Origin of the sequence: Nocardia sp. NPDC050710, assembly GCF_040654375.1 — a bacterium.
Lineage (GTDB): Bacteria > Actinomycetota > Actinomycetes > Mycobacteriales > Mycobacteriaceae > Nocardia.
This window is the reverse complement of sequence record NZ_JBFAHV010000035.1, coordinates 24,054-67,786: the sequence shown is the minus strand read 5'-3', so window position 1 is coordinate 67,786 and position 43,733 is coordinate 24,054. Positions and strand designations below refer to the sequence as shown.

Sequence of the window (43,733 nt, the reverse complement as noted above, 5' to 3'; positions counted from 1 at the left end):
CGGGGGTCAGCCGCGCCACATGCCCGGCGACGCCGAGCAGGCCGTTGGTACGCACCCGGGTCGCGAGCAACGACTGGTGCGCGTCGCGGAAGGTGCTGTCGGTGACCGCGAGCGCCTTCTGCTCGCGCAGGGCGCGGGCGAAACCGTCCGGGCCGAGGGCGAGCAGGCGCTGCCTCGAACCGGCCGACGGCGGCAGACGCAGGTCGAGGGCGGGCAGCTTGTCGTGCGGGTAGACCGTCGTCGGCCGGTCACCGTAGGGCTTGTTGACCGTGACGTCGGCGAGGTATTCCAGGATCTTCGATGCGCGGTCGGCAGAGGTGTGGCGGGTCAGCAACTCCGGTCGTTCATCGATGAACGAGGTCGTGACCCGGCCGGCCTGAAAGTCCGGGTCATCCAGAACGGCTTGCAGGAAGGGGATATTGGTGGCCAGTCCACGGATGCGGAACTCGGTCACCGCACGGCGAGCACGCGAGATCGCGGTCGGGAAGTCCCGGCCACGGCAGGTGAGTTTGACCAGCATGGAGTCGAAGTGGGCGCTGACTTCGGCACCGACGTTCGCGCCACCGTCGAGGCGCACACCCGCGCCGCCGGGTGAACGGTATCCGGTGATGCGGCCGGTATCGGGCCGGAATCCGGCGGCGGGGTCCTCGGTGGTGATCCGGCACTGCAGCGCCGCACCACGGATGGTGATCGAGTCCTGGCGTAGGCCCAGTTCCTCGAGGCTCGCGCCGGAGGCGATGCGGAGCTGGGCCTGGACCAGGTCGACGTCGGTGATCTCCTCGGTGACCGTGTGCTCGACCTGGATGCGCGGGTTCATCTCGATGAAGACGTGATTGCCGCGCTCGTCGAGCAGGAACTCCACCGTACCGGCACAGGTGTAGCCGATCTGACGGGCGAAGGCCACCGCGTCGGCGCAGATGGTTTCGCGCAGTGCGGGATCCAGGTTCGGGGCGGGTGCGAGTTCGATGACCTTCTGATGGCGGCGTTGCAGCGAGCAGTCGCGCTCGAACAGATGGATGACATTGCCGTACTGGTCGGCCAGGATCTGCACTTCGATGTGGCGTGGGTTGATCACGGCCTGCTCGAGGAACACCGTCGGGTCGCCGAAGGCCGCTTCGGCTTCGCGCGCTGCCGCTTCGATTGCCGATCGCAACTGGGCAGGATCCTCCACTCGGCGCATGCCACGCCCACCACCGCCGGCGACGGCTTTGACGAAGACCGGGAAGTCCATCGACTGCGCGGCCGTGAGCAGTTCCTCGACATCGGCCGAGGGTGGTGTCGAGGCCAGGACCGGAAGCCCGGCGGCTTTGGCGGCGGCGATCGCACGGGCCTTGTTGCCGGTCAGTTCCAGCACCTCGGGTGAGGGACCGATGAAGGTGATGCCCACAGCGGCACAGGCGGCGGCCAGGTCGGGGTTCTCGGAGAGGAACCCGTAGCCCGGGTACACCGCGTCCGCGCCGGACGTGCGTGCGGTGGCGATGATCTGGCCCACCGACAGGTAGGCACGGACCGGATGCCCGGGTTCGCCGATCTGGTAGGACTCGTCGGCCTTGAGCCGATGTGCGGAGTTGCGGTCCTCGTGGGGGAACACCGCGACAGTTTTCGCGCCGAGTTCATAGGCGGCGCGGAAGGCGCGGATGGCGATCTCGCCGCGGTTGGCTACCAGGACTTTCGAGAACATGGGGCGGAGTACCTCTTCGATTCTTCGACGTCGGCGGTGTCGACGCCGGAAATGGGAGACGGCCCGTACGGGTGAGTACGGGCCGTTGGGTCAGGTGCCGTGCGCTGGGTGTCAGGCCACGACAGTGCGTTGCGGCACGCCCACGTACTCGCTCAGTGGACGGATCAGGGCGTTGGATTCCCCTTGCTCGATGATGTGGGCGGTCCACCCGGTGATCCGGCTCATCACGAAGATCGGGGTGAAGACCTCGATGTCGAAGCCGAGCAGGTAGTAGGCGGGGCCGGTCGGGAAGTCGAGATTCGGCTTGATGCCGGTGGCCTCGACCATCGTCTGCTCGAGGATCTCGTACATCTGGACCCACTTGGCCCCGCCGGTGACGGCCGCGACATCCAGGAAGGCCTGCTTCATGGTGGGGACCCGGGAATCACCGTTCTTGTAGACCCGGTGGCCGAAGCCCATCACCTTGTCCTTCTTGGCCAGCTTGTTGCGCATCCACTCCTCGGCCAGCGCGGGGTCGCCGATCTCGATCATGTCGTGCATGACCGCCTCGTTCGCCCCGCCGTGCAGCGGGCCCTTGAGCGCGCCGATGGCGGCGGTCACCGCGCTGTAGATGTCCGACAGCGTGGACGTGACCACCCGGGCGGCGAAGGTGGAGGCGTTGAAGCTGTGCTCGGCGTAGAGGATCAGCGAGACCTCGAACGCCTTCACCAGCTCCGGGGCAGGGACCTTCCCGAAACACATGTTCAGGAAGTTCTCCGCGAAACCCATATGCGAATGTGGCGCGATGGGCTCCAGCCCGTGCCGCTTGCGGTGATCGGCGGCCACAATGGTCGGCAGCACGGCCATCATGCGCAAGGCCTTGGCGCGGTTGGCCTTCGGCGAGTTGTCCCACTCTTCCGGGTCCTCGGCGCCGAGCCAGCTGATCGCGGTGCGCACCACGTCCATCGGGTGGCAGTTGTCGGGCATCTTCGCGATGAGCGCCAGCAGCGAGCGATCGGCCCGGCGGGCGGCGCGCTCCTGCTGCAGGAACTGCGCGTACTGGGCATCGTTCGGTAGCTCGCCGTACCAGAGCAGGTAGGCGACCTGCTCGAAGGTGCAGTGCGCGGCCAGATCCTGGACCGCGTAACCGCGGTAGGTCAGCGAGTTCGTTTCGGGCACCACCTTGGAGATCGCGGTGGTGTCGACGACGACGCCCGCCAGGCCCTTGTAGATGGTAGGGATTGCGGTATCCACCAGCCCACCCGCCGCCCGACCGCCGCCCCTCGCCGAATCGCTGCGCGATACAGTGCTCATTATGACCTTCCGAGGGTGAAATTGAATATGTCGGAATCGAATTCGTTGTATCGCTCGTACTGCAGCAGCTCGTAGAGCCTGCTGCGGTGCTGCATCTGATCCAGCAGCCCCGACTGGGTACCGGTGGCCGCGATCTCGCGCAGGCCGGTCTCGGCGGCGAACATGGCCAGCCGCAGAGTCGTCACCGGGTAGATCACGGCGTTGTAGCCGATCGACTCCAGCGTCTTGGCCGACAGCAATTCCGACTTGCCGAACTCGGTCATATTGGCCAGCAACGGAATCGAGACCGCGGCCCGGAACTTCTCGAAGTCGGCCGGGGTGTACAGGGCCTCGGTGAAGATCAGGTCGGCGCCGGCGTCGGCGTAGGCCTCGGCCCGGTCGATCGCCGCGTCGATGCCCTCGATGCCGGCGGCGTCGGTGCGCGCGCAGATCACGAAGTCCGGATCACGCCGGGCCGCGACCGCGGCGCCGAGCCGCCGAACCATCTCCTCGGTGGGCACGACGGCCTTGCCGTCGAGGTGCCCGCAGCGCTTCGGATTGACCTGGTCCTCGAGGTGCAGGCCCGCGATGCCCGCGTCCTCCATGACCGTCACCGTGCGCGCGGCGCTCATCGGTTCACCGAAGCCGGTGTCGGCGTCGATGAGCACCGGCAGCTCGGTGACGCGGGCGATCTGCTGCCCGCGCCCGGCCACCTCGGTGAGCGTGGTGAGACCGATATCGGGCAGGCCGAGATCGGCCGAGAGCACCGCGCCCGAGACATAGACACCCTCGAAGCCGATCTCCTGGATCAGCTTGGCCACCAACGGATTGAACGCACCCGGGAAGCGCTGAATGGTGCCGGAGGCCAGGCCCGCCTTGAATGCGGCGCGCTTGTCGGCGGCCGAGTTCGAGGCCGCGAGCAGGCCGGTCATCAGAACAGTCCCTTCGGCAGCTGCGGCGTGCGGGCGAGCACCTCGTCGGAGACGGTGAAGTTCAGCTGACCCAGCTCCTCGGCGGACAGCTGCGGGGTGCGCTGGGCGACCTCAAGGAAGCGGTCCTGCTCGGCGGGCTCGATGACGCCCTCGGCGAGGGTGCGGAACTTGGCGATGTACTGCTCGCGGGCGAAGGGCCGCGCGCCCAGCGGGTGCGCGTCGGCGACGGCCAGCTCGTCGACGATCACCTCACCGCTCTTCAGGGTGACCTCGGCGCGGGCGCCGAAGGCCTTCTCGTTCGGGTCGGTGGAGTGGTAGCGGCGGGTCCACTCCGGGTCCTCAGCGGTGGAGATCTTCTGCCACAGCTCGATGGTGTCGGGGCGCTGCGCGCGCTCAGGCGCGTAGGACCGCTCGTGGTGCCAGGTGCCGTCCTGCAGGGCGACCGCGAAGATGTACATGATCGAGTGGTCCAGGGTCTCGCGCGAGGCCTTGGGGTCGAACTTCTGCGGGTCGTTGGAGCCGGTGCCGATCACGTAGTGGGTGTGATGGCTGGTGTGCAGCACGATCGAGGCGACCTGATCGAGATCGCCGATGCGCTCGCGCAGGCGGAACGCCAGGTCGATCGGCGCCTGGCTCTGGTACTCGGCCGAGTGCTCCTTGGTGTAGGTGTCGAGGATGCCGCGCTTGGCCTCTCCCGGTGCGGGCAGCGGCACGGAGTACTCGGCATTCGGGCCGCCGAGCAGCCAGGCGATGACACCGTCTTCGCCCTCCCAGATCGGCGAAGGGGCGCCTTCACCGCGCATCGCGCGATCGACAGCCTCGACGGCCATCTTTCCGGCGAAGGCCGGTGCGTAGGCCTTCCAGCTCGAGATCTCGCCCTTGCGGGACTGGCGGGTCGCGGTGGTGGTGTGCAGCGCCTGGCCGATCGCCTGGTAGATGGTCTCGGTGTCGAGGCCGAGCAGGGTGCCGATGCCTGCGGCGGCCGAGGGGCCGAGGTGGGCGACGTGGTCGATCTTGTGCTCGTGCAGGCAGATCGCGCGGACCAGGTCGACCTGGATCTCGTAGCCGGTGGCCAGACCGCGGATCAGGTCGGCGCCGCTGCGGCCGGTGTGCTGGGCGGCGGCCAGGATCGAGGGGATGTTGTCACCGGGGTGGGAGTACTCGGCGGCCAGGAACGTATCGTGGAAGTCCAGCTCACGCACTGCGACACCGTTGGCCCACGCCGCCCACTCGGGGGAGAACCGGCCGGGCACACCGAACACCGCGGCGCCGGGTCCGTAGGGGTGCGCCAGTGCCTGGGCGCGTGCGTTGGCGACCGGACGGCGGGTGATGGACGCCGCGGCGACCGAGGCGTTGTCGATGATCCGGTTGACGATCATCTCCTCGGTGTCGGCCGGCACCTCCACCACGTCGGCGGCAACCTCGGCGATCCGCCAGGCCAGGTGCTCCTCACGAGGGAAGTCCTCGGCGGAGCGGTGGGTGCAGACGAGATGGTTCTTCACAGCGGGGGCCTCCCAGGCGTCGAATATTCACCGATACATTTCGCACGCTACACAGGGTTGCCACCAGGGAAAATGCCTCACAGATGCCGAAATTTGTGAAACCTTCCCGGCAAATTTGTGAAAATTGTGGAAGAGGCGGGTGCTAGATTCGGGACATGCAGAAGATGTACGCGGGCGCGCGGCTGCGGACGCTGCGCGAACAGCGCGGGCTGTCGCAGACGGCGATGGCGAAGCTGCTCGGGCTATCGGTGAGCTATATCAACCAGCTCGAGAACGATCAGCGCCCACTCACCGTGCAGGTGCTGCTCAAGCTCAACGCCACCTTCGACCTCGACATGGGATTCTTCACCGCCGGGACCGACGCTCGGCTGCTGGCTGATCTGCACGATGTCTTCGTCGAGGACCCCGATACCGCGAGCATCAGCAATGCCGAACTCGAGGACCTGGTGGCGCGGGTACCCGCGGCCGCCCATCTGCTGGTGAGCCTGCATCGCAGGCTCACCAGCACCACCCAGCAGATCGAGCAGTTCTCCGCCGGTCTCGAGACCCCGGCGACGGCAGCGGCGGCCGCGACACCATACGAGGACGTGCGCGACTTCTTCTATGACCGCCGCAACCACATTCCCGAACTCGATCTGGCCGCCGAGACCCTGTTCACCGAGAACCGGCTCAGCATAGGCGGATTGGACCTACAGCTGACCAGGCTGTTGCACCAGCAGCACGGCATCACCGTGACGATACGCTCCGACGATCCCACCGATCCCGGCCCCAAACGAATCTTCGATCCCGTCGCCCGCCAGATCGTGCTCGCGCGCAGGCTCTCGGCCGGACAGCGTGCCTTTCAGCTCGCCACCCAGCTCGCCTTCCTCACCCACAACCACACGATCGAGGCCATCACGGCCACGGTGACCATGCCCACCGAGTCCCGCGATCTCCTGCGCATCGGGCTGGCCAACTACTTCGCGGGTGCGCTCATCCTGCCCTACACCAGGTTTCGCAATGCCGCCGAAGAGTTGCGCTACGACATCGAGTTGCTGTCGTCGATGTTCGAGGTCGGTTTCGAGACGGTCTGCCACCGGCTCTCCACCATGCAGCGAGCCGGTCAGCGTGGTGTGCCGTTCTTCTTCGTGCGCGTCGACCGGGCGGGCAATATCTCCAAACGCCAGTCCGCCACGGCGTTCCATTTCTCCCGCGTTGGCGGCAGCTGCCCGCTGTGGGTGGTGCACAACGCCTTCGCCGCCCCGGGCCGGATCCATACCCAGATCGCTCAGATGCCCGACGGCCGCAAATATCTGTGGCTGGCCCGCACCACCGACGAGAGCACTCCCGGATTCCTCTCCCCCAAACGCGATTTCGCGATCGGTCTCGGCTGCGACATCGCCTATGCCGAGAAGCTGGTGTACTCCAGCGGCCTGCCGCTCAACGACGACGCCACCGCGGTGCCCATCGGCGCGGGCTGCAAGGTGTGCGAACGTCCGGCTTGCGCGCAACGCGCGTTCCCTCAGCTCGGCCGCGCCATCCGTGTCGATGACAACCGGGCCGCCAATATCCCCTACACCCCTGCCGACCGTCCCGCTCCCGACCGGAGCTGACCCCTGCCACGGCGCCGCAACAGGTCCGTGGCCACTTCCATGAAGAGCGACAGTGGCCACGGACCCAGTGTGGGCGCGACGAGTTGTGGCGCGCTCAGCGCACCGGCAGCGGCGCCTCCCCCACGCCATAGCCCAGGTTGGTCAACACCTCGCCGGTCGCCTTGGCGAAGTTCAGCGTGATGAAATGCAGGCACGGCGCGCCCTCTCGAATGAGACGTTCGGCCATCTCGGTGGCGATCGCAATGCCTTCGGCACGAACCGCCGACTGATCCGGCTCCGGACCGCTGCCCGCGGCCCGGCGCAGTCGGGCCATGACCGATTCGGGCAGTGGGCGCCCGCACAGTTCTTCGGCTCGAGCGACTGTCCGCAGCGAGGTGATGGGCATGAGCTCCGGGATAATGGGTTTGGCGCCCTGCTCCGGGTCCAGCGCGCTGACCCGATCCCGCAACCGTAGGTAGTGCTCGACGTCGAAGAACATCTGGGTGATCGAATACTCCGCGCCCGCACGCAGTTTGGCCACCAGGAACCTGGTGTCGTGGTCGAGGTCAGGGGAACGGTGGTGGCCCTGGGGGAAGGAGGCGACACCGACGTGGAAAGCACCGAGGTCGCGCACGATCCGCACCAGTTCCTCGGCGTAGTGCACACCTTCGGGATGTTTCGCCCACGGACCCAAGGGGTCACCCGGCGGGTCTCCGCGCAGGACGAGCAGATTGCGGATCCCGGAATCGGCGTAGGAGCCGACCAGGGAACGTAGTTCCGCGACACTGTGTCCCACCGCGGTCAGATGCGCCACCGGCAGCAGCGTTGTCTCCCGTGCCAGTTCCCCGGTGATACGGACCGTGCGGTCCTTCGTCGAGCCACCCGCGCCATAGGTCATCGACACGAACGCCGGATGCATGCGCTCGAACTCGCGCACCGCCCGCCACAACCGCGCCTCCCCCGCACTGTCTCGCGGCGGATTGAACTCCACCGAGAACGGCACGCCCGCACCCACGCCTGCGTGCGCACGCAACCTCTGCGCGACCGAGTGGCCGACGCTGTCGGTTTCACCGCACTCAGGTCGCCCCGAACCGGTCCTCGTCATCTTTGGTCTCCTCGAACCCCACGCCATTCCCGGATCGCCACCAGGTGCCGCATCGCGGCCGATCCCCAGTGGCGAATATCCGGTCAGATGAACTTCCAGTCTTCGAGGCCCTGGTAGAGCGGGACGCTCTGGGCCAGCTTGGCGACGCGGGCGCGCAGGGTCTCGGTGTCGGAGGTGCCTGCGAGGGCGGCGGCGATGATGTCGGCGACCTCGGTGAACTCGGCGTCGCCGAAGCCGCGGGTGGCCAGGGCGGCGGTGCCGATGCGCAGGCCGGAGGTGACCATCGGCGGGCGCGGGTCGAACGGGACGGCGTTGCGGTTGACCGTGATGCCGACCTCGTGCAGGAGGTCCTCGGCCTGCTGGCCGTCGAGCTCGGAGTTGCGCAGGTCGACCAGGACCAGGTGCACGTCGGTGCCGCCGGTGAGCACGGAGACGCCCTTGTCCTCGACGTCGGCTCCGGTCAGGCGCTCGGCGAGGATGCGGGAACCGGACAGGGTGCGCACCTGACGGTCCTTGAACTCGTCGGTCGCGGCGATCTTGAATGCGGCGGCCTTGGCGGCGATCACGTGCATCAGCGGGCCACCCTGCTGACCCGGGAACACCGCCGAGTTCAGCTTCTTGCCGAATTCCTGCTTGGCCAGGATCAGACCGGAGCGGGGGCCGCCGAGGGTCTTGTGCACGGTGGAGGACACCACGTCGGCATACGGCACCGGCGAGGGGTGCAGACCGGCGGCGACCAGACCGGCGAAGTGCGCCATGTCGACCCACAGGTAGGCGCCGACCTCGTCGGCGATCTCGCGGAACTTCGCGAAGTCCTGGTGGCGCGGGTAGGCCGACCAGCCGGCGACGATCACCTTCGGCTTGGCCGCCTTGGCGATGTCACGCACCTCGTCCATGTCGATGCGGTGGTCCTCCTTGCTCACCCCGTACGAGTGGACGTCGTAGAGCTTGCCGGAGAAGTTCAGGCGCATGCCGTGGGTGAGGTGACCGCCGTGGGCCAGGTCCAGGCCCAGCAGGGTCTCGCCCGGGTTCATCAGCGCCATCAGCACCGCGGCGTTGGCTTGGGCGCCGGAGTGGGGCTGCACGTTGGCGAACTCGGCGCCGAAGAGCTCCTTGGCGCGGTCGCGCGCCAGGGTCTCCACCACGTCGACGGCCTCACAGCCACCGTAGTAGCGGCGGCCCGGGTAGCCCTCGGCGTACTTGTTGGTGAGCACGGAACCCTGCGCCTGCAGGACCGCGCGCGGCACGAAGTTCTCCGAGGCGATCATCTCGAGGGTGTCGCGCTCGCGGGCGAGCTCGCCCGCCATTGCGGCGGCCAACTCGGGATCGAGCTCACCGAGAGACTGGGTATTCACCGAAACAGCAGCGGTAGCGGACTGGGCCACGATGTGTTCTCCGTCGGGTGGCAGCAACGGCCTGACGCCAATGGACGCACGACAGCGGAACCCCCAACTCGCACAACACGATTCGGGAACCTGCCGGTGAGCGCCCGATCCACGAGGCGACGACCCCCGGACACGGCGTATCCGGCACAGTGGCAGGTCTTCGGACTTACAGGCACCGGCCGGGGACCCCCCGCGCCACCTACTGACCGCCGCTTCCCGGGCATGGGTGGCCCAGTGCTGTTGACGATGTTCGTTCCTGCTTACCGCTGCGGGACAGCCCCGGATTTCCACCGGGTTCCCTCTCCACCCCGAAACGCCACACGGCGCGAGGTGTCGACGCCGACGACCGAGCGGGGACTCCCGACATCCAGGCCACCGGCGAACCAGCTGCCCGCACAGAATACGACACCGCAGTGCACACACAACCCACGCACCGCTACCACGGTGGACCATCGCCCACCCCGACACCCTGATATCGCCTCGAAAAGCCACCCTCGAGCGGCCTTTCCACTATGACGGGCCTCACAGAGAAAAAGCCTGGGACGGCCGGGCGATCCGCCTGGCCATCGCCGCTGGGCGATTCTGGACTAGCATGGTCGGCGCAGCTGGTTCACGTTCACTGTGCAGAGTCGGAGTCCCGAGCTCCGGTGATCGTGTCGAAACCGGGCGCCGGGAGACCGGTGTCCGGCAAGAGGGAACCCGGTGGGAATCCGGGACTGTCCCGCAGCGGTGAGTGGGAACGACCGCCGTCATCGAGCACTGGGCACCTCCCTGGGAAGCGACGGCCAGTAGGTCGGCCGAATCGGCCGGTGCCCACAAGTCCGAAGACCTGCCCGTTGCGCCGGACACGCCGTGTCCGGCGGCCTCCGCCTCGTGGATTGGGCGCACGGACCGACAATTTCCGACCCGCCGGACCTGTCCGGAGCGGGCGCGGTTTTCGCGCGTGTTCGCACGGTCGGTGGTCGGTGCTGCCCACGACAGGCTGTGGCCATCCCACCCGTACCGGAGACGATGATCGTGGCCGTTCCGCACACCCCCTTCACCGCCACTGTTCTGGGGCTGCCCCGAGTTGGGCCGAACCGTGAACTCAAGCGCGCCACCGAGGCCTACTGGGCCGGCAAGGTCGACGCCAATCACCTGCACACCGTCGCGCGCGAGCTGCGCCATGCTCATCTGAGCCTGCTCGCCGCCGCCGGCCTGGACTCGATCCCGGTCGGCACCTTCTCCTACTACGACCAGGTCCTCGACACCGCCGTCCTGCTGGGTGCGCTGCCGCCACGGGTCGCCGAGATCGCCGACCCGCTCGATCGCTACTTCGCCGCTGCTCGCGGCACCGACTCGATCGCGCCGCTCGAGATGACCAAATGGTTCGACACCAACTACCACTACATCGTCCCCGAGATCGACGGCGGCACCCGGTTCTCGCTGCACCCGGAGAAGCTGTTCGCCGAGCTCACCGAGGCCGACGAGCTCGGGATCCCGGCCCGTCCGGTCGTCATCGGGCCGCTGACCTTCCTGAAGCTGGCCAAGCATGCCGATGGTGCGCCGTTGGACCGCCTCGCCGAGTTGCTCCCGCTGTACCGGGACCTGCTCGCCCGGCTCGCGGCCGCCGGTGTCGCGTGGGTCCAGATCGATGAGCCGATCCTGGTGACCGACCTGAGCGACAGCGAGCTCGCGGCGGTACGCGCCACCTACACCGAGCTGGCCTCGAGCACCGACCGGCCCGCGATCCTGATCGCCACCTACTTCGGCCACACCGATGCCGCGCTCGCCGAGATCGCGGCCACCCCGGTAGACGCGATCGCGGTCGACTTCACCACCGGCACCACCGTCGAGGCCATCGCCTCGGTCCCCGCGCTGACGCACAAACTGCTGGTGGCCGGTGTCGTCGACGGCCGCAACATCTGGCGCACCGATCTCGACGCCGCGCTGAGCACCCTCGGTTCGCTGCTGGGCAGCGCCGCCTCGGTCGCGGTGTCGAGTTCGTGCTCCCTGCTGCACGTTCCGTACTCGCTCACCCCGGAAGCCGCGCTCGACGAGCGGCTGCGGTCGTGGCTGGCATTCGGCGCCGAGAAGGTCGACGAAGTTCGCGTACTCGCCACGGCATTGACCCAGGGCACCGACACCGTCGCCGCAGAGCTGCGCGCGGCCCGCGACGCCGCCGAGTCGCGCCGCACCGACCCTCGCCTGCACAACGACACGGTCCGTGCCCGCCTGGCCGCGCTCACCCCCGCCGACATCGAGCGGGCTCCCGCCGACGAACGGCGCGCCAAGCAGCGGGCGCATCTGGACCTGCCATTGCTGCCGACCACCACGATCGGCTCCTACCCGCAGACCTCGGCGATCCGGCTCGCCCGCGCCGCGCTGCGCAAGGGCGAGATCGACCAGGCCGAGTACGTGACACGGATGCACGGGGAGATCGACGACGTCATCGCGCTGCAGGAACGCCTGGGCCTGGATGTGCTGGTTCACGGCGAACCCGAGCGCAACGACATGGTCCAGTACTTCGCCGAGCTGCTCGACGGCTTCGCCGCCACCGACAACGGCTGGGTGCAGTCCTACGGCACCCGCTGCGTGCGCCCGCCGATCCTCTTCGGTGACGTCGTCCGGCCCGCGCCGATGACCACCGACTGGATCGGCTACGCCCAGTCACGCACCACCAAGCCGGTCAAGGGCATGCTCACCGGACCCGTCACCATCCTGGCGTGGTCCTTCGTCCGCGACGACCAGCCGCTGGGCGAATCCGCTCGTCAGGTCGCCCTCGCCATCCGCGACGAAGTCACCGACCTCGAAACCGGTGGCGCGCGCATCATCCAGGTCGACGAACCCGCCCTGCGCGAGCTGCTCCCCCTGCGTGCGGCCGAGCAGCCGGATTACCTTGCGTGGTCGGTGGATTCGTTCCGTCTGGCGACCTCCGGTGTCGCCGACACCACCCAGATCCACACCCATCTGTGCTATTCCGAATTCGGTGAGGTCATCGGAGCGATCGCCGGCCTGGACGCCGACGTCACCTCGATCGAGGCCGCCCGCTCGCACATGGAGGTTCTCGACGACCTCAACGCCGCGGGCTTCGACCTCGGCGTCGGTCCTGGCGTCTACGACATCCACTCCCCGCGTGTGCCTTCGGTCGAGGAGATCACCACCTCGTTGCAGGCGGCACTGAAAGCTGTTCCGGCCGAGCGGCTCTGGGTGAACCCGGACTGCGGTCTGAAGACCCGCGGACCGGTCGAGGTCGAAGCTTCACTGCGCAACCTCGTCGCCGCGGCAGCCGCGCTGCGCTGACCGAGGTTCGAGGATCGTGTCGGCGTCGGCGCCCAGCGCGCCGACGCCGACAACACCACACGTATCTGGCAACAAGTTGTAGTCGTTCGCCCGGAGCTGGATTCGACGTGATCGCCTGTGCCTGCCGAGGTGCCTCAGCGATTCGCTCGTCGGATCGCTTGCCGACGGTGGTCCCACGACTGGCAACAAGGTGGTCCCTTCAGGCGGTTCTGGCGCAGATAGCGTGATCGCGCTGGTCGGCGTGTCATCGCAAGATCCGTCACGACATGGGTGAAGGTGGTATGCGTGTGTTGATCTTGTTCGAAGCTTGTTGCCGCACTTGAACAATCTGCCGTGGGATAGGAGCTCAGCACTCTCACCTGCTCGCGGACAGACTGTGGATCGGCCTCGCCGGAGATGACCGCCATATCCGCGGTCTGGTCTGGAGATTCGGCGTCGCGAAACGATTCGGCGCCCTCAGGGGTGAGGTGTGCCCGTCGTTGGGCCATGATGGCCCGCACGCGGAACTCGGCATCGGGTTGCCGGCGGGCCCAGTCATGGGAGTAGGCCGCGACCTGCGAGGTCTGGCGCACTATGCGGTCCGGTTCGGGCGGGGCGGGCCAGAACTGTAGGAGATAACGGTCCTGTACTGGCTCATCGTGGAGTCTGACGTCCTTCTCTCGCGCCTGGTCCATACCCTGCGCGCAGTACCGCACCCGGTAGTCGAGCCCTTCTTTCAAGTCCAGTTCCCAGGAGTCCTCGCCTGCCCACTGCACCAGGAAGCTTTGATCCGAGAGCGGGTAGAAGGAGACCTCCACGACGTCTTCCCATTCCGGATCGAGCGGGGGAGCCTGGCCGCGCACTTCGACGGTGAAACCGACGTTGCCGGTGTGCAAACCGGTCCTCAGGAAAAGTGCGCCGGGTACCGCGGCGCCGCACAGTCCTGCGCGCTGCCCGGCGAACGCCTCGTGCATGCGCGGGCCGAAGTCCCCGGGGTCACTCTCGACATAAATCTGGCTGTAGGAGACACCTACCTCGCCATCGAGTCTGAACACTTCTCACACCACCCCAACCGGCGAGAGCCCACCATCGCCGGGCCGCGAGGCCCCAAATAGCGAGGGGGCGTTCATCTCAGAAGGGTCGGTGCCGACCAGCTCGAGGGCGAAAGGCCGTCAGGAGCGTGCTGCGGTCTGGTTCGGGAACGGGTCATGCACGGCAGCGTAGAGAAGCCCACTGACAGGGGGCTCCCGATTTGCATGGTCACCGGGTCGGTTGTCGGAGGGTCTCGACGAGGTCGATGATGTCGGTGCTGCCGGGCCGTTCATCGTCGAGGATGAGTTCGCCCAAGCCGACCTTCTGCTGGATCTTTTTCATCCAGCTGGGCGCCCACCAACAGACGTCACCAAGCAGTTTCATCGTCGCCGGCACAACAAGCATGCGCAGCACGGTGGCGTCGATGAGCAGCGCGGCGATCATGCCGTATGCGATGTACTGCATCAACACCAGATCCGAGAAGGCGAATGCGCCGGTAACGACGAGCAGGATCAGCGCGGCGGCGGTGATGATGCGACCGGTATGCGCTGTCCCGATGCGGACCGCATCGGTGGTGGAGGCCCCCATCGCGCGTGCTTCGACCATCCGCGAGAGCAGGAAAACCTCGTAGTCGGTGGACAGGCCATAGATGAGGGCGATGATCAACACCAGCACGTTCGCCTGGATGGGCTGTGGGGTGAAGTTCATCAGCCCGGCGCCGTGACCGTCGATAAAGATCCAGGTCAGGATGCCCAGGGTCGAGCCGAGCCCGAGCGCACTCGTTATCGCTGCCTTGATCGGCAGGATCAGCGAGCCGAAGGTCAGGAACATCAACAGTGTCGTGACGAGCAGGACCAGCCCGATCATCAGCGGCACCCGGCTCTCCAGTGCGTCGAGACTGTCTTTCTGGACAGCGGGCACCCCGCCGACGAACATACTCACCCCCTCGGGGGTCCGGATCGACCGCAGGTAATCGATAGTGGTACCGGCCCGGCTGGAGTCTGTCAGTAGTGCCTTGGTCCGGTAGATGGTCGGCCGTGTGGTGGATCGCTGTGGCACGTCGAAATTCCCGGATAGTCCCGGCGCGTCGTTCGCCTGCTTCCAGACGGCACCGACAGCAGTGCTGTCGGCGGAGACGAAGACCAGTTCGATCGGGTCGGACCTGCGAACGGGGAACAACCTGTCGATCTGCTCCTGCGCAAGGCGAGTTTTGTTGTCCGGGGGCAGGTATCGCTCGCTGTATCCGCCGAAGGCAAGATTATGCACGGGCAGTATCAACAGCAGAAGAAGAGTACACAAAGTACCGCCGACCTTCAGAGGATGCCGCATCACCCAACGCGCGGTCCTGCCCCAAAAGCTTTCCTCGACCTCCTCCGAGGTCCTGGTTCTGCGCAACCCCTTGAAGCCCAACATGTCCACCCGCGAGCCGAGGACGGCCAGCATCGCGGGCAAGATCGTGACCGCAGTCAGCGCCGCCAGTGACACGGCAGAAATAGCTCCGTAGGCAATCGATTTGAGGAACCCCTGGGGGAAGATCAACATGCCACCGGCACTCGCGATGATCATCGTCGCGGAAAACACCACCGTGCGCCCGGCGGTCATTACCGTGCGCCGTACCGCCGCCGGGGTGTCGTAACCCTCGGCGAGCTCCTCCCGGAAGCGACTGACCACGAACAGGCCGTAGTCGATGGCCAAACCCAGGCCGATCATCGAAATAACCGGTGCGACAAACGAATTGACCTCGGTATAGTTGGTCACGAACCGGATGATCCCGTTCGCCCCGATCATCGTCAGCCCGCCCACGATCAAGGGCAACGCAGCCGCGACCAAGCCGCCGAAGACGACAAACAGCAGTACTGCCACCATGGGGAAAGCGAGGACCTCCATTCGCCGGATGTCGTCGGCCATGGTGTCGTTGAGCGTGCCTGCCACCGGTCTCAACCCACCTACCTGAACAACCACACCGGGGATATCGAAGGCGTCCTTGACCTCGCGGTAGTTGCGGAGCATGTCGTTGTCGTTGTCACCGCGGATGGCGATCGTCGCCACGGCATATTTCTTGTCGGGTGTGGCGAATTGCGGTCCGCTGGCTCTGCCGGTTTCGGTACGCCAATAGGCGCCGTTTATTCCAGTGATCTGTCCGGGGTGTCGGCGCGGCAGGCCGTTGAGATGGTCGATGATCGTGCGACTGAACTCGGGATCGTCGACGGTCGTTCCGGGCGGCGCGGTGTAGAGCGCGACCACGTCGACATCGTGGTTCTGCGCGAACGCCGCACCGATCAGTTGCGCGGCGCGTGTGGAGTCCGACCCGGGATCGTCGAGGCCCCCGGAACTGAGACGATCCCCCAGACCGAGGCCGTACGCACCAAGCGCAAGCAATCCGGCTATGACAGTACCGAGCACAGCGAACCGTAACCGGTACACCAGGTTGCCCCAGCACGCGAACACGATGCGACCCCGTTCCGTTTGCTCAGCGAGTAGGTCGAGAAGTGGCCCGAGGGTCGTGCCAGAGGCCGAGGTCGAAGTACAGCGTGGTCATCGAGTCCCACGCGACAGACCAGTGTTGCTTCGGCCCTTGACATTTCCAGACGGCGACCATGCGGTCGATGCCGGGGATACCTATGGGGTCGTCGACTTGCGCCACACGCTCCACCCGGTCGAAACGGGTTCGCAAGTCGGGCTCGGCGGTGCCCAACCCGACGTAGATCACCGACGTCGCCGAGTCCGGCGGCGGGCCGAAGAATCCGAAGCCACGGCTCGGACTGTAGGTGGCGGGCAGGTCGTACTGCCCGCCGAACTCCTCGATAGCTCCTGCCTGCCAATATCCTTGGGCAACGATGACGGCGTGTGCCTTTTCCGCAGGCGTCAGGGTGTCGTAGCCGATGTCGACGGCGGAAACCAAGCGCGTCCAATTGGTGGTTCCCCAAAACGCCGACCGGAAGCCGAGATCGATGGCGTTCTCGGGTGGAGTGCGCCAGCTGGATGGCAGCGGCAGGACGGTGAGCGAGGCGATGAACGTCAGCACCGTAGTCACGACGATCGGAATCATCGCCAGGTTCATCCACCGTTTCCGGTCGTACTGCCACAGAGCGAGGGCGCCGAGGGCGAACATGGCCGGAAAGAAGCCCGTGGGATAGTAAGGCCGACCGTGAGTGATTATGACAAACGTGGTCATGATCACCAGCGCGACCGCGATGAAGCGATACGGGCGTAGCGACTCCTGCTTGAATACACCCCAGAATCCGACTGCGATCAGCAATGAGCCGAGTAAGCCTGCCAAACCGAGCCACTGCGGAAGGAAACCGATCGGACCGTAGCCCGTGGCGTCCTGCTCCGCACCGATGATTGTGCCCATGGCCAGCTGGGGCCAATTGTGTCGGGACTGCCAGTAGAGAATCGGGATCAGCGACGAGGCGAGGATCCCGGTCGACACCCACAGCGCGGGGCGACGCAGTATTTCCCGTGGACCGCACAGGATGACGGCCAGGCCGAGGCACGCCCAGACCAGCGGGATCATCCATTTCACCTGCATATCCAGGGCGGCAACCAGTCCCGCGATGACGATCAGCCGGTCCTGACGAGTACGAACCCAACGGACGAACAGCCACGCGATCACCGCCGTGAGCGTTGCGTCGAAGGAGAACGTGCTCAACGCGACCTGAGTGGCCAGCAGGTAGGACGTCGCGTAGGTGCCCGCCGCGAGGAGCTGTACGCGGCGGCTGCCCCGGAGTTCGTAGGCGATCAGCGCCGCCACCACGATCGCACCCACGCCCATCACGACGGCCGGGAACCGCAGTGCCGTTATCGATCCCGGTGCGAGCAGGTCCGCGATCCGGGCGAACAGCGGCACCACCACGCCCTGGTCCGCGTAGGTATAGTCGAGTCGTCGTCCGGCGGAAAGGAAATAGAGTTCGTCGCCGTAGAAATCGTAGCGCCCCGCCGTGACCGTCAGCGCTATCACGGAAATCAAAGCCATTAGTGCTACACCACGAAAAGCAAACTGCGGATGAATATCCGAAATAGCTTTTAGATCGGTCCGCACCGCAACGACCGCTGTCATGAACTGCCCCCAAAAACTTTCCGACAGACGCGCTCGATGCCACCGCACGGCTTCAGCACGTCTGCTCGCTGATGAACCGATTCCCCCCGGGCAGCTAACTTAGGTGCGCGGGCCGTCGCGGTCATGCTCGGATTGTGTAACTCGGTGAAATGCTAGCTTTGCATCGCTAGAACCTGCAAATGCACTGGGAGACAACGTGATAGCCGATTGCTGTGAATCCGGGCAACCGGTCGACAATTGGTCGGCGCGACTGATGTGAATGACCCGGTTTGCGAATTGCGGAAGATCCCCGTTACTTGACGGTAATAATTCACCTGCCGTTCTACGGCGGGATGTGATGGACTCGACTCCAGCCCAGCGGTGTTAGGCGTACGAAGATACCTGTGCCGCAAAAACTTTGGGGCAGCTACCGTTCGCCGAACCCGTGGCACCCTGCCACCGAGCGGATTCGAATGACGAAACCCGGTCCGTGTGGACCGGGCCTTCGGTCGCGACCGTGGTAGTGAGGCGTGCTCACAACTTGCTGGGGAAGCCGAGAGCCGACTGCGCGGGCCATCCGAACTCGTGCGCATCACGCTCGGATAGCCCAGATCATCCATCTCAACCTGGTGACCGGCCTTCAATAATCAGCATCGAGGCCAACGCACACGGCGACAGTACGCCAGATCGCTCCCGGTGGGTATCGGTCCCGCTTCGCGGGTGTGCCGGCATTTTCAGGGGAGCGATGAATTATTCCGTCCGGGTCGGTCTGTATCGGTGAGAATCCGGATCGGGTGGGTAGGGAGAACGGCTAGCGACCCGATCCGTGGCGGTGCGATCGCACCGTGCCGGACTGGAAGGGTGACCATGGAGATCGCAGTATCGAAGGACGGTACGAGGCTGGCGTACGACGTTGTCGGTGCCGGGCCCGCGCTCGTATATATCACCGGAGCGACATGCTTCCGAAAGTTCCGCCCGATCCTCGGTGATGTCAAAGTGTTCGGCACGAAATTCTCCGTCTACAACTACGACCGCCGTGGCCGCGGCGACAGCGGCGACACCGCGCCGTACGCGGTGGAGCGGGAGCTCGAGGACATCGAGGCGATCATCGACGCTGCCGGCGGAAAAGCCCACCTGTACGGGCATTCGTCGGGAGCGGTGCTGGCGCTGGAGGCCGCGCTGCGGATGCCGGACAAGGTGGATCGAGTGGTGATTTACGACGCGCCGTATGTGCACGACGAGACCGAACGCCGTTCCTATCGCGAACTGGCCGAAAAGGTCGCCGGCTTGCTCTCGGACGAGCAGAACGGCCGCGCGCTGAAGGTGTTCCTGCGTGGTATCGGGATGCCCGCGCCGTTCGTGGCGCTGCTGCCCGCTTTTCCCGGCTGGAAATCCATGAAGGCGCTCGCGCCGACCCTCAGGTACGACATCGGGCTCACCGAGGAGGTACCGCCGCTCGACCGGCTGGCGAAGATCGATGTGCCCGTCTGTATTTCGGTCGGTGCGAAGAATCCGGTGGGTCTGCATCACGTGGCCGAGCAGTTGGCGAAAACCATCCCGCATTCGACGCACCGGGTGATCGACGGGCAGGACCATATGGTGAGCGCCAAGGTGCTGTTGCCGGTGCTCGAGGAGCACTTGACCGCGCGATGAGCGGCTGATGCCCGGGCGAGGCCACCATTCGTGAGGGTTCGAAAACTGCCGCGAATGGTGGCCGCTTGGTGTCGTAGTGGTACTTCAGATCTCAGGGGATCCGCTTCTTCGATCACGGGCCGGACGCTGACGACCCGTACCGACAGGAGCTTTGCGTGATGAAGGGCGATCAGGAGAGGAAGGGCTCGGTCCAGCTGGTGAACCGCTGCCCCAGCTCCGCCTGCGCCGCCGCGAGGACGGCCGCGGGATCCTCCGCCACCGTCAGGCCGAAGTTCTCGTCGAGCCAGGCGACGTACTCGTCGTGGCCGTCGCTGTACGGCTCGTCCTCCTCGCGATAGAAGTAGGCATCATCCCAATCGACGTTGATCTCCGAGTCGAAGCCGAGGAGTTGGAACAGCTCCCGTACATGTCGGGCGACGACGTGCTGGCCACCTTCGTCTCCGAAGACAACCACGGGCAGGGTCGCCGGATCGGTCCGGTCATCGAACCGCCACAGCGCGTAGAACGAACCGGAGCCGTTGGCCTGCGCGAAGGGGATCAGCCGGTCGGTGAACTCCGGGTCCTTCGACCAGCCCGCCACCAGGCCGGAGATATCCCCATAGTCCGTCAGCCCGAACCCCTCGGCGTAATTCTCGAAGCCGAGCCTGTCCTGTAACTCGTTCAGCAGGTTGAGCTCCGCGACAGGTGAGTACGTACTGTTCATTTGCGTCTCCATGCAGGCACACGAGAAATCGTGTTGGTCAGTTGTGTTGTAGCCGCCCGGATTTCGATGGTTCGAGAATCGACAGCGGGCCGTACCGGGAGATCGTAAGCTTCGTCGCTCGGCAGTAGGTGCTCGACGGCCACGAACCTCCTCGAAGGGCCGCCATCCGGTCGGCATGTCGAAGGAGCAGGAACAGGTGGCGGCGAATCGCCTACCACGCCACCAGAAGTCGCCAATTCATGGGAGCGGATCGCACCGCCGTCCCAAGGATACGTCGGGGCACAACGGAGAACGATGGAACCGGCGTCGTCTCGACCTCGCGGGACCGCTTCGCTTACCCGGCCGAATCCCGCCGAGCGACTCCGGCTTCGGGCCGCACAGCGTTCGTCGCAGTGGCGTCCCTGCCGCGCCCGCGGAACAACGCCACGGCCCGGCGGCGCATACCGCGTTCGGCCGCCGGAGATCCACCCGGACGGTTCGGCGGCAAGGGTGCGGCCACAACGACATCCGCGGGCGCCGGATCCTGTACGCGAGTGGCGGTCGCCTCGATCCATTCCGTCGCGCTCGCGACACCGTGGCGCGACCGTGCGTCACCGCGGACCGCACGCTCGCAGCGGCGGGCCAGATCACGCCGGTCGAGTCCCGGATGCTCCAGTGGTTCCAGCACCACCTCGGCAACCATGCCGCGGGAACGCAGCACCCGTTTGGCGGAGGTGACGAAGGTGTCCTCGCCGACGAAACCGGGGACGGTGCACTGGGTGTCGTCGTGATCCAGGTACCGCAGTCGCACCGGCTGCACGTACGTTCCGGCATCGACGGCGGCCTGGAACAGCGCGGGCCGCATGCCGCCGTAGGCGCGGCCACACCAGGTGGTGCCCTCCGGGAAAACCGCCATCCGGTGGCCCGCCGCCAGGCGCTCGGCCAATTCGGCCACCACGCCGGGCAGCGCCCGCAACCGTTCGCGTTCGATCGGAATGACCCGCATCAGCTTCGCCAGCCCACCGAGCAGTGGCCAATCGACCATATCCGCGCGCGCCACGAAGCCCAGCGGCTGCACGGCGGCCAGCACGACCACATCGGTCCAGCCGATATGCCCGGTGACGACCAGAACTCCGGTGTGCGGCGGTGCGAAGCGAACCGCTTCTTCTCGCTCATCGGCGCCCCGGTCGTCGCGCCGCAGTGCGGCGCCGATCCGAGTGACGAGGTCGGTGCTCACCGGCTCGCTGACCGACCGCGCCGCGACCCGGTTGTCGACCACGCGCAACCGCATGCCGAGACATTCGAGCAGCGCGTGTGCGTAGCGTCGTTGCAGTTGTTCGCGCCGACCGCGCGGGGTTGCCACGTTCAGCAGCGGAAAGCTGACCAGCAGCCCCGCCACCCCGAGGACACGGGCTAGCACCCGTGCCGTGCCGACCTCAGCGATCGACCCGATACAGCCGGGCCCGCAAGGGCTCGACGGCATCCACGCGTGCACGGCCTGTGCGGGCGGCGCGTCGAACACCATGGTCCTCACCGTCCCCCGTCGAGAGTCGCTGCCGCGTCCTGTAGTCGGTTGAGGTAGCGGGTGTTGACGGTGTCGAGGCCGAGCAGCGCGACGAAATCGGCGACCGCGAAGTCGGGATCGTGTGCGGGCTCGCCGCAGATCTCGGCGCCGAGGCGCAGGTAGCCGCGCAACAGCGGCGGCAGCTTCGGCCGCGAGGGCGGGGTCAGCTCGTCCAAGGTCTTGCCGTCGACGACCACCGGGTTGTACGGGTGCACCCGTCGTTCGGGATCGGAGCCGTGCCGCGCGAGCAGCATGTCGCGCACACCGCGCACATTCACACCGGCCGGGTCGGTCGGGGCATCCTGCATCGGCACCGAGACGCAGCCCATCACCCACTCGTATCCGGTGAGCTGGATGTAGTGCAGAATGCCCGCCCACATCAGCGTCAGCACCGAACCATTGCGGTGATCCGGCACCACGCAGGCGCGGCCCATCTCGACGATCCGCTGACCCTCCGGATCCAGTTGGGCCAGATCGAATTCGGTGGCCGTGTAGTAGCCGCCCGCGGCGTGCACCTTATCCGGCGGCAGCATGCGGTAGCAGCCGACGAACTGTTCGGCGACGTCGTCGCGAACCAGCAGGTGGTCGCAGTGCTCGTCGAATCGGTCGGCGTCGAGACCGGATTCGTTATCGGGGACCTGGAAGCCGGGCTCGTTGGCGAAGACGCCGTAGCGCAGCCGCTGCGCGGCCTCGCGGTGCTCGGCGTCGGAGGAGACGACCAGCGAGTACCGTGACCGTTCCACCCCTGAGTCCGTCGGCCGATCCGGGGCTGTCAACACGGACGAAATAGTCATAACCGTGATGAAGCCAGTCCGAGACAGCGGTGGAGCAACCTCGAAGTGTCGCCTCGATGCCGGTTCGGTGAACGAGATGATGATCACACCGACCGTTCACCAGACCGTCGCACCGCGTTTGCGCCGACGCGTCGCAACCGCGTCTTTTCCCTGCTCGGACACCATTTCGTCACTGCACACCGACGTCCGGTGGTCTCGCAGAAAGGAATCGCGCTGATGCCCGAGAGCATCAGCGCGATGACGGAGACGTTCGGCTCAGGCCGCCAGTCGATCCGGCCCGGCGGCTTTCACCGGCTCGCGTTCCACCTCGTCGAATCCGGGCCGCCCGGTGCCGATGAAGGCGATCAGCCACGAGGCCACCGCCGCGAAGCGGTTGCGGAACCCGACCAGATAGAACAGGTGCACCGCGAGCCATATGAACCAGGCGATCACGCCGCGGAAGGTGATGTGCTCATTGAGCTTCGTCACCGCGCTGAACCGGCTGATAACCGCCATGCTGCCCTTGTCCCAATAGGTGAAGGGGGTGCCGGGCAGCTTCTTGCGCCGGATGATGTCGGCGGCGTGCCTGCCCTCCTGCATGGCCACCGGCGACTGACCGGGGTAGCCGTTGAGCGAGGTCATATCACCGATCGCGTAGACGTCGGCATATCCGCCGACGGTCAGGTCCGGGTTGATCAAAAGCCTTCCGGCCCGATCGGTTTCGCAACCGGTGGCGGCGGCGAGGATCTTCGCGAAACCACCCGCCTGCACACCGGCCGACCAGACCACGGTCTCGGCCGCGATGCGGCGCTCCACGCCGTCCTTGTCCTTGACGGTCACCTTGCCCGGCTCGATATCGATAACGAAGGTGTCGACCAGCACCTCGACGCCTCCCTTGGTGAGCGACCGCTTCGCGTACTCCGACAGCCCACCGCCGAAGGGCGGCAACACCTCGCCCGCTCCCTCCACCAGCGTGACCGAAACCTCTTGGTGGTAATGCCGTTTCGCCAGTTCCTTCAGCTGACCCGCGACCTCGACGCCGGTCGCGCCCGCGCCGACCACCACGAAGCTGAGCAGCCTGCGCTTGCTCTCCTCGTCCGAGACGGCGGCCTCGGCGAAGACCCGCTCGATCTGGGCGCGCAGCGTCTTGGCGTCGTCAATGGTCTTGAGCGCGAACGTCTTCTCCGCGAAATCGTCGCGACCGAAGTACGACTGCGAGGCGCCGGCGGCGGCGATCAGCGAGCCGTAGCGGATCTGGGTCCGCGTGCCGTCGTGTTCATAGGTGAGTACCGCGGCGTCGGGGTCGATATCGACTACCCTGCCGAGACGGACATCGGCATCCCGGTTCTTGCGCAAGATCGACTTGATCGGGGGCGCGATTTCCTCCGATGCCAGCACACCCGTCGCGACCTGATAGAGCAACGGCTGGAACAGATGCTCCGGCGTGCTCGAGATGAGCACGAAGTTGATTCCCGACTTTGCCAGTTGCTTGGCTGCGGCCAGCCCCCCGAATCCCGATCCGACGATGACCACATCTGCGTGTTCCATGACAGCCTCCTTCTCTCATTACCAACCGTCATTCGGAACGCAGATATTTCAGGTGTTCAGGCGCATAATAGATATGACTCTTATCTGGATCATTCATGAATGGGAGCTTGTTGTGGAGCTTCGCCAGCTGGCATACTTCGTCGCGGTCTGCGAGGAACTGAGCTTCAGCAAGGCCGCCACCCGCTGCTTCATCTCGCAGTCGGCGATCAGTCATCAGATCGCCCGACTCGAACGCGACCTCGGCGTCCCGCTGTTCGAGCGTTCGACCAGGGCCGTTGTTCCGACCGACGCGACCATGAGGCTACTTCCCCTGGCTAAACAGATGCTCAGCCTGGAATCCGCCATCCGCGCCACGGTGCGCACCACCGGGCACCGAATCCGGTTGGCCGCCAATATGTCCTTTGCCTCCCGCTCGCTCTCCGCGATCGCCGCGGCCCGCGCAGCGCACCCGGACGCCGAAATCGAGTTCGTGATCAAACCTTTCCGTCAGCGCATCACCGCGGTGGCCGACGGCGACTGCGATCTGGCGTTGATCCGGGGCAGCGTCGATCAACCCGGACTCACCGTCGAACAGTTGTGGATCGAGGATCTGGTGATCGCCACGACGAGCGGACATCCGCTCGCGACCCGCGAGTCGGTGACACTGGCGGAGCTGAGCCCGTATCCCCTGCTGCTACCGCCCGAGCAGGAACAGGTGTTGCTGCACACCGTCATTCGCACCGCATTCGCCGATCTGCCGACCGGACCGACCTTCGGACCACCGATCCCGCCCGACCACACCGCCACCATGGAACTGATCAACCGGCCCGACGCCTGGACCGTCCTCTATGCCGACAGCCCCACCGAAGGTTTGGTGGTGCTGCAACTCACCGAGCACCGCCTGCGCATCCCGGTGTCAGCGGTGGTGCGTGGGGATTCTCGCCGATCCCCCATTCTGGCAACCCTGCTCAGCACCCTGCACCGCAGTTAACCGCGCTCCTTCGCGATTGCTTCGCGCACGGCCGGGGCGATCTCCGAGCCCCAGCGTCCGAGGGCGTCGATGTCCTGCGCGCCGCCATCGGGTGAGAAGAGGGTGAAGCCCGAGGCACCGTAATCCAGTACCGCACCGGTCAATTCCTCGACCCACTGGTCGACAGAACCGCCGATCCAGCGGCCGTCGGCGTCCCGCGTGGCGGCCAGCGGACGGTCGGTGATGCGACCCGGGAAATTGAAGATCGTGCGGACCTCGCGAGGATCGCGACCCACGGCCGCCGCCGCGTCGTCGATGATCGGCCGCGACGTCCGGTAGCGCTCGCTGCGCCAGTCCGCCGCGTGGCCCGGGATCCAGCCGTCGGCCACCCGACCGGTCGCGGCCAGGGATTTCGGGCCGACCGATCCGGTCCACACGGGTGGCGCGGCCACTGGAGCCGGCTCGATCCCGTCCACCCGGTAGTAGCGGCCATGGAAGGTGACCCGCGGTCCGCCGCCCGACAGCATTTTCACCAGAACGATCGCCTCCTCGAAGGCGTCGACGGCGGCGGCCGGTGACAGTGGCGACACCCCCATGGCGGCGATCCGATCCCACAACCCACCCGCGCCCATGCCGAGTACGACGCGACCGCCGGACAGCGCCGACAGCGAGGTCACCGTCCGCGCCAGCATGGGAGCGGGCCGGGTCGGCAGGTTGGTGACATTGGCGAAGCCCGAAATGTGCTGGGTACGACCGAGAATGAAGCCGAGGGCCGCGTAGGCGTCCAAGCGCTGGCCGAGGTAGGGATGGTCCGACAGCGAGAAGATGTCGAGACCGTCGCGGTCGGCCTGCTGGGCCATGCGCAGCAGCTCCGGCCCGTGATCGATATCGCTGTGCGCGCCGAATCCGAAGACAACTTCCGATGTGGACAATGTGCGGCCTTTCCTTCGAGTGGAATCTGTTACTTGGGCCGGGATCACCAGGCGTACGCCTCGGGCGCGGGCTTGGCCCCGTTCGGCGCGGGCGGCGGGAAGAGTTCGTCCAGCCGGGCCAGCGTGTCGTCGCCGAGCGTGATCGCGAGCGCGCGCAGCGAGCCGTCGAGTTGCTCGACCGTCCGTGGCCCGATAATCGGCCCGGTCACGCCCTCCTGCGCGAGCAGCCACGCCAGTCCGACGTGGGCCGGATCCTCGCCGAGATCGGCACACAACTTCTCATAGGCCGCAATGGTTTCCCGGCGCCGGTCGAGCGTGTCTGCCGAGCGTCCCGAGTCGCCGCGGGAGGCGCCGCCCGCACCCTGCTTACGCAGGACGCCGCTCAGAACTCCGCCGTGCAGCGGCGACCAGGGGATCACGCCCAGCCCGTAGTGCCGGGCGGCGGGCAGCACTTCCAGTTCGATCCAGCGATTCAGCAGGTTGTAGATCGATTGTTCGGTGACCAGCCCGAGGAAGTGCCGCGCTCGCGCGGCTTCCTGCGCCTGCGCGATATGCCAGCCGGCGAAGTTGGACGAGCCGAAATAAAGCACCTTCCCCTGCTGACGAAGGACACCGAATGCCTCCCAGATCTCCTCCCACGGCGTATTCCGGTCGATGTGGTGCATCTGGTACAGGTCGATGTAGTCGGTCCGCAGTCGCCGTAGCGACGCATCGCAGGCGCGACGAATATGCAACGCGGACAGGCGATTTTCGTTGGGCCAGTCGCCCGTCGGGAGATAGAGCTTGGTGGCCAGCACGGTCTTCTCGCGCTTGCGGCCCCCGGTGGCGAACCAGCGGCCGATGATGTTCTCGGTGACACCCTCGCCCGGCTTCGCACCGTATACGTCGGCCGTGTCGAAGAAGTTGATGCCGTGCTCGTGCGCACGGTCCATGATCGCGTGACTATCCCCTTCGGAGGTTTCCGGACCGAAGTTCATGGTGCCGAGTACCAGCCGGGAGACGGACAGGCCGCTACGGCCGAGGTGGGTGTACTCCATGCTTGCAAACCCTTCAGGCGGTGCCGACGAGTAATTGAGTTCGTGGCACGAACTATATTAGTTCGTGCCACGAACTGCAAATCTCGGGGCCGACCTGCGACAGCGCGCTCTCAGCGTTTCCGATCGACGGGCGCACCCTCATCGGGCTCCATGAAGACCGCGGGAACCTTGTTGTCCAGCACGACGCGGCCGAGTAGATCGGCGAGCGCGTCACGTTCCGCGGCGGCGAGTCCCGACGTCAGATTCTCGATCCGCAGGCAGGTCTCGGCATAGAACTCCTCCGCGATCTCGCGGCCCCGCCGAGTGAGCGCCACCCGCACGGCACGCGAGTCCTGCGGGTCCGGTTTGCGCTGGACCAGGCCGTTTCGCTCGGTGCGATCCACCAGGCCGGTCAGGCTCGACTTGGCCAATCGGAGTATCGCGCCCAGTTCGCTCATGCCATACGACTGCGCCATCAGCACGCACAGCAACTGGCCCTGCTGCTGGGTGATGCCGTACTCCTGTGCGGATTCGGCGTATACCGCATTCACCAGGAAGGTGGACCGCACCAACCCGGCCACCACCCCGATCTGGCCATCTTCATGCTTACCCACTCGGCCAGGGTAACATTCGATACTTCCGATAATTCGCGGGACGAACTACCCGAAGCAACACCCGAGATCTATTGTGTTACCGCCGCGCGCAACCGGGCGGCCTCGCGCTCGGCATCCGCATTCAACTCCAGCCCGCGTGAACCCGCGAGCTTCTGGGTCAGATGCTCGGCCACCGTGATCGGCGGGTAGTGCGCGGGGCGATCCGCGGTGACGCAGCCCGGCAGTGTCTCGATGACCGCGTCGAAGTTGCCGTCGTGGAAGTACGCGGCCGACCGGCGGCGGTACAGGCTGCCCTGCGCGTCGACAGGTGGGAGAACCCGGTGCAGGGTCGAGATCCAGCGGTCATTGGTCCAGCGCGCCAGCAGATCACCGAGATTGACGAGCAGCGCGCCCGGCACCGGAATCACGTCGTGCCAGACACCGTCGGTATCCAGAATCTGCAAGCCGCGCACCGCATCCGCCCACAGAATGGTGACGATGCCGTAGTCGGTATGCGCGCCCATACCGAGCTGACCGGATTCGATCGCCGCATCCGCCGGCGGCAGCTGATAGTTGTTCATCCGGAGCACATCTATGGTGTGGCCCTCGAACGGGGTGAAGTACTCCTCCGGCAGGCCGAGCGCGACCGCGAAGATGCGGGTCATCGTGCGGGCGACGGCACCGGCATGGGTGAACCAGGCCGAGATCTGCGCCCGCACCGGATCCTGACCTTCCGGCCACAGGTTCGCCGGGTAATACTGCTGCGGCAGTACGACTTCCGGGAAATCGGTGGCCTGGGTCCCGATATTGAAGGCCTCGAAGAGATCGTCGGGTGAGTAGACGCCGAGGCTGTGACTGAGCCGCTCGGTCCTTGGCGCGGTATAGCCGCGGTTGACGCCCGGCGCCGCGGGGACGCACGCCAGCTTCCGCTCCATCGGCAGGCCGAAGAAGGCATCGCTGGCCGCTGCCAAACCGGTCCGGACCGACTCCGGTATTCCGTGCCCGACGATCTGCATGAAACCGACCTCGGTGGCCGCGCGGTCGACCGCGGCGGCGACCCGGGCCCGGTCCGCGGCGTCGCCGTCACGGAATGCCGAGATGTCGATGACCGGAACCTCGAGGATGCCGTCGACGGCGTGCGCTGAACTCATGACGGTAGCTCCCTTTACGCGAGCGGGCCGTGGCCCCGAACGGGTCGCATATCCGAGATCAATGCTACGTATCGAACGCGCCATCGCGACGCCGCGCGGACGTCACCCGCCCCTGCCGCAGCTCACAAGTCGATGTCAGATTGTGCGGTCCAGGAAGCTCGGGGCAACACCGATCGTTCCGGTTAGCCGCCAAGCGCCGCGTTCGAATATCAGATCCCCGGATACGACAATTGGTTGCTTACCTCGGTGCGCGCGGATCGCCCAGTCGTAGTCGCTGCCAGCTAGCGGAATATGTACTTTTCGTGGACGTCCGTCCACATGCGTAGACAACACGGTGCTGGTAGCTTCCTGGTCCTCGTCGCCGAGGTCGTCCCGATTGAGCGTGCGCACCGTTCCAAGCAGGGTCACATGGCGCGGTGGCTCCTCTCGCCGGACCAAACGCTCCCGTACCCGGGGCAAACCTGCCATCGCATCGCGATCGACGACGATTCGTGAGATGTCCACGCGAGGCGGCGGCTCGGCGGCGGCCCAATCGAACGATAGATCTAGTGCACGCAACGCTTCCGGCTGAGTCAGATCCAGCACGGACTCCACCAAACTGGCGCTCAGACCCAACTGCCCGGCGCGGTCGAGCGCACGCTCGTCCCAATTGAGTGCTAGCTGCCGGGTCGACTGCAGACCCGTTGCCAGCGTTGTCATTACCTTGCGCGAAAAAGGCACCGCCGCCGATCCGTCCCCATGTGGCAGCGGGGCATCTCCAAGCCGGGTAACGACAGTGAATACGAAGCTGCCGTGGCTTTATCATCCTCGATCTCACCCAGGTTGGCTGCACGCTCCCAGTACATGCGACTCGAACTGGTCAGACCCTCTTCAGAAAGGTCGAGTAGCTGGTCAGGGTTCTCAGGTATGAGCAGCACGCCGAGTACCGCAGGGGTGAACCGCTGGGGGCTCACCAACTCGAGGAACCGGTCACGCTCCAGCGGCCATGCCAGGTGGCTGGTACTCAGCAGTCGGTGTTGTGTCGTGCACTTGAGCTGCATTTCGAATTCTGGGCAGTAGTACTTCGCGTACTCCGTCGACGCCACGATCGTGATGTCGACTCCGTCGTAGTCCGTCTCGTGGCTCTTGATCGAGCAACCGGCCGCGGCGGCGATCAGCGCACAAAGCAAGGCTGAACTGTTCCTGTCGAGCGGTGATCGGTAGGCCGCCATCCCGAGTCATCGGAGCCGACTCCATTCGAAAGCTGCCGCTGTCTTCGACTTCGGTCACGCAACCCCTCCCATTGCCCCAGAACCCGCAACACGTCAGCGCCCGCATCACACTAGCTCAGTATCGCTGTCGGCCCTGCCATTTGGATGCGGAGAAGGCCTTCCGAGCAAACTCGACCTCGCCTTACAAACGGACGTCCTTCCCCCACCCGTGGCACCCGGAGACAGTCGATCACCTACTAACGAAGGGTGGCCCCGACTGCTTCCAGTCGGGGCCACCGTGCCCGTACCCGGAAACGCGAACGGCCCCGGGTCGGAACCCGGGGCCGTTCGTGTACTGCGGGACGTGTCAGCCCTTGTGGGTCTTCACGGCCTCGGTCAGCTGCGGGGCGACGTTGAACAGGTCGCCCACGATGCCGTAGTCCGCGATCTCGAAGATCGGGGCCTCTTCGTCCTTGTTGACCGCGACGATGGTCTTCGAGGTCTGCATGCCGGCGCGGTGCTGGATGGCGCCGGAGATGCCGAGGGCGATGTACAGCTGCGGGGAGACCGTCTTACCGGTCTGACCGACCTGGAACTGACCCGGGTAGTAGCCCGAGTCGACGGCGGCACGCGAGGCGCCGACAGCGGCACCCAGCGAGTCGGCCAGCGCCTCGACGACCGCGAAGTTGTCGGCGGAACCGACACCGCGACCACCGGAGACGACGATGCCCGCCTCGGTGAGCTCCGGACGATCGCCACCGACGATCGGCTCGCGAGCGGTCACCTTGACGACGCCCTCTTCCTGAGCCGGGACCTCGACGGTCACCTTCTCGCCCGCGCCCGCCGGGGCCGTGGCCTCGACGGCGCCCGGGCGCACCGAGATCACCGGCACATCGCCGGTGGCCTTGGCGTCCACCGTGAAGGCTCCACCGAAGATGGAGTGCACGACGGTGCCGTCGGACTTGATGTCGATGACATCGACGAGCAGGCCGGAGCCGATGCGCGCGGCGAGGCGGCCCGACACCTCCTTGCCCTCGGCGGTGGCGGCGACGAGCACGGCGGCCGGGGAGACCGACTCGACCAGACCGGCCAGCACGTCGACCTTCGGGGTCACCAGGTAACCCTCGACATCGTCGGACTCGGCGATGTAGATCTTCGCGGCGCCGGCGGCGGTCAGCGCGTCGGCCAGCTTCTCGCCGGTGCCGGCCGGGCCGAGCACGACGGCGGCCGGTTCACCCAGCGCGGTGGCGGCGGTGAGCAGTTCGGTGCTGACCTTCTTGATCGCACCGTCGGCGTGCTCGACGAGCACAAGTACTTCTGCCATTTGTGTTCTCTCCTAAGCAGTCTCGGACGGCGTGATCAGATGATCTTCTGGCCGATGAGGTACTGGGCGATCTTGGTGCCGCCGTCGCCCTCGTCCGCGATCTTCTCGCCCGCGGTGCGCGGGGGCTTCGGGGTCGCGGCGGTGACCGCGGTGCCCGCGTTGCCGACACCCACGGTCGACGGGTCGACACCCAGGTCGGCCAGCGTGAGGGTCTGCACTTCCTTCTTCTTCGCGGCCATGATGCCCTTGAAGGACGGGAAGCGCGGCTCGTTGATCTTCTCGGTCACCGAGACGATGGCCGGGAGGGTGGCCTCCAGCTTGAAGACACCTTCGTCGGTCTCGCGCTCGCCGGTGATCTTCTCGCCGTCGACGGTCAGCTTGCGCAGGTGGGTCAGCTGCGGCAGGCCCAGGTACTCGGCGATGATCGCGGGGACCGCACCGGCGCGGCCGTCGGTGGCCTCGTTACCGGCGATGACCAGCTCGACACCCTCGACCTGGCCGAGAGCGGAGGCGAGCACCCACGCGGTCTGCACGGCGTCGGAGCCGTGGATCGCCGGGTCGTTGATGTGGATGGCCTTGTCGGCGCCCATGGACAGCGCCTTGCGAATGGCCTCGGTGGCGCGGTCCGGACCGGCGGCCAGCACGGTGACCTCGCCGCCCTGGGCCTCCTTGATCAGCAGGGCCTCTTCGACGGCACGCTCGTTGATCTCGTCGAGGACGGCGTCGGCGGCCTCGCGGTCGAGGGTGAAGTCACCGTCGGTCAGCTTGCGCTCGGACCAGGTGTCAGGAACCTGCTTGATGAGTACGACGATGTTCGGCATCGGTCTTCGTCGACCTCCTGTTCTGGGGGCGTGTATCTGGTGGTCGCACGAGCTGGGCCGTACGTCCTTGTGAAGTAGCTCGGGCGTGACACTACCCTACGCTAAGTTACCCGTGGGTAACTTACGCGCTCTGGCCGCATAAGACCGGTCCGGGCGATATTGTGCGCGGGCCCTACCAGTAACGTCGGAATGATGAGCGAGGCTGTGATCCCTGCCGCAGTGGGCGACCCGACGGTCATAACTGCGGGAACCCGGAGCGACGTCGACCCGCTGCCACTGACCGGCGAGCGCACCGTCCCCGGCATCGCCGAGGAGAACTACTGGTTCCGCCGGCACGAAATCGCCTACGCCCGGCTGCTCGACCGATGCACCGGAAAGACCGTGCTGGAGGCCGGTTCCGGCGAAGGCTACGGCGCCAACATGATCGCCGACGTGGCCGCCACCGTGATCGGCCTCGACTACGACGCGAGCGCGGTCGCGCACGTCCGCGCGCGCTACCCGCGGGTCGAGATGATCCAGGGCAACCTCGCCGACCTGCCACTGGACGATAACTCGGTCGACGTCGTGGTGAACTTCCAAGTGATCGAACACCTTTGGGATCAGGGCCAATTCCTCCGGGAATGCCTGCGGGTGCTGCGTCCCGGCGGCGAGCTGCTGATCAGCACGCCGAACCGGATTACCTTCTCACCCGGCCGCGACACTCCACTCAACCCGTTCCACACCCGCGAGCTGAATGCGGCCGAGCTGACCGAACTGCTGGTCGAGGCAGGTTTCGAGGTATCACTCATGACCGGCTTGCACCACGGCGCGAGCCTGAAGGCGTTGGACGCCAAGCACGGTGGATCGTTCATCGATGCGCAGATCGAGCGTGCCCTGGCCGGGCAACCGTGGCCCGCCGAGCTGACCGCCGACGTCGCCGCCGTCACCATCGACGATTTCGACCTGATCACCGAGGAGATCGATGCGAGCCTCGACCTGGTTGCCATCGCGGTGAAGCCTTGAGCGGAAACGAAGTTCCGGGCCAGTTCACCCTGGTCCTGCACTCCCACCTGCCGTGGCTGGCCAACCACGGCCGCTGGCCGGTCGGCGAGGAATGGTTGTACCAGTCCTGGGCGGCATCCTATCTGCCCGTGGTCGAGGTGCTGAGAACCCTTGCCGCGGAAGGCCGTTCACATATGCTGAGCCTCGGCATCACGCCGGTGCTCGCGGCCCAGCTGGACGATCCGCACTGCCTGGCGGGTATGCATCACTGGCTCGGCAACTGGCAGCTGCGCGCCGACGAGGCGGCCATGGCGGGCAACGTCGCACTGGGCCGCCACGAGCATCGACTGGCCACCGCCGCGCTCGCCGATTTCGAGCGCAACTGGCGGCACGGCGCCGCGCCGGTCTGGCGTCAACTGATCGACGCCGAGGCGATCGAGCTGCTCGGCGGGCCGCTGGCGCACCCGTTCCAGCCACTGCTCGATCCGCGGCTACGCGCATACCAGCTGGCCGAGGGCCTGGCCGACGCGCGGCACCGCTGGGGGCATACGCCCCGCGGCATCTGGGCGCCGGAATGCGGTTATACGCCGGGCATGGAGGCCGGATACGCCGCCGCCGGTGTGACGCATTTCATGGTCGATGGTCCCGCCCTGCGCGGCGACAGCAGCCTCGGGCGACCGGTCCGGGAGTCGGATGTGGTCGCGTTCGGACGCGATCTGCATGTGAGCTACCGGGTGTGGTCCCCCAAATCCGGCTATCCCGGGCACGCCGCGTACCGTGACTTTCATCACTATGATCATGCGACCGGTCTCAAACCGTCCCGCGTCACCGGCAAAACGGTGGCCGGGCCGGATAAGGCGCCCTACGACCCCGAGTTGGCGGCCACGGCCGTGGCGCGCGACGTCGACGACTTCGTGCAGACCGTGCGCGAACGCCTCATCGCGGAATCCGCGCGCATCGGCCGTCCGGCATTGGTAGTGGCGGCATTCGACACCGAACTCTTCGGGCACTGGTGGCACGAGGGTCCGCAGTGGCTCGCCCAGGTGCTGCGTGCGCTGCCCGAGGCCGGTGTCACCATCGGTACCCTGGCCGACGCCAGGGAACGCGGATTCGTCGGCGCGCCGGTGCAATTGGCCGACTCGTCGTGGGGCTCCGGCAAGGACTGGCGGGTCTGGGCCGGGGATCAGGTCCGTGATCTGGTGGACCTCAATGACGAGATCGTCCGGCTGGCACTCGACACGGTCGACAAGATGCGGGCGGCGGACACCGATTCGCTCGCGCTGCGCGATCCGGTCGCGGATCAACTACTGCGCCAAGCCATCCTGACCGTCTCCAGCGACTGGGCCTTCATGGTCAGTAAGGACTCGGCAGCGGGGTACGCCAGGGAGCGCGCGCATCAGCACGCGCATGCGGTGCGGGAGATCGCCGCCGCCGTCGGCGCGGGCCAAGTCGCCAAAGCACAGCAGTTGGCGGCAGGATGGGGTAGGGCTGACGGGCTCTTCCCCGGTTTGGACGCGAGACGACTCGGGGCAGGGCACGCCGCCGCCGCGCCGGAACAGGCCACCGCTGTCGGTTCGGAAGACAGCACTGCCGACTCGGGCGTCCCCGCGGCGCCCGCCTCGATCGCGGAATCAGGATCCGCCTCAGAAGGCCCTGCTCGAGAAAGACCCGAATGAAGATTTTGATGGTGTCGTGGGAGTACCCGCCGGTGGTCGTCGGCGGGCTGGGCCGGCACGTACATCACCTGGCTACCGAATTGGCCGCCGCAGGCCATGAGGTGGTCGTGCTTTCGCGCCGCCCCTCCGGCACCGACTCCTCGACCCACCCCACCCACTCCTTCATCGCCGAGGGGGTGCTGGTCGTCGCGGTCGCGGAGGATCCGCCGTGCTTCGACTTCGGCGAGGACATGCTCGCCTGGACCCTGGCCATGGGCCACGCGATGGTGCGGGCGGGGGTCGCGCTGGGCAAGCCGGGCATCGGTGACGGCTGGACGCCCGACGTGGTGCATGCGCACGACTGGCTGGTCGCGCACCCGGGCATCGCGCTGGCCGAGTATTACGACGTGCCGCTGGTCTCGACCATCCACGCGACCGAGGCGGGGCGGCACAGCGGCTGGGTCGCAGGCAAGGTCAACAAGCAGGTGCACTCCGTCGAATGGTGGCTCGCCAACGAATCCGACGCGCTCATCACCTGCTCGGCCTCCATGCGCGAGGAAGTGGAGCGGCTGTACGGGCCCGAGCGGATCCCGATGACGGTGATCCGCAACGGCATCGACGTCGGCGCCTGGACCTTCCGGCCACGCGCGCCGCGCTCCGGCCCACCCCGGCTGCTCTACGTCGGACGACTGGAATACGAGAAGGGCGTCCAGGACGCGATCGCCGCGCTACCGCGCATCCGCCGCGCGCACCCCGGCACCACGCTCACCATCGCCGGTATCGGCACCCAGTTCGAATGGCTGCGCGAACGCGCCCGCGTGCACCGCGTCGCGCGCGCGGTCACCTTCGCGGGGCAGCTCGATCACAGTGAACTGCTCGGCTGGCTGCACGGCGCCGATGCCATCGTGCTGCCCAGCCGCTACGAGCCCTTCGGCATCGTGGCGCTGGAGGCCGCCGCGGCGGGCACCCCGCTGATCACTTCCACGGCGGGCGGTCTCGGCGAAGCCGTGATCGACGGCGTCACCGGCGCCTCCTTCGAACCCGCTGACGTCGACGGCCTCGTCGACGCCGTCCGAGCCACCCTGGACGACCCGGCCGCCACCCAGGACCGTGCCTACGCCGCCCGCGAACGGCTCACCGCCGATTTCGCCTGGGACGTCGTGGCCGCCGAAACCGCGCTCGTCTATTCGGCCGCCAAACGACGGGTCCGCAACCCACTCGGCCGACCCACCATCGTGGAACGCCCCCTCCCCGAACGCGATCCGAACCAGCCGGCGTAGGCATGGCGGGCCGCCCGGCGCGGCCCCGCCCACGGAATCGGCCGTTGCGAGGCCGCGCGCGAATCGGTAAGCCGCACACGCCGTGTCCGGTCGAGAACCCGCGCGGTGCGGGCCGGTCAGGCCTGCTGGGTGACGCCGTTCTTCTTGCGTTCGATGTCTTCCAGTGCGGCGACATATTTCGCGCGGTCCTCGGCGCCGGCTTCCCAATCCACCTTGCGGTTCTTGACCACCTTGGCGGGGGCGCCGACGGCGATGCTGTAGTCGGGAATCTCGCCCTTGACGACGGCGTGTGCGCCGAGGACGCAACCGCGGCCGACCCGGGTCTCGCGCAGCACCGTGACCTTGGCGGCGATCCAGGTATCGGGGCCGATGCGGACCGGGCTCTTCACGATGCCCTGATCCTTGATCGGCATATTGATGTCATCCATCCGGTGGTCGAAATCGCAGATGTAGCACCAGTCGGCGACCAGGGTGGATTCACCGATCTCGATATCGAGATAGGTGTTGACGACGTTGTCCTTGCCGAAGACCACCTTGTCGCCGATGCGCAGTGAACCCTCGTGGCAGCGGATGGCGTTGCCGTCGCCGATATGCACCCAGCGCCCGATCTCCATCCGGCCCAGCTCGGGCGTCGCGTGGATCTCGACACGTTTGCCGAGGAACACCATGCCGCGCAGCACGATGTGCGGGTTGGCCGCCTTGAACTTGAACAGCCGGTAGTAGCGGACCAGGTACCACGGCGTGTACGCGCGATTAGCGAGCACCCAGCGCAGCGAAGCCACCGTCAGAAATCGCGCCTGCTGCGGATCCCGGCGACGCGAACCCCGCCACCGCGAGCGCAACGGTGCGCCCCACATGCTCGTCACGAACCGTCTCCCGTCGTGTTCCCCGGGCCCGCACCCGAGGGGTCTGTCATTGGGTACACAGAGTACTTTTGCACCGCACCCGGCAGGGTCGCGGGCATGCCCTACCGTCCGAGCACATCCCACCCCGCACGGAGCGAGTCTTACCAGCGACCCGTTCGCGGCCGTCTCGCGTCCGCGTGGTCGAAGCGCATGCGCCGCAGGCGCGAGTCTCGACCACGCGGACGCGAGACATACAGGCCGCGAACACGCGGTGCCGCAGGCACCGCCAATAAGACACAGTAGTCTTGCGAGCGGCCATCGACCCGAGGGGAGAACATCAGGTGCGAACCGGCAGCGTGCGGCCCGTATCCACACAGCCGCGATTCCGGATGCGTGCGATGGCCGCGCTGGCCGCCATCGGCGCGGTCGCGGTGAGCGGATGCGGCACCGATGTCGACGACATCACCGTCGGCGCGGGCAAGGGCTGGCCCGCCGCGTACCACGACGGCCGCAATGGCGGCGCCACCTCGGTGACCGGATCGCGGAAGGTGGCGCTGAACTGGTCGCGTCCGGTCGGCGGCCCGATCGAGAAGCCGGTGACGATCGGTCCCGAGGGGCAGTTGTTCCTCACCACCCGCACCCCGAGCGGTTGCGCCATCCTGTCGTTCCAGATGCTCACCGGTCGTAAGCGCTTCTGCAATCAGCTGGGCCCCAACGCGATCTCGTCACCCTCGGTGGTCGACGCCGCGACCAATGTCTACGTCGGCGACGACGGTGCGGTGAATGCCTTCAATTACCTCGGGCAGCCGCGCTGGCGCACTCCGGTTGCCGGGGTTCCGGTTTCGATGCAGTTCACCGGTGACGGGAAGCTGCTGACGGTGACCCAGACCGGTCAGGTCGACGTGCTGGACCGGCAGACCGGGCATCGCGAGGTCTCCACCGTGCAGCTGCTCGGCGAGCCCGACTACCTCGAGTACCCGGATCTCACCCGCCCGGCCGCGGGACAAGGACTGGACGACTGCTCGACCGGCGGCCCGCAGTGCGCGGTCGCCAATATCTCCGCCGTCGACACGAAGTCCGGCCGTTTCTTCCTCACGCTGTGGCGGCCCGGTAAGCCCACCTCGGCGCTGGTGGCGCTGCGCTACCACGACAACCGGGTCGAGCAGGAGTGGAGCGCCGACATGCTGACCGAGGGCAGCGGCACCAGCCCCACCCTCTCCGCCGACGGCGGCACCGTATATGTCGGTGACAACACCAACCGCCTGATCGCGATAGACGCCACCAACGGGCACACCAAGTGGGTGCAGCCCCTCGAATTCGCCCCACGCGGCGGCATTTCCGTCTCCGCGGGCGGGCTGATCATCCCCGCGGGCGATGAGGGCTACCTGCTGGCCCTGCGCGACACCGGCGACGCCCCCGAACTCGTCTGGGAACGCAAGGATCTCGCGCTGCGTGGCAGCCCGGTCCAAACGGGGGGCGATACCGGCTACACCGCCGCCGCCATCGGTGACGGCCTCAATCTCATCACCTTCGATACCGAGACCGGCGCCACCATCGACTCCGACGTCCTCCCCGGCGCCAAGGGCACCACCACCGGCACCTCCATCGGCGCCGAGGGCGACGTCATTCTCGCCACGCGCATCGGCGAGGTATTCGCCTTCAAACCGGAGAAGTAGTACCCACGAGCCCGGCCCATCGGCGCACTCTGGCGCGTTACCCCGGGGTGTCGGTGGCATTCGGTACCGTCGGCGCATGAACAGGTACGCGGCACTGCTGCGCGGGATCATGCCGACCAACCCGAATATGCGCAACGAGAAGCTGCGCGGGGTGTTCGAGGGGCTCGGATTCGAACGGGTGGCGACGCTGCTGTCCAGCGGCAATCTGGTGTTCCGGTGCGCGGACACCGACGCGGTGGAGTTGGAGGATCGCATCCAGCGGGCGCTCAATCGCGAGCTGGGCATTCCCGGCGGGACCATCCTGCGCAGCTATGAGGAGCTGCGCGCACTGGTCGATCGCGACCCGTTCGAGGGGCTGACACATGAGCGCGGTTCCTACCTGACGGTGACGTTCTTCAAGGATCCGAAGCCGACGGTGGAACCTCCCGACTCGGTCGACGAACTGACCCGCGTCATCGGCTATGACGCCGACGCCCGCGCATTCCTGACCGTCATCGATAACAGCAATCCGAAGACCACCGACTTCATGGCGTGGCTGGACAAGACCTACGGCAAGGACATCACCACCCGCACCTGGCTCACCGTGCAGCGCATCGTCAAGAAGTTGGAAACCTAGCGGGGCGCCGCCGAATCGAACGCGTGGGCCCCGACACAGCACCGGCCGCGTCTCGGACTGTCCTCGACATGCGATCGCGGCGAAGTGAATGGCCGCGGCGCGAATTTCCGCCCGTGAACTAAACGCCCGCGAGATCGCCGATCGAGCGATGCGCCGTGCACAGGAATACGGCGGCGGTGCGGCCGATCCGCGTGATCACCAGCGTATACGGCTGAGCGCCACGGAGTTTGAGCCGTTTGCGCAGGGCATCGGGGTCGACGTCGACACCGCGGACCAAGATCTCCAACGCGCCGCAGTCGCGCCGCGCGAGCTCCTGACGCAAGGTCTTCTCGCGCAGTTCGAGACGGTCGACGATGCGGAAGCCGCGCATGCCGTCCGGGACGCGATCGCCGGTGAGGTAGGCGATATTCGGATCCAGCTGCCACAGGCCGTATTTCGCGGCGTAGTGACGGACCAGGCCGGCACGGACGACCGCACCGTCGGGGTCGATGATCCAGGCACCGGGACCTCGTTCGGGAATCTCGTCGGATTCGGCGTCGGAGAGTTCGTAGGCCGGGCCGGAGGCCGAGAGGACGGTCGCACGACGGGTGACGCCAGGATCCGTGAGTCCCGGCGACCACAGACATGCCTCACGGACCACACCGTCCAGCGAGACCACCTCGATTTCGCCGGACCAGTCCAGGCGGCCGAAATCCAGTCCGGGAGCACATTTCACGGCGATATCGCGTCCGGCGTAGGCGGTGAGCAGATCCGGCAGCGGGGGTTGCAGTTTGGCCGGATCGTGGGTGCGGCGGCCGTCGGCGCGACGTGCCGGATCGGCGATGACGACGGTGCCGACACTGACCGGCCGTAATGCATCCGCCCTGGCCAGCAGCACATTTCGGGGTGTCGCGGTGGATGGGAGCGGACTGCTCGCCGCAGCGGGCACATACCGCAGCGCCGCGAGATTGTGCGCGGCGATCGCCAGGCGCACATCGTCCAAATCGCTGCCGAGCACCGCCGGGCAGACCCGGGCGAGTTCGGCCAGCTCCGCACCGATGGAACAGGTCACGTCGTGCACCGAGCGACCGGCCAGCCGCCCTGCCCGATGCCGGGCCACCAGCGTCGGCGTCGCCTGCTGTAGCGCGTCATCGGTGAACAGCCACGCCCCCGCGTCGCGGAGTTTTGCGCCTGCCTTGCGTCGCAGGCGCACGGTTTCGATGAGGGCCGCCGCGAATCCGGCGTATTCGCGACGCACGCGCTCCAGATCACGCAGATGCGTCGCCGGGGTGAGCTCCAGCCGTTCCACCTCGGCGAGCGCGGCGGCTCCCGACGCGCTGCCGAGGAAGGCGACGTCCTCCCGGCTGAAGCCGTACCCCACTACTTACCAGCAGCGCTGGGTTCACCCGCCCCGTCGGCTTCGCCGACTTCCATCCCCCTGGGTTTAACACCGGTGATCATGGCGTTGTAGAAGAACTGGCGCGGCACCACGCGACGCATCACGTTCTCGTCCACCCAGCTCAGGCCGAGCCATGCGCGGTACATCGCCATGCGGTAACCCATGGTGAGCTTGTCCGCGGGCACGGCGGCCTCGAAGGTACGCACCGGCCAACCCCACAGGGCGGCCGCGAACTCCTCGGTGGTGGCCTGGACATCGACCGCACCGGCCGAACGCGCCATCGACTCCAGATCCCTGGGGTCGAAGGTGTGCAGGTCCACGACCGCCTCCAGCGCCGCGGCGCGCGAGGACTCGTCGAGTTCCTCCTGCGGCCGCCGCCAACCGGCCAGCGCCGGCAGCTTGGTGACCGTGGTGGTGGCCTTCCAGGTGATGCGGCCGAGCCAGCGCGCGTAGAAGTTGCCGACGGTGGTCGGCTCGCCGGCGAATACGAAGCGCCCGCCCGGCTTCAGCACCCGCAGGCATTCCTTCAGCGCCAGTTCCACATCGGGGATGTGGTGTAGCACGGCGTGGCCGACGACCAGATCGAAGGTGTCGTCGTCGTACGGAATGGTTTCGGCGTCGGCGACCCGCCCGTCGACATCGAGACCGAGGTTCTGGGCGTTGCGCAGTGCCACCTTGACCATGCCCGGCGACAGATCGGTGACCGAACCTGATTTGGCGATACCGCCCTGCATCAGGTTCAGCAGGAAGAAGCCGGTGCCACAGCCGAGTTCGAGGGCCTTGTCGTACGGCAGCGGCGCGGGGCCGACCGCGGCGTCGAACCGTCCGCGGGCGTATTCGATACAGCGCTCGTCATAGGAGATGGACCATTTGTCGTCGTAGGTCTCGGCCTCCCAGTCGTGGTAGAGGACCTGGGCGAGCTTCGTATCCTTGAGCGCGGCTTCGACCTCGGCCTCGGTGGCGTGCGGGTTCGGCGCGGGGTCGTCGGGGTGGACCGTCATGGTCGGCAAGCCTAGCCTGTCCACCTCTCCGCGTTTCTTGCCGGTCGTCAGTTCAACTCGAGTCAGATACCGGGCCCACTGTCAGGTGCGCAAACAGTTCTGGCTGTCCCCGGCGAGTTACACATGTCCCCGCGAAATACGCGGTTACGTCGGGCAGAGCGAATATTCGACCGAGCGGTGGCATTCCCATCGCGGGCACCGCCCCTTCCGATAGAACGCGTTCCAGTATTGGATCTCCGGCGGTACCTGTATCCGATAGTCCCGCACGGTGCACACCGGCCGGCTAGCGACCCGTGAAGGCTGCCGAACCGGGACCGTCGGCGAGGGCGGACTCGGTCCCGATGCGGCGGTCTTCGGTAGTGAACAGGTGGGCCCATTCGGTGCGGGCGCGGTCGAGGCCGTGCGGGCCCGCCTCGAAGACCGCCTTGGCGGCGGCCAGCGCGCGAGCCGGGCCGTCGGTGAATCGGCGGGCCCAGCGCAGCGCGGCGTTGTAGACGTCGTCGGGTGCGACGACCTCGTCCACGAGACCGAGCTTCAGCGCTTCGTCCGGTTCGACGAAGCGGCCGGTGTAGACGAGATCTTTGGCGGGGCCCGGACCGATCAACAGCGAGAGCCGACGGATTCCCGCGAGCGGGATGAGCCCGGATTTGATCTGCGGGAGGCCGAGTTTGACATTGTCGCCGATAATCCGGCGATCAGCGCCGAGGGCCAGCTCGAGGCCGCCGCCCAGACAGTAACCGCTGATCGCCGCGACCGTCGGCTGCGGCACCTTGGCCAGACAGCCGAGCGCGGCCTGCACGTCGGCGGCCATGGCGCCGGCCTGCTCCGGGCTCAGCCGAGCCAGCTCGGCGAGATCGTCACCCGCCGAGAACACCCGCTCGTCGCCGTAGACGATCAGGGCCGCGATACCGGGATCGGCGGCCACGGTCGCGGCGGCCGCTGCCACCTCACCCGCCAACTGCACATCGAGCAGATTCATGGGCGGGCGGGCGATCCGCAGGGCGGCCACGCCACGCGCGGCGTCGCCGTCCGCCGGCTCCAGGGTCACGAATTCGGCCATGACACGCACGCTACCGCGCACCGGCCGCAACCCCGGCATCCCGACCCATCGGCTCAGTTGCGGGCAGCACCCTTGAGCCTGCTCTGGTCCGGGAGCTCGGCGAAGTAGCGCGTGTTGTCCGGGAAGGAGAGCACATGCCGGCCGTCCACCTCGGTGAGCTCCGGCATGATCGGGTCGATAACCGGCTCGGCGGCGAGAATCTCCGCGGTATCGGCGAATCGGCCGAGCGCGTCGAGCTGCGACCAGGTGGGCGGCAGCAGGATGTCGGTGCCCGCGCGCCAGCGGTCCAGGGCATCGGACGGGGTGCGCCACTGCACGTGGTCGGCCTCGGAGGTGGCGCCGTCGGCCAGTTGCCCCACGGGCAGCACGGCGACGAAGAACCGAGTGTCGTAACGGCGCGGTTCGATCACCGGGGTGATCCAATTCGCCCACGGCCGCAGCAGATCCGCGCGCAGCACCAGCTTTTCCTCGGCAAGGAACGCGGCCAGCGAGAGTTCGCGGCGCTCCAATCTGCCGCGGGCGTCGCGATATCCGGCGGTATCGGAGACAACGGTATCCGCCGTCGGACCCGCCAGCAGTACCCCGCACTCTTCGAATGTCTCGCGCACGGCCGCGCAGACCAGCGCCTTGGCCCGCGGCTCGGTGGTCGCGAATCGCTCGGCCCACCAGGCGGGCTCGGGTCCCGCCCATTCGATGTCGGCGGTGCCGTCGGACGGGTCGACGCCGCCACCGGGGAATACGGTCATACCTGCGGCAAATGCCATCGCGCCTACCCGGCGCTGCAGGAACACCTCGGGCCCGGTGTCGCCGTCGCGGACCAGCATCACCGTCGAGGCATCCTTGACCGACGGCACCGGCTGGGAGTCAGCCTGCGATTCTGTCTCACTCACCCTTGCACCCTAGCGCCCGCTTGGTGTGGGCGCGCCGCCCCGCCTCTCGCCCGGTGGCTCGGCTACGGCACCGGGCTTCCACTCCCCGAGGGTCGATGGGGGCACGGCTATGCCTACCGCGAGCAGTGCTGACGCCTACGCCGCCGCAAGCAATCCTCACGCCCACATCGCCGCGCGCGGCACGCACGCCGACATCGCCGCAGTGCTCACGCCTACACCGTCGCAAGCAATCCTCACGCCTACACCGCCGCGCGCGGCACGCACGCCCACTCACCGCACTGCTCACGCCTACACCGTCGCAAGCAATCCTCACGCCTACACCGCCGCGCGCGGCACGCACGCCCACTCACCGCACTGCTCACGCCTACACCGTCG

The 43,733-nt window shown here is 66.9% G+C and carries 35 protein-coding genes, 1 pseudogene and 2 riboswitches; of the genes and pseudogenes, 10 read left to right on the top strand and 26 right to left on the bottom strand.

Annotated features, from left to right (window positions below; all coding sequences use genetic code 11):
• From AB0H61_RS36320 to prpD, 4 genes are all read right to left on the bottom strand, one after another.
• Positions 1-1,681 (bottom strand): biotin carboxylase N-terminal domain-containing protein (locus AB0H61_RS36320; protein WP_357312725.1); only part of this gene is annotated, 1,681 nt, incomplete at its 3' end.
• Between the two features lie 111 nt (positions 1,682-1,792).
• Entirely contained in the window at positions 1,793-2,914 is a 1,122-nt protein-coding gene (locus AB0H61_RS36315; protein WP_357312741.1) for a bifunctional 2-methylcitrate synthase/citrate synthase, read from the bottom strand.
• A gap of 59 nt (positions 2,915-2,973) precedes the next feature.
• On the bottom strand, positions 2,974-3,885 hold the full coding sequence (gene prpB / locus AB0H61_RS36310) for a methylisocitrate lyase (protein ID WP_357312723.1): 912 nt from the start codon (positions 3,883-3,885) through the stop codon (positions 2,974-2,976).
• On the bottom strand, positions 3,885-5,387 hold the full coding sequence (gene prpD / locus AB0H61_RS36305) for a 2-methylcitrate dehydratase PrpD (RefSeq protein WP_357312719.1): 1,503 nt from the start codon (positions 5,385-5,387) through the stop codon (positions 3,885-3,887). The genes prpB and prpD overlap by 1 nt, the downstream gene beginning before the upstream one ends.
• 155 nt (positions 5,388-5,542) lie before the next feature.
• On the opposite strand from prpD, the gene AB0H61_RS36300 reads away from it, so the two are divergent.
• Positions 5,543-6,979 carry a short-chain fatty acyl-CoA regulator family protein gene (locus AB0H61_RS36300; RefSeq protein WP_357312716.1) on the top strand — a complete coding sequence of 479 codons (1,437 nt, stop codon included), beginning with the start codon at positions 5,543-5,545 and terminating at the stop codon, positions 6,977-6,979.
• 94 nt (positions 6,980-7,073) lie between these two features.
• Here AB0H61_RS36300 and AB0H61_RS36295 read toward each other — a convergent pair whose 3' ends face one another.
• On the bottom strand, positions 7,074-8,063 hold the full coding sequence (locus AB0H61_RS36295) for a methylenetetrahydrofolate reductase (protein WP_357312713.1): 990 nt from the start codon (positions 8,061-8,063) through the stop codon (positions 7,074-7,076).
• An 83-nt stretch (positions 8,064-8,146) separates the two neighbouring features.
• On the bottom strand, positions 8,147-9,448 hold the full coding sequence (glyA, locus tag AB0H61_RS36290) for a serine hydroxymethyltransferase (protein WP_357312710.1): 1,302 nt from the start codon (positions 9,446-9,448) through the stop codon (positions 8,147-8,149).
• 133 nt (positions 9,449-9,581) lie between these two features.
• Positions 9,582-9,784, bottom strand: a riboswitch (cobalamin riboswitch).
• Positions 9,785-10,095: 311 nt separating this feature from the next.
• Positions 10,096-10,300, top strand: a riboswitch (cobalamin riboswitch).
• A 159-nt stretch (positions 10,301-10,459) separates the two neighbouring features.
• Here glyA and metE point away from each other — a divergent pair.
• Complete coding sequence (gene metE / locus AB0H61_RS36285; protein ID WP_357312739.1) at positions 10,460-12,730, top strand: 5-methyltetrahydropteroyltriglutamate--homocysteine S-methyltransferase; 2,271 nt, start codon at positions 10,460-10,462, stop codon at positions 12,728-12,730.
• Between the two features lie 134 nt (positions 12,731-12,864).
• On the opposite strand, the gene AB0H61_RS36280 is transcribed toward metE, so the two are convergent.
• From AB0H61_RS36280 to AB0H61_RS36270, 3 genes and pseudogenes are all read right to left on the bottom strand, one after another.
• Positions 12,865-13,764 carry a hypothetical protein gene (locus AB0H61_RS36280; RefSeq protein WP_357312707.1) on the bottom strand — a complete coding sequence of 300 codons (900 nt, stop codon included), beginning with the start codon at positions 13,762-13,764 and terminating at the stop codon, positions 12,865-12,867.
• Between the two features lie 71 nt (positions 13,765-13,835).
• Positions 13,836-16,189 (bottom strand): annotated as a pseudogene (locus AB0H61_RS36275) (MMPL family transporter).
• A gap of 22 nt (positions 16,190-16,211) precedes the next feature.
• Positions 16,212-17,801, bottom strand: coding sequence for a glycosyltransferase family 39 protein (locus AB0H61_RS36270; RefSeq protein ID WP_357312704.1), 1,590 nt, complete (start codon positions 17,799-17,801; stop codon positions 16,212-16,214).
• Between the two features lie 846 nt (positions 17,802-18,647).
• On the opposite strand from AB0H61_RS36270, the gene AB0H61_RS36265 reads away from it, so the two are divergent.
• Entirely contained in the window at positions 18,648-19,433 is a 786-nt protein-coding gene (locus tag AB0H61_RS36265) for an alpha/beta hydrolase (RefSeq protein ID WP_357312702.1), read from the top strand.
• A gap of 169 nt (positions 19,434-19,602) precedes the next feature.
• Here AB0H61_RS36265 and AB0H61_RS36260 read toward each other — a convergent pair whose 3' ends face one another.
• From AB0H61_RS36260 to AB0H61_RS36245, 4 genes are all read right to left on the bottom strand, one after another.
• Complete coding sequence (locus tag AB0H61_RS36260; protein ID WP_357312700.1) at positions 19,603-20,136, bottom strand: hypothetical protein; 534 nt, start codon at positions 20,134-20,136, stop codon at positions 19,603-19,605.
• Between the two features lie 334 nt (positions 20,137-20,470).
• On the bottom strand, positions 20,471-21,640 hold the full coding sequence (locus AB0H61_RS36255) for a lysophospholipid acyltransferase family protein (protein ID WP_357312698.1): 1,170 nt from the start codon (positions 21,638-21,640) through the stop codon (positions 20,471-20,473).
• A 5-nt stretch (positions 21,641-21,645) separates the two neighbouring features.
• Positions 21,646-22,473, bottom strand: coding sequence for a GNAT family N-acyltransferase (locus tag AB0H61_RS36250; RefSeq protein ID WP_357312695.1), 828 nt, complete (start codon positions 22,471-22,473; stop codon positions 21,646-21,648).
• Positions 22,474-22,728: 255 nt separating this feature from the next.
• Positions 22,729-24,000 (bottom strand): NAD(P)/FAD-dependent oxidoreductase, encoded by a 1,272-nt coding sequence (locus AB0H61_RS36245; protein WP_357312693.1) that lies wholly within the window; start codon positions 23,998-24,000, stop codon positions 22,729-22,731.
• Between the two features lie 112 nt (positions 24,001-24,112).
• Between AB0H61_RS36245 and AB0H61_RS36240 the strand changes: the two genes are divergently transcribed.
• Entirely contained in the window at positions 24,113-24,970 is an 858-nt protein-coding gene (locus AB0H61_RS36240; RefSeq protein ID WP_357312736.1) for a LysR family transcriptional regulator, read from the top strand.
• On the opposite strand, the gene AB0H61_RS36235 is transcribed toward AB0H61_RS36240, so the two are convergent.
• The 8 genes from AB0H61_RS36235 to AB0H61_RS36200 all read right to left on the bottom strand — a co-directional run bounded on the left by AB0H61_RS36235 (position 24,967) and on the right by AB0H61_RS36200 (position 31,976).
• Entirely contained in the window at positions 24,967-25,881 is a 915-nt protein-coding gene (locus tag AB0H61_RS36235) for an LLM class flavin-dependent oxidoreductase (protein WP_357312690.1), read from the bottom strand. The two genes, AB0H61_RS36240 and AB0H61_RS36235, sit on opposite strands and share 4 nt — an antisense overlap.
• 44 nt (positions 25,882-25,925) lie before the next feature.
• Positions 25,926-26,918, bottom strand: a complete 993-nt coding sequence (locus AB0H61_RS36230) for an aldo/keto reductase (protein WP_357312689.1) — start codon at positions 26,916-26,918, stop codon at positions 25,926-25,928.
• 110 nt (positions 26,919-27,028) lie between these two features.
• A complete protein-coding gene (locus AB0H61_RS36225; RefSeq protein WP_357312686.1) occupies positions 27,029-27,511 on the bottom strand; it encodes a MarR family transcriptional regulator in 483 nt (160 codons plus the stop codon).
• A gap of 68 nt (positions 27,512-27,579) precedes the next feature.
• Positions 27,580-28,641, bottom strand: a complete 1,062-nt coding sequence (locus AB0H61_RS36220) for a 2-oxoglutarate and iron-dependent oxygenase domain-containing protein (protein WP_357312684.1) — start codon at positions 28,639-28,641, stop codon at positions 27,580-27,582.
• Between the two features lie 135 nt (positions 28,642-28,776).
• Complete coding sequence (locus tag AB0H61_RS36215; RefSeq protein WP_357312681.1) at positions 28,777-29,361, bottom strand: hypothetical protein; 585 nt, start codon at positions 29,359-29,361, stop codon at positions 28,777-28,779.
• The gene (locus AB0H61_RS36210) at positions 29,340-29,852 is read right to left on the bottom strand and encodes a DUF4365 domain-containing protein (RefSeq protein WP_357312678.1); all 513 of its coding nucleotides are present in this window, start codon (positions 29,850-29,852) and stop codon (positions 29,340-29,342) included. Before AB0H61_RS36210 ends, AB0H61_RS36215 begins: the two co-directional genes overlap by 22 nt.
• A gap of 346 nt (positions 29,853-30,198) precedes the next feature.
• On the bottom strand, positions 30,199-31,155 hold the full coding sequence (locus AB0H61_RS36205; protein WP_357312676.1) for an electron transfer flavoprotein subunit alpha/FixB family protein: 957 nt from the start codon (positions 31,153-31,155) through the stop codon (positions 30,199-30,201).
• Positions 31,156-31,190: 35 nt separating this feature from the next.
• Positions 31,191-31,976 carry an electron transfer flavoprotein subunit beta/FixA family protein gene (locus AB0H61_RS36200; RefSeq protein WP_357312673.1) on the bottom strand — a complete coding sequence of 262 codons (786 nt, stop codon included), beginning with the start codon at positions 31,974-31,976 and terminating at the stop codon, positions 31,191-31,193.
• 189 nt (positions 31,977-32,165) lie between these two features.
• Between AB0H61_RS36200 and AB0H61_RS36195 the strand changes: the two genes are divergently transcribed.
• The 3 genes from AB0H61_RS36195 to AB0H61_RS36185 are packed head-to-tail and all read left to right on the top strand — an operon-like array spanning position 32,166 to position 35,892.
• Positions 32,166-32,978 (top strand): class I SAM-dependent methyltransferase, encoded by an 813-nt coding sequence (locus AB0H61_RS36195; RefSeq protein ID WP_357312670.1) that lies wholly within the window; start codon positions 32,166-32,168, stop codon positions 32,976-32,978.
• Positions 32,975-34,633: a glycoside hydrolase family 57 protein gene (locus AB0H61_RS36190; protein ID WP_357312667.1), complete on the top strand. Its 1,659-nt coding sequence runs from the start codon at positions 32,975-32,977 to the stop codon at positions 34,631-34,633. Before AB0H61_RS36195 ends, AB0H61_RS36190 begins: the two co-directional genes overlap by 4 nt.
• Positions 34,630-35,892, top strand: a complete 1,263-nt coding sequence (locus AB0H61_RS36185) for a glycosyltransferase family 4 protein (protein ID WP_357312664.1) — start codon at positions 34,630-34,632, stop codon at positions 35,890-35,892. The genes AB0H61_RS36190 and AB0H61_RS36185 overlap by 4 nt, the downstream gene beginning before the upstream one ends.
• Before the next feature lie 116 nt (positions 35,893-36,008).
• Here the strand turns inward: AB0H61_RS36185 and AB0H61_RS36180 are convergent, their stop codons facing one another.
• A complete protein-coding gene (locus tag AB0H61_RS36180; protein ID WP_357312661.1) occupies positions 36,009-36,758 on the bottom strand; it encodes an acyltransferase in 750 nt (249 codons plus the stop codon).
• 320 nt (positions 36,759-37,078) lie between these two features.
• On the opposite strand from AB0H61_RS36180, the gene AB0H61_RS36175 reads away from it, so the two are divergent.
• Together AB0H61_RS36175 and AB0H61_RS36170 are read left to right on the top strand one after the other, a co-directional pair.
• Complete coding sequence (locus tag AB0H61_RS36175; RefSeq protein WP_357312658.1) at positions 37,079-38,413, top strand: PQQ-binding-like beta-propeller repeat protein; 1,335 nt, start codon at positions 37,079-37,081, stop codon at positions 38,411-38,413.
• A gap of 76 nt (positions 38,414-38,489) precedes the next feature.
• Positions 38,490-39,029, top strand: coding sequence for a DUF1697 domain-containing protein (locus AB0H61_RS36170; protein WP_357312656.1), 540 nt, complete (start codon positions 38,490-38,492; stop codon positions 39,027-39,029).
• A 118-nt stretch (positions 39,030-39,147) separates the two neighbouring features.
• Here the strand turns inward: AB0H61_RS36170 and AB0H61_RS36165 are convergent, their stop codons facing one another.
• The 4 genes from AB0H61_RS36165 to AB0H61_RS36150 all read right to left on the bottom strand — a co-directional run bounded on the left by AB0H61_RS36165 (position 39,148) and on the right by AB0H61_RS36150 (position 43,292).
• Complete coding sequence (locus AB0H61_RS36165; protein WP_357312653.1) at positions 39,148-40,389, bottom strand: class I SAM-dependent methyltransferase; 1,242 nt, start codon at positions 40,387-40,389, stop codon at positions 39,148-39,150.
• Positions 40,389-41,408: a methyltransferase domain-containing protein gene (locus AB0H61_RS36160; protein WP_357312651.1), complete on the bottom strand. Its 1,020-nt coding sequence runs from the start codon at positions 41,406-41,408 to the stop codon at positions 40,389-40,391. The genes AB0H61_RS36165 and AB0H61_RS36160 overlap by 1 nt, the downstream gene beginning before the upstream one ends.
• Before the next feature lie 283 nt (positions 41,409-41,691).
• On the bottom strand, positions 41,692-42,468 hold the full coding sequence (locus tag AB0H61_RS36155; protein WP_357312648.1) for an enoyl-CoA hydratase-related protein: 777 nt from the start codon (positions 42,466-42,468) through the stop codon (positions 41,692-41,694).
• A gap of 53 nt (positions 42,469-42,521) precedes the next feature.
• Positions 42,522-43,292 carry an NUDIX hydrolase gene (locus AB0H61_RS36150; RefSeq protein WP_357312733.1) on the bottom strand — a complete coding sequence of 257 codons (771 nt, stop codon included), beginning with the start codon at positions 43,290-43,292 and terminating at the stop codon, positions 42,522-42,524.
• A 175-nt stretch (positions 43,293-43,467) separates the two neighbouring features.
• On the opposite strand from AB0H61_RS36150, the gene AB0H61_RS36145 reads away from it, so the two are divergent.
• Positions 43,468-43,733 (top strand): hypothetical protein (locus AB0H61_RS36145; protein WP_357312645.1); only part of this gene is annotated, 266 nt, incomplete at its 3' end.

Bases quoted from the DNA above. Each gene is read 5' to 3' on its own strand.
- prpB (WP_357312723.1), bottom strand. From the start codon at position 3,885: ATGACCGGCCTGCTCGCGGCCTCGAACTCGGCCGCCGACAAGCGCGCC.
- AB0H61_RS36300 (WP_357312716.1), top strand. From the start codon at position 5,543: ATGCAGAAGATGTACGCGGGCGCGCGGCTGCGGACGCTGCGCGAACAG.
- AB0H61_RS36295 (WP_357312713.1), bottom strand. From the start codon at position 8,063: ATGACGAGGACCGGTTCGGGGCGACCTGAGTGCGGTGAAACCGACAGC.
- metE (WP_357312739.1), top strand. From the start codon at position 10,460: ATGATCGTGGCCGTTCCGCACACCCCCTTCACCGCCACTGTTCTGGGG.
- AB0H61_RS36270 (WP_357312704.1), bottom strand. From the start codon at position 17,801: ATGACAGCGGTCGTTGCGGTGCGGACCGATCTAAAAGCTATTTCGGAT.
- AB0H61_RS36265 (WP_357312702.1), top strand. From the start codon at position 18,648: ATGGAGATCGCAGTATCGAAGGACGGTACGAGGCTGGCGTACGACGTT.
- AB0H61_RS36260 (WP_357312700.1), bottom strand. From the start codon at position 20,136: ATGAACAGTACGTACTCACCTGTCGCGGAGCTCAACCTGCTGAACGAG.
- AB0H61_RS36255 (WP_357312698.1), bottom strand. From the start codon at position 21,640: ATGGTGTTCGACGCGCCGCCCGCACAGGCCGTGCACGCGTGGATGCCG.
- AB0H61_RS36250 (WP_357312695.1), bottom strand. From the start codon at position 22,473: ATGACTATTTCGTCCGTGTTGACAGCCCCGGATCGGCCGACGGACTCA.
- AB0H61_RS36245 (WP_357312693.1), bottom strand. From the start codon at position 24,000: ATGGAACACGCAGATGTGGTCATCGTCGGATCGGGATTCGGGGGGCTG.
- AB0H61_RS36230 (WP_357312689.1), bottom strand. From the start codon at position 26,918: ATGGAGTACACCCACCTCGGCCGTAGCGGCCTGTCCGTCTCCCGGCTG.
- AB0H61_RS36220 (WP_357312684.1), bottom strand. From the start codon at position 28,641: ATGAGTTCAGCGCACGCCGTCGACGGCATCCTCGAGGTTCCGGTCATC.
- AB0H61_RS36210 (WP_357312678.1), bottom strand. From the start codon at position 29,852: ATGGCGGCCTACCGATCACCGCTCGACAGGAACAGTTCAGCCTTGCTT.
- AB0H61_RS36205 (WP_357312676.1), bottom strand. From the start codon at position 31,155: ATGGCAGAAGTACTTGTGCTCGTCGAGCACGCCGACGGTGCGATCAAG.
- AB0H61_RS36200 (WP_357312673.1), bottom strand. From the start codon at position 31,976: ATGCCGAACATCGTCGTACTCATCAAGCAGGTTCCTGACACCTGGTCC.
- AB0H61_RS36195 (WP_357312670.1), top strand. From the start codon at position 32,166: ATGATGAGCGAGGCTGTGATCCCTGCCGCAGTGGGCGACCCGACGGTC.
- AB0H61_RS36185 (WP_357312664.1), top strand. From the start codon at position 34,630: ATGAAGATTTTGATGGTGTCGTGGGAGTACCCGCCGGTGGTCGTCGGC.
- AB0H61_RS36170 (WP_357312656.1), top strand. From the start codon at position 38,490: ATGAACAGGTACGCGGCACTGCTGCGCGGGATCATGCCGACCAACCCG.
- AB0H61_RS36160 (WP_357312651.1), bottom strand. From the start codon at position 41,408: ATGACGGTCCACCCCGACGACCCCGCGCCGAACCCGCACGCCACCGAG.
- AB0H61_RS36155 (WP_357312648.1), bottom strand. From the start codon at position 42,468: ATGGCCGAATTCGTGACCCTGGAGCCGGCGGACGGCGACGCCGCGCGT.
- AB0H61_RS36150 (WP_357312733.1), bottom strand. From the start codon at position 43,292: ATGCTGGTCCGCGACGGCGACACCGGGCCCGAGGTGTTCCTGCAGCGC.